This is a genomic window from Phenylobacterium montanum (assembly GCF_018135625.1).
GTDB classification, from domain to species: Bacteria; Pseudomonadota; Alphaproteobacteria; order Caulobacterales; family Caulobacteraceae; genus Poindextera; species Poindextera montana.
In genome coordinates, this window is record NZ_CP073078.1 from 1,072,814 (window position 1) to 1,129,212 (window position 56,399).

Sequence of the window (56,399 nt, forward strand, 5' to 3'; positions counted from 1 at the left end):
TTCGAGATCCTCGATCTCGTCGAAGGCGGCGTCCCGGCCTATCTCGAGCACGCCGCCAAGGCCGGCCAGACCATCGGCTACGACCCCCGCCTACACAGCCCCGACGCCCTCGACCGCCTGCGCGCCGCCGCCGCCAAGGCCGGCGCGACCCTGAAGGCCGTCGAAGCCAACCCCCTCGACCAGGCCTGGGGGGCCGAGCGGCCGGCGCAGCCCAAGGCCAAGGTGGTGCCCCAGCCCTTGGAATTCTCGGGCGAAAGCTCCGAGAGCAAGCGCCAGCGGATCGGCGCGGCCCTGACCGAGGCCGGCGCAGACGCCGCGGTCCTGACCGCCCCCGCCTCGATCGCCTGGCTGTTCAATGTCCGCGGCGGCGACGTGATCCGCAGCCCCCTGCCCCTGGCCCAGGCGATCCTGAACGCAGACGGCACGGCCCGTCTGTTCCTCGATCCCGACAAGGTCTCGGAAAACCTCCTGGCCTGGCTCGGCAACGGCGTCCGCCTGGAATCGCCCGAGGCCCTGGCCGGCGCCCTGGCTGAACTGAAAGACCGCCAGGTGCTGATCGACCCGGCCCAATCCTCCGCCTGGTACTTCTCGGCCCTGGAAGACGCGGGCGCAAAAGTGGTCCGCGCCGCGGACCCCTGCGCCCTGCCGCGCGCTTGCAAGAACGCGGTCGAGATCGAGGGAACGCGCCAGGCCCACATCCGCGACGGCGCCGCCCTGACCCGCTTCCTGCACTGGGCCGCGACCGAGGCCCAGGCCAGCCTGCCCGACGAAGTCACGGTGGTCGAAACCCTGGAAGGCTTCCGCGAGGCGACCGGCGCGCTGAAGGACCTGTCCTTCGACACCATCGCCGGAGCCGCCTCCAACGGCGCGATCGTCCACTACCGCCCGACCGAGCGGCTGAACAAGCGCACCGAGGCCGGCTCGCTGCTCCTGGTGGATTCCGGCGCGCAGTACATGGATGGCACCACCGACGTCACCCGCACTGTCGCGATCGGCGAGCCGACCGCGGAGATGCGCCAGCGCTTCACCTTGGTGCTCAAGGGCCACCTGGCCCTGGCCCGCGTGCGCTTTCCGGCCGGCACCACCGGCTCGGCCCTGGACATCCTGGCCCGCGCCGCCCTCTGGCAGGCGGGCCTCGACTACGACCACGGCACCGGCCACGGTGTCGGTAGCTATCTCGGCGTCCACGAGGGCCCGCAGCGCATCGCCAAGGCGCCCAACAGCGTGGCCCTGAAGCCCGGCATGATCCTCTCCAACGAGCCCGGGTACTACAAGGCCGGCGAATACGGCATCCGCATCGAGAACCTGCAGGTGGTCACCGAGGCCGAGCCGATTCCGGGCGGCGAACGGCCCATGCACGGTTTCGAGACCCTGACCCTGGCTCCCATCGATCGCCGCCTGGTCGACAAGAGCCTGATGACCGCCGAGGAGATCGCCCAGCTCGACGCCTATCACGCCAAGGTGCTGGACACGATCGGTCCCAAGCTCGACGGCGAGGCTCGCGCCTGGCTGGCCGAGGCCTGCGCGCCGATCTAGGCCTCGGCCCACATCCGCAGCAGGTTGTGATAGGTTCCGGTCAGGCGGATCGCGGTCTCGTCGCCGTCGCCCAGGCGCGCCCGGGCGTCCATCACCGCCTGGTCCAACTCCCATAGAAGATCGCGCTGCTCGCCAGAGCGGACCATGGACTGCACCCAGAAGAACGAGGCCCAGCGCGCCCCGCGGGTCACCGGCGTCACCTGGTGCACCGTGGTCGCGGGATAGAGCACCATGTCGCCGGCGGCGAGCTTGAACGCCTCGGCCCCGATCGGCCCGCTGATCACCAGTTCGCCGCCGTCGTATTCGTCGGGCTCGCTCAGGAACAGGGTGCAGGACAGGTCGGTCCGATAACGCCGCCCGCCCTCGCCATAGCGGATGGTGTTGTCCACATGGTCGCCAAAGCCCATGCCCGCCTCATAGCGGTTGAACAGCGGCGGATAGACCCGCGCCGGCAGGGCGGCCGAGATGAAGGCGGGATTGCGCCCCAGCCGGTCCAGGATCAGCTCGCCCAGCGCCTTGGCCTCGGGCGCATCCTGCGGCAGCTGCAGGTTCTGCTTGGCCTCGGCCGACTGCGCGCCGGCGGTCACCTTGCCGTCGATGAAGCTTGCGGCCTCCAGCCGGTCACGGCAGGCGGCGACATCGGCGGCTGACAGCACTTCGGGAACGATCAGGATCATGCGGCCTCCTTCAAGCGCGCCAGCGCCTCGGTCATGGCCCCGCGGCTGATCGCGGGCGCGCCGGCCAGGGCGGCAGCGAACAGGGCGTCCGCCTCCTCCAGCCGTCCCTCGGCCCGCAGCACGCTGGCGTAGTTGAACTGGCCGCGGAAATAGCCGCCCTCGGCCGAGCGCCGGTACCAGTCACGCGCAGCGGCAGGGTCCTTTGGCGCGCCCCAGCCCTGCTCCAGGCAACGCCCCACCAGGTTCATCGCCCGGGGATGACCCTGCTCGGCCGCGCGGCGATACCAAGTCAGCGCCGCCTTGGGATCTCGCGGCACGCCCAGCCCGTCCAGCAGCAGGTGGCCCAGATTGTACTGCGCCCAGGCCGAGCCGGCCTCGGCCGCCAGCCTGTACCACTCCGCCGCGATCGCCGGATCGGCCGGCGCGCCCCAGCCGTTCTCGCGGCAGCGGCCGACCATGTTGCGGGCCTCGGCCTGAATCTCGCCCTCGCCGCCCTCGGCCGCCAGCTCGAACCAGGCCAAGGCCTGGGCCGGATCGCGCGTCACGCCCTGCCCCTCCAGCAGCATCCGCCCATAGCGCAGCTGGGCCTCGGCCAGGCCCCATTCGGCGGCGGCCCGCACCCAAGGCGCCGAGCGCTCGGGCGTATCGCCCAGCACCGCGGCCAGCCGCTCGGGGCTCATGGCCACCAGGGCCCCGACCATGACCTCCACCAGGTCCGACGCGCCTGACCCGGCCATCAGTATTTCAAGGTAGCGGTCACGAGCACGGTGCGACCGGCGCCCGGAACGACGTGGTTCTCGATCGCCGAGGAAAAGTAGTCGTTGGTGTAGTAGAACTTGTCGGTCAGGTTGTAGCCGTTCAGCTGCAGCCCTACATGCTCGGTCACCTGCCAGCTGACCATGCCGTCCAGGGTGACATAGCCCGGGATATAGGCGAGCCCGCCGGCGTCGGCCGCCCGCTGGCCCATATAGTTGACCCCGGCCCCGACCTCGATCTCGTTCGGGAATTCGTAGGTGGTCCAGAGATTGGCCTGGTTGCGGGCGGTGTTGGGCAGCCTGTGGCCGACCGGGCTGGGCGTGCCTGCGGTCGCCGCCGCCGTCGAACTCACCGTCACTGCATCCAGATAGGTATAGCCGGCCAGGATCTCCCAGTGCTTGGTCAGATAGCCGGAGGCCCCCAGCTCGATCCCCCGCGCCCTCAGGTCGCCGGACAGCGAGATCGCCCGGCTCACCGGATCGGTCACCCGGGCGTTGGTCATCTCGGTGTCGAACGCCGCCGCCGTCAGCGACAGCCGCTCATGCAGCACCTGGGCCTTGGCCCCGACCTCGTAGGTGCGGTCCTTCTCCGGCGCCAGCTGGGCGGTGGTGGTCGAGAGCGACAGGTTCTCGGCCGAGGGGTCATAGGACGTGCCATAGGAGAAATAGAGGCTGGCCCAGTTCGCCGGCTTGTAGACGATCGAGGCCCGCGGCGTGGCGATCTCGTCGGTGCGCTCGGCCCCGCTGAGCGCCCGGGCGTGGAAGCGGTCGAAGCGCACAGCCCCGGTCAGCGTGAAGCGTCCGACGTCGATGGTGTCGCCAACCAGGGCGCTCGCCGTCTGGGTGTCGACATTGCTGCGGCTGGAAATTGTGGTCTGGGTCCCGGGGAAGGCTTCGTTCGGATTGGGATCCAGGAGCGAAGTCGGGGCGATGGCCGACATCTGGTTGGCGAAGCGAACCTGGTGCGAACTTTCCTGGTCCAGCTCAAGCCCCAGGATCAGGCTGTGGCTGAGAGGGCCGGTCACCGTCTTGTAGGTGAGCTGGGTGTTGCTCATCGCCGTCCGCACCACGCCCTGGGAGCTGGGCCGGTCGCGGCAGACCAGGATCTGCGACAGCGGGGTTCCAGCTGGCTGCAGCGCCGAGCCGGTGCAGGTCGGCGAGCCGGACGCCGTGAACACCACGCCATAGTGCGGCTCGGTGATGCGCGAGACGAAGCCGTAGTTGGCGTAGCGCACCATCTCGCTGACAGACAGGGCGTCGCTGAAATCGTGGGTCAGCTTGGCGGTCAGGATGTCGACATCGGCCTTGGTGCGGTCGTCGGCCGGCAGGCCGAAATCGGCGTTGTGCGGCACCGGCGCCGGCGCGTCGCCCACATAGGGCACGCCCGCGTCAGGAATGTTGTTCTCCTCCTGGTGCAGATAGCTGACTACCAGGCTGGTCGGCCCATGCAGGCCGATCGCCGCTGTGGGCGCCACACCCCAGCGCCGGTTCAGCACGCGGTCGCGACCCGCCACCGCCGAACGCTGGCCCATGGCGTTCAGCCGCACCGCCGCGTCGTCGCCGATCCCATAGTCGGCGTCCACCGTCCCGCGCGCCTCGCTATTCGTGCCGCCGGTCAGGGTCGCGCCCAGGCTCTCGCCGAGATGAGGGATCTTGGTGACCTGGTTGATCACACCGCCGGTCGAGCCGCGCCCGAACAACGTCGAGGCTGGCCCCTTGTAGATTTCCAGCGCCTCGAGGTCGAAGCTGTCGCGGGTGTAGTAGCCGGTGTCCCTGAGGCCATCGAGGAAGAAGTCGTCATTGGCCGGAAAGCCGCGCAGGTTCACCGTATCCCCGTGCGCCCCGCCCTCACCGGCGTTCAGGGTCACGCCCGGCACGTTCTTCAGCGCTTCCTGCAGATTGGCCACGCCCTGCTCGTGCAGCACCGCCTGGGGCAGCACGTTGATGGTCTGGGCGGTGTTCTGGATCTTCTGCGACAGGGCCGTCAGGGTCGGCTTGCGCGCCGTCACCACCACCGACTGGGCCGGGGCGTCGGCCATGTCCTTGGCCGCATCCGCCAAGGCCGGCGCTGCGCTCAGGGCCGAGACCAGGCACACGCCCGTATGCCCTACCCCGCCGCGTACGCGGTTGCGGAGGCGGGTGCGGGGCGACGGGGCGGCTTGGGCGGGCATGACGTAACCTTGAAATCTGCAAATGCGAACCGTTCGCAGATAGGGTCGTAGCAATCCCGACGAGGCGGTCAAGCTAAAATGCGAACGCTTCGCATTTTCACCGCCGCGTTATGGGTTCCTTACGTCTCTGCGAGACGCCCCCTTTCCCCTGTCGCGGCGACGAGCGGATTGATCTGGAGCAAGGGTATGGGCGGACGGAGCTCTGGGGCCTATCTGTGAAGCCCTGACGATCCGCGCGGCGAGACGGGCATGAGCTACGAGATCAAAGCCTACGAGCCCGAGATGGAGGCTCAGGTCGTGGCGCTTTCCCTGGAGGCCTGGGCGCCGGTGTTCGAAAAGCTCGAACCGGCCGTGCCCGGCTATGTCTATCACGCCTTCTATCCCGACGGCTGGCGCGACCGCCAAACGGCCGATGTGCTTCAGGTTCTCAGGACCGAGGGCGAGCACGTCCTGGTCGCTGTCGACGCGGGCGCGGTCATCGGCTGGGTCGGCCTGCGCCTGCACCCCAAGGATAGGATGGGCGAGATCTACATCCTCGCCGTCGATCCGGCGCATCAGCGGCGCGGGGTGGCGGGCGTCCTGATGGATCGCGCCATGGCCGAGATGCGGCGGGCGGGCCTTGAGATGGTCATGGTCGAGACCGGCGACGACCCGGGCCACGCTCCCTCACGGGCCACCTACGAAAGCGCCGGCTTCGAGCGCTGGCCGGTGGCGCGCTATTTCCGCAGGCTTCCTTGAGCCGAGCCGCGCCTTTCACCGGGAAACGCGAGCCACGACGCATCGCGATAGCTGGCCGCCACCAACCAGGCGCCGGCCGTCAGCGCCCAGGAGATGACAGCCTCGCTCCATTGCGAAGCGTCTGCCGACCCGGCCGCCACCGCGGGGCCCCAGACCAAGAGCGTGAACAGGCCGATCTGCACCGCCGCGAGCGTGGCCGCCAGGCGAGCGCAGACGCCCGCAACCACCGCCACCCCGCCAGCGATATAGGTCCAGCCGGTGAAACGCACCCATGCCGCATGGGCTGGGAGCCAAGCGGGCACGAGCGATGCGGTCTCCTTGACATAGGCCAAGTGGGCCGCCCCGAAGGCGATCAGGGCGAGGCCATAGACGGTCCGGGCGATCAAGAGACCCCTCTCGCCCACCGCGAAGCCGAACCGTCGCTGGTGCCAGCCGGTGGCCAACACCGCGTACAGCGTCCAGGTCCCCGCGACGAGCACCGCGGTCTCGCCCCATCCCTCCCAGGAAACCGCGGCTGTCGGCGCCAGCCAGATCACCCGTCCCCGAAACGCGAGCATCCAGAGCAGAAGCCAGACCAGCAGTACGCGCGCGGCCAAGGCGGCCGTGCGCCGCCAGAACAGCCCGGCGCCGGTCGCCGCCGCAACCAGGGCGCAGACGAGGGCCAAGACTTCACGCGCAGGAAAGCCCTCTGGAACCGGTTGGCAGATCGGTGCGAAATCGCGCTGGACGAGGCCCAGTATCCCGATCCCGACCAGCGTCGCCGCAAAGGTCAAGCGCGCCGGGGTCCTCACACGCCTGACCTTATTTGCCCGGCGCAGGCGAAAGCCGCCGCGCCTTGACCACGGCTGCGTCCAGCGCCTGCAGGAACTTCGAGCGGTCGGCAGCCTCGAACGGCCGCGGCCCGCCGGTCACCTCCCCCATGGAGCGCAGATGCTCGCCGATCGCGCGCGACGCCAGGGCCCCGCCGATATTGTCGGCCGTAAAGGGCCGCCCCGCCGGATGCAACGCCAGGGCGCCCGCGCTCAGGGCGCGCTGGGCCAGCGGAATGTCAGCGGTGATGACAATGTCGCCCCGCCCAGCCCGTTCTGCGATCCAGTCGTCTGCGGCGTCCGGCCCCTCCTCCACCACCATCAGCGTGATCCGCGGGCCGGGCGGCGTGCGGATCCAGCGATTGCACACCACGAACACGGCCAGCCCATAGCGATCCGCCACGCGATAGGCTTCGTCCTTCACCGGGCAGGCGTCGGCGTCGATATAGAGAACGGTCATTGCGCCAGATTACACGATCGCGGCGCTTGATTGGCCATCGCCTGCGATCTCTCTGCCGTCCGCGCGACGCCTGCTGGTTCAAGCTCTCAATGCAGATCCATGTTCGGGAACCAGGTCAGGCCGGTATTGTCGCCGATAACCTTGGCGTCATAGGGCGCGTTCAGCCCCTGGCGTGTCCAGTAAAGGCCGAATCCGGGCGAGTTCAGGTTGCCATACTGGTTCAGGATCGTTCCCGCGTGATTGACCAGTATGACCCGATGGTTGTTCTGATCGCTGATCAGGGTGTTCCCATTGCGCAGCCGCACCGCCCGCGTCGGATTGGGGTTGGCGTTGCTGCCGGGCTGGGTGTTGGTGACATAGGACCAGACGATCTGGTCGTGCGCGTTCACCTCGACGATCCGGTTGTTGTTCGCATCCGTGATCAGGGTGTCGCCGTCAGGCAGGCGGCTGGCGAAAGCTACGCCATTCAGCGTGCCGCCTGCAGTAAAGGTCCGGACAATGACGTGGGCGCGGTTGACCTCGATGGCGCGGTTGTTGGACTCATCCGCGATCAGCAAATCGCCGTTTGCCAACTCTTCGATCGAGTTGGGATTGTTCAGATGGTTGGGACCATTGCCCGCCTCGCCCGTATGACCGTACTGCCAGATCACGTGGTGGGCCAGGTTGACCTCGATCACCCGCTGGTTGCCCTGGTCGGCGATCAGCACGGTCCGCTGGGCGGTCCAGGTCGCCTGCACCGGCGTATTGAGCTGGTTCCATCCTGCGCCGGTCACGCCGAAGGTCCCGTACTGCCAGACGATACGACCGGCGTGGTCGACGAAAAACACCCGGTTGTCGGCGCAGCCCGACGGGCACCCCGGCTCGGTCCCCGGAGGTGCGCCGGTGCCGGAAATCAAGGTGAAATCGCCGACCCGCAGCGCATCGTTCACGCCGATCGCCGAATTGGCGGAAAGGTCGTTCGGCCCCACGCCCCAGTGCCAGACGATCGCGCCGCGGGCGGCGTCGACTTCGATCACCCGGTTGTTGAACTGGTCCGAAATCAAAATATCGCCCGGCTTGTCGAAGGCCGGCGCCAGCGCCGGCAGCACCGGCGCCGCTGCGGCGGCGAGCCCCGCGCAGCTGGCGAACAGGACACCAAGAGACAGGATCGATCTACGCATGTCAGGCCCCTTTTGCGATTGCGAGCGCGCGAGGCGCCCGCCTCCGGAGCCGGGCGCCCGGTAGCCTGTGGATGCTGGCCAATGCAGGAAAGGTTCAACCGCGGCGGAGCGTCTCTAAGCCGCCGAAGTGGCCAGCGCCCGATACTTGAAGTCTCGTAGGCGCACCTCGCCGCCGCCCGCCGCATAGATGCCGACCGTCAGGCTCAAGAAGCCGCCGAAGGTGTTGTGGTTGAAGCCCGAAACCTCGCTTCGGATATCGTGTCGCGTCCAGGTTTTCCCTTCATCTCTCGAATAGCGCCAGGTGACGATGTTGGCGTCGTTGGTCACCTTCAGCCTCAGGGTCGTGGCCCCCAGCGGCATCCGCATCCAAGGCTGCTCCTCGGCGCTGAGAAAGGTCTTCAGCCCCGCCTGACCGAAGCCCAGGCCCAGAAAGGCCTTGTGGTTGTAGAAAAGCAGAAGACCGCCCTCGGCCTCGCCGATCAGGTCGATCGAGATCTCGGCGTCATAGGCTCGGTCGCCGACGATGCAGGTCAGGGGCGAAGAGTCCGCCGGAGATGTCCCCCGTCCCTTGAGCCTGAGCCCGCCGGGCTCATAGACCGCGCGGGTCCGCTCGTCCGCCCCCGGCTGGTGAAAGCTCCACTGGAGGCCGAAGCGGTCGGCCGAAAAATCGTCCGACAACGGATGACCAGAGGGGCCCGCTCGCCCGCCCCGCGGCTTGGCGATCGGCGCGGACAGATCACCACCCTTGGCCCGGAACCAGCCGTCGTCGGTCCATTCGATCGGCTCCAGCAGGGTTTGCCGACCCAGGGTGCGAAAGCCGTTCTCATAGCCGTGATAGACCATCCACCAGTCTCCGGCCGGCCCCTCGACCAGGGTGGCGTGGCCCCGCGACCACCAGGGCTCGGAGACGCTCCGTGTACGAACCACCGGATTGTATGGGCAGTATTCCCAGGGGCCGTGCACCGAGCGCGAGCGTGCGGCGATCACCATGTGCCCGGTGGGCGGCCCGGCCGTGCCGCCGACGGCATTGATCAGATAGAACCACTCGCCCCGGCGCATCAGCTTGGGCCCCTCGGGCGCAAAGTCCTCGACGATCCAGTCGTCCGGATAGCGCCAAGCCTGGTAGGCCGGCTCCAGCGCTCCGTCGGCGGCGAGGCCGTCGTCGGTCAGCCGCACCCGGCGCACGCCGTTGACGAACAGGTAGCGCTTGCCATCCTCGCCGACGATGTGGCCCGGATCGATGCAGCCGGTGATCTTCAGGTCGATGGGATCGCTCCAGGGCCCGCGAATGTCGTCGGCCCAGATGACGTAGAGCGCGAACCCGCGCCCCTCCACATCGGCCGGGATGTAGATGAAGTAGCGCCCCTTGTGCTTGACCAGATCGACCGCAAACACGTTCCCCAGCGGCTTCGTCAGGGCCGGCCCGACAGGCGTCCAGTTGACCAGGTCGCCAGAGCGCCAGATCACCAGGCCCGGCGACGAGTCGAACGAGGTGAAGGTCATGTAGTAGTCGGCGCCGTCCTTCAGGATGGTCGGGTCTGGGTGATCGCCGGCGACGATAGGGTTCAGATAGGTCCCATCGCCCAGGTCCGCGATCCGCTGCCCCTCAGGCCCCATGCCCCAACGCGGAGTCGGCGCTGTAGTAGCGCAGGCTGGCGCGGCGACAGCCCCGCCCGCCACCGCCGACCCCGCCGCCCCGGCGAGCGCGGCCTTGAAGAGAATGCGGCGGTCGAGGGTCATGCAGGCGCTCCCTTGGCGTTATGGTAGCGCTATCATTTACAGATTGGGGCGAAGTTACAAGTCCGGACGTCCTGCTTCGCGCTCGAGCGGCGGCCGGTTTTCCGACGCCCCTGGCGGATGAACCGCAGATGAACGTGCGGGTCCGCCCAGTTTCAGGTTTGCAATGCGATGGTCTGCGCCTGCGACGGCCGAAACGCCGCCGCTTCCGTTTGACGAGGCGAGGAGTATTGCGATGCCCTTCCAGATTTCCAACCTGGCCAAGGCCGGCCTCGCCGCCGCGGCCCTGCTGGTCGCCGCGACGAGCGCCCCGAACACGGCTTCGGCGCAGTCCTGGGGCTACGGCGACCGGATGGTCACCCGTTGCGATTCCGATGGCGACCGCTGTGCGACCTTGCGCTGCGACCATGATGGCGACGATTGCGCCCGGATCCGCGATTGGCGACCCGCCTGGTCCGGCGGTTGGCGACGCGAAGGCTTTGGTTATGGCGATGGGAATGGCTACGGCTACGGTCGCACCGAGACCCGCTGCGACGACGACGGCGATCGCTGCGCCCACTTCCGCTGCGATGATGATGGCGATCGCTGCGTGCGGGTAAGCCACTGGTGGCGCAACGACTAACGGGCTCGAGAGTTCTGGTTGGCGATGCCCCGGCAGGGCCAAGCCTGTTTGACGCAATTTTCAAAGGAGCAGACTGATGCGGCGCATCACGAGCGCGGCCATCGCCGCCATCCTCGGAACGACCGCCCTGGCGGCCATCCCGCCCGCGCCGGCCTCGGCTGGCGTCTATGTGGGCGTCAGCGTGAATTTCGCGCCGCCCCCCCTGCCGGTCTACGACCAGCCGCCGATCCCCGGACCCGGCTACATCTGGACCCCGGGCTATTGGGCCTGGGGCGACGATGACTATTACTGGGTGCCCGGGACATGGGTGCTGGCGCCGGAGCCCGGCCTTCTGTGGACCCCGGCCTGGTGGGGCTGGGACGACGGCGTCTACCTGTTCCACGCCGGCTATTGGGGTCCGACCGTCGGCTTCTACGGCGGCATCAACTACGGCTTCGGCTATACCGGCTTCGGCTATGGCGGCGGTTATTGGGACCACGATCGGTTCTTCTACAACCGCACGGTCAACAACATCACCAATGTCAACATCACCAACGTCTACAACAAGACAGTGATCAACAACACCAACGTCACCCGCGTCAGCTACAATGGCGGGACCGGCGGCGTGAACGCGCGGCCGACAGCAACCGAGCTCGCCGCCGCCCGCAGTTGGCGCGTCCCGCCGACCGGCGTTCAGGTTCAGCACCAACAGGAGGCGGCGCGGTTGCCGATCATGCGCGCCGCGGCCAATCGGGGCGCACCGCCTGTAGCGGCCACCGCCCGGCCGGCGGTGTTCAACGCCCCGGGCCAGGTGACCGCGGCCCGCGGCTCGCCCTTCGCCCACGCCTCCGCCGGAGCGCCGGCGCCAGGCTATGGCGCGCGGGCCAACGGCGGCAATTCAGATAGCCGCTACGGCTCCTCCTATAGGGGCCAGCCGGCGCCGCAGGCGCCCAACGCGTACGCCAAGTCAGCGCCCTCGGCCTACGAACAGGCGCGGACTCCGTCCTACCAGGCGTCCTCGCCCTACCGGCAAGCGCCGGCCTACCGCCAGGCCCAGCCGAACTATGGCTATGGCTACAGCGAAAACGGCGCCCGCTCCGCCCCGCAGCGTCAGTCGGACTACCGTCAGCCTGAATATCGCCAGCCCAGCCCGCCGCCCCGCGCCGCCGAGGCCTATGGCTGGAACGGCGGGCGCGGCTCTGCCTACGCCGCGCCAGCCTATCGCCCGCCGGCCCAGGCCTATGCTCAACGGCCGCCGCAGGCGGAAAGCTATCGCGCTCCGGCCTACGCCCAACGGCCTGCGGCCGAGAGCTACCGTCAGCCCGCCTATGCCGCGCCGCGCGGCGAGGCCCCTCGAAGCGAGCCGCGACCCCAGGGCCGCGAGGACCAGCGCAAGCCCCCGCAGCGCTGAGCCTCGCATCCAGCCCGCGGCGCCTGAAGTTTCGATGGTCCGCGCCCGAGCCTGACCGGCATGTCTCGGATCCAATCGCCGACCGAAAGGGGCTTCGCCGGCTAGAGATCTTCACCCGATCAGGGCCAGCCACTCGTCCTCGGTCAGCACCTGGATGCCGAGTTCGGCCGCGGTCTTCAGCTTCGAGCCCGCCCCCGGCCCGGCCACCACCAGGTCGGTCTTCTTCGAGACCGAGGACGCAACCTTGGCCCCCAGGGCCTCAGCCTGGGCCTTGGCCTCGTCGCGGGTCAGCTTCTCCAGGGCGCCGGTGAACACCACCGTCTTGCCGGCCACCGCCGTGTCGGTCTTGGGCTTTTCCGCGTCCAGCACCTGAAGCTGGGCCACCAGGTTCTGCACGATGCGGCGATTGTGGTCCTCGGCGAAATAGGCCGCCGCCGCCTCGATCACCGCGCCGCCGACCTGATCCAGGGCGTCCAGCTCGGCGATCGCCTCGGGATCGCGATCGGCGACCTTGTCCATGGCGGCCAGGAAGGCGTCGACGGTTAGATAGCCGCGGCTGAGCACGACGGCGGTGGTCTCGCCGATGTGGCGGATGCCCAGGCCATAGATGAACCGGTCCAGCCCGATCCGCCGCCGCGCCTCGATGGCGGCGAACAGGTTCTTCACACTGGTCTCGCCGAAACCCTCCCGGTCCTTCAGCTTCTTCAGCGAGGCGGCGTCACGCGCCTCCAGGGTGAAGATATCGGCCGGCTCCCTGATCAGGCCTTCGTCGAAAAACGCCTGCAGCTGCTTGTCGCCCAGGCCCTCGATGTCGAAGGCGCGGCGGGAGACGAAGTGCTTCAGGTGCTCGACCCGCTGGAACGGACAGGCGAACTCGCCGGTGCAGCGACGCACCACCGTCTCGGCCCCGCCGCTGGTGGTCTCGCGCGCCAGCGGGGTGTGCAGCGGGCACGGGCAATGGGTCGGGAATTCGTAGGGGACGGCGCCCTCGGGACGCTCATCGAGCACCACGCTGACGATCTGCGGGATTACATCGCCGGCGCGCTGCACGATCACCGTGTCGCCGACGTGCAGGTCCTTGCGCGCGATCTCGTCCGCGTTGTGCAGGGTGGCGTTCTCCACCACCACCCCGCCCACGGTCACCGGCTGCAGGCGCGCCACCGGCGTCACCGCGCCGGTGCGGCCGACCTGGATGTCGATGGCCTCGAGGATGGTGCGCGCCTGCTGGGCGGGGAACTTGCGGGCGATCGCCCAGCGCGGGCTGCGCGAAACGAAGCCCAGCCGGCTCTGCCAGTCCAGTCGGTCGACCTTGTAGACCACCCCGTCGATATCGAAGTCCAGCTTGGGCCGCTCGACCTCCATCGCCGCATAGGCGGCCAGCAGGCCCTCGGCGTTCTCCACCCGCCGCGCCTGTGGCGTCACATGGAAACCCCATGACCTCAAAGCCTCCAGCGCGCCCCATTGGGTGTCGCTGAACGGCGCGCTGATCAGCCCCCAGGCATAGGCGAAGAAGCGCAGGGGCCGCTGGGCGGTGATATTGGCGTCGATCTGGCGCAGCGAACCAGCGGCGGCGTTTCTCGGGTTGGCGTAGGTCTTGGTTCCCGCCGCCTCCGCCGCGGCGTTCAGCGCGGCGAACTCGGCATGGCCCAGATAGACCTCGCCGCGAACCTCGATCACCTCGGGCCAGCCCTTGCCGGCCAGGCGCTGCGGGATCTCGCGGATAGTGCGCAGGTTCTCGGTCACGTCCTCGCCCACGCGTCCGTCACCGCGGGTCCCGCCGCGCACCAGCACCCCGTTCTCATAGCGCAGGGAGGCCGACAGCCCGTCGATCTTGGGCTCGGCGGTATAGAACACCGGCTCTTCGCCCAGGCGCAGGAAACGGCGCACCCGCGCGTCGAACTCGATCGCCTCGTCGTTGGAGAAGGCGTTGTCCAGCGACAACATGGGCACGCCATGCTCGACGGGGGAGAACTTCTCCGCCCGCGCCGCGCCCACCCGCAGAGAGGGGGAATTGTCGCGCACCAGATGCGGAAACCGCCCCTCGATGTCGGCGTTGCGCCGCTTCATCGCGTCGTAGTCCGCATCCGAGATGGCGGGCGCGTCCTCCTGGAAATAGCGGAGGTCGTGACCGGCCAGCTCGTCGGCCAGGCGGGCGAGCTCGTCGGCCGCCTCGGCCTCGTCCAGGGCCTCGACCTGCTTCAAATCAGGCATGCATCAAGGCTCTCGCGGCGGCCCGGGCGGCCTCGGTGATCTCGGCGCCCGACAACATGCGGGCGATTTCTTCCTCGCGGGCGGCGGGCGACAGGGTCTCGACCGCCGTGCGCAGCCTGTCCCCCTCCCCAGCCTTGGCCACCCGCCAATGGGCGTCGGCGCGGGCGGCCACCTGAGGCGAATGGGTCACCACCAGCACCTGGGCGTCCCCCGCCAGCCGCTTGAGCCTCAGGCCCACCGCATCGGCCACGGCCCCGCCGACCCCCTGGTCGACCTCGTCGAAGATCATCAGGGGCTGGACCTGGTCCTCGCGCCCGGCCAGGGCCGCCTTCAGCGCCAGGGCGAAACGGGCCAGCTCGCCGCCCGAGGCGATGGCGCCCAGGCCGCCGAACGGCGAGCCGGGATTGGTCGAGACCTCGAACTCCACCCGATCAGCCCCGGCCGGCCCGGCGCGGTCTTCACCCAGGGGCTCCACGGCCACGCGGAAACGCGCCTTGTCAAGTTTCAGGGGCGCCAGTTCCCCCATCACCGCCGCCGCCAGCCGCTCGCCGGCGGCCTTGCGCGCTGTGCTCAGGGCCTCGGCCGCAGCCAGATAAGCCTTGCGCGCGGCCGCCGCCTCGGTTTCCGCGGCTTTCAGGGCGTCGTGCGAGTGCTCGCTGGCGCGCAGGGCCTCGGCGAAGCGCGCCCGCTCGTCCGGCAGGGCCTCGACGGCCACGTTCAGCTTGCGGGCCATGGCGCGCAGGGCGAACAGCCGCTCCTCGGCCTTTTCCAGCTGGTCGGGCTCGAAGTCGAAGGCGTCGGCGGCGGCGTCGATCGCGGCCAGGGCCTCGTCGGCCTCGATCAGGGTGCGATCCAGCGCGGCGGCGGCCTCGGTGATGCGCTTGACCGCCTCGTTCTCGGCGCTGGCGCCCGACTGTGCGGTGCGCTCGCGCGCCCGCTCCAGCGCTCGGCAGGCCTGGGCCAGGCGCGAGGACAGGTTGTCACCCAGGGCCTCGCGCGCGGCGGCGATATCGGCCAGCGCCTTCTCGGCGGCGCCCAGCAGCGCCCTCTGCCCGGCCAGCTCGGCCTCTTCCCCGGCCTTGGGATCCAGCCGGTCCAGCTCGCCAAGGCGCAGGGTCATCTCCTCGATGTCCGCCGCCGAACGCGCCGCAGCGTCACGCAGCGCCTCCAGCTGCTCCCGCGCCGCCCGCCAGCCGCTCCAGGCTCCGGCGCAAGCCACGGCCTCGCCCTTCAGCCCGCCGAAGGCGTCCAGCAGCGGCCGGTGGGTGCGCGCGTCCAACAGGCCCACCGTCTCGTGCTGGCCGTGCACTTCAAGCAGCATGGCGCCCAGGTCGCGCAGCACGCCCACGCTGGTCGCCTGGTCGTTGACGAAGGCCCGCGAGCGGCCGTCGGCGGACAGCTGGCGCCGCAGCACCAGGTCCTCGTCCGGCGCGCCACCCAAGCCCTTCTCTTCGAGATAAGCCCAGACAGGATGGTCGGCCGTGAGGGCGAAAATCGCCGTCGCCTGGGCCTGGGCCGCGCCGCGGCGCACCAGGCCCGCCTCGGCCCGCGCTCCGGTCGCGAGGCCGAGCGCATCCAGCATGATCGACTTGCCGGCCCCGGTCTCCCCGGTCAGGGCGGTCAGCCCCGGCCCGATCGACAGATCCAGGCTCTCGATCAGCACCACGTCACGAATGGCCAGCCCAATCAGCATGGGCGGAAGATCGCCGGGAATCTCGGCGGGCTCAACAGCTGGATTGCGTCGAGGCGCTTAAGCCTTCGGCTGCGCCGCCGGCTGGGCCGGGGCCGCAGGCGCCGTATCGTCCTTAGGCGGCGCCGGCGTCTGGTCCTTGTGGAAGGTCAGGACGTTCACCGCCTTGTGGAAGAAGCCGTGCGGCTTGGTGTTGGTCGGCTCGGGCGTGTCCGGATGCAGGCCCTTGCTCTGCATCAGCTTGTAGGCGTCGGCGTACCACTGGTCGCCCGGGAAGTTGTAGCCGAGCACCGCCGCATTGCGCTTGGCCTCGTCCACCGCGCCCAGGGTCAGGTAGGCCTCGACCAGGCGATAGAGCGCCTCGGGCGTATGGCTGGTGGTCTGGAAGTGGTCGACCACGTATTTGAAACGGCCGATCGACGACAGGGTGTCGCCCTGGCGCAGGTACCAGCGGCCGATCGCCATCTCCTTGCCGGCCAGTTGGTCGTTGATCATGTCGATCTTCAGCTTGGCGTCGAGGGCGTATTCGGTGTTGGGGAACCGCCGCTCGACCTCCTGCATGGCCACCAGGGCCTGCTGGGTCGAGGACTGGTCGCGGCCCACATCGACGATCTGCTCGAAATAGCACTCGGCTTTCAGGTAGTAGGCGTAGGCCGCCGTCGGATTGCCCGGATAGAGCTCGGCGAAGCGGTTCGAATCGGCCACCGCCTCGTCGTACTGGTTGGCCTCGTAGTGGGCGTAGGCCTGCATCAGGATCGCCCGCCGAGACCACTCCGAATAGGGGTGCTGGCGTTCGACTTCCTTGAAATAGACGATGCCCTCGCTCCACTGGTGCGAGTCCAGCTTGGCCGCGCCGGCGGCATAGAGCTGATCGACCGGCGCCTCCTGGTAGGCGGTGTTGTCGTCTTCTTTCTTCTTGCCGGCCTTGCGCAGCAGGGCGCAACCAGACATCGCCACCGAGGCGGCCACGATCGCGACGATGACCGCCGACCGGGAACGGAGTTCAGAGAGCACCAACGACCACCTCGAAACGGACGCGCCCCCCGCGCCCTCAGCATGACTGGTCCGTGGCTTCTACACTAGCTCGCCGGGGACGCAAACGGGATGGGATCAACAAGCCCTGGCCGCAAAGCCGCAGGTTGTAAGCCCCACCGACCGCCCCCATTCTGGCGAGACTCGAATCCCGCCGCAAAGGCCCCCGCATGTCCTCCTTCGTCGACGCCACGCGCCTCATCGGCGAATCGGGCCGTCTGACCGCGCAGCTGCAGCCCGACTGGGAGATCTGGGGCCCGAACGGCGGCTACCTGTCCGCCATCGCCTTGCGCGCCGCCGGAACCGTGGCGCCGGCGGGCCACCGGCCGGTGAGCTATGCCGGCCAATACCTCTCCTCACCGAAGACGGCCGAGATCGAAGTGGTCGTCGAACTGGTCAAGCCCGGCCGCACCGCCGCCTGTGTCAACGTCCGCCTGGTCCAGAACGGCCGCACGTCGCTTCAGGCCCAGGTATGGACCACCGGCAAGGATGCAGGGCCGGAGCACCTGGACCTGCCCCGCCCGACGGTCCCGCCGCCACACGCCCTGCCGCCGTTCGAGCACTACATGCCGCCGGACCACGTCCCGCACCCGTTCTGGAACCACATCCAGGGCCGGCCGGTGAAGTTCCTCAAGGAGGGCGAGGTCGACCCGCGCGGCGCCGTCAGCGAAAGCTGGTACCGGATCAACGACTTCGCCCCGACGGACGACGCCTTCCTCGATCACGCCCGCATGGTGCTCCTGATCGACACCCTGCCCTGGCCGACCTATCACCGCAGCCAGGTCCAGCGCCCCCTGCCCTTCATCGCCCCCAGCCTGGACCTGACCGTCTGGTTCCACGACCGTCCGGGCAAGGCCGACTGGCTGTTCGTCGACAGCTACGCCCCCGCCTCCAAGGCCGGCCTGATCCACGGCGGCGCCCGCATCTGGTCGGAAGACGGCCGCCTGCTCGCCAGCGGCGGCAGCCAGCTTTTGGTGGTGGAGGGGCGGTAGGCGCGCCCTACCCCGCCTGAGCAGCGAACTCGGCGATCAGCGCGCCATAGGCCTCCTGGGGCGGGAAGGTCGGATAGCTGTGCCGGGCCGGCGTCGAGGCCCACGGGAGCTTCTCGTCGGTATAGACCTCGATGAACGGCGCATCCCACACCCGCTCATCGAGCAAGGTCGAACGGACATTGACGAAGAAATCCATCCCGTCGGGCCGGGTGAACATCCAGCTCATGCAATAGCCGCAGAAATAGTGCCGCGCCGGCCCATGCAGCCCCCCGATCACCGGCTCGCCGCTGGTCACGCGAAACCCCTCGGTGGGGATCGCTGCGCTCAGCGAAAAGGCGCTGGCGGTCATCTGCTGGCAGCCCCTGCAATGGCAGGCCATGGTCAGGAGCGGCTTGGCCGAAACCTCGAACCTCACCTGCCCGCAACGGCACTGTCCGGTGATCGGCATCGCGTTCTCCTGTTCACGGCTCCAGCGGCGGGTTGGCGGGCCATCGGCCAAGCGGTCACAGATCTTTCCCGGGCCGCCTAGCGCAGGCTAGGATCGCAGGTGATATCGCCCAGGAGAAGCCCATGCTGACGGTTTGGGGCCGGCGCAATTCAAGCAATGTGCAGAAGGTGCTCTGGCTCGTGGGCGAGCTCGGCCTCGACTATCGTCATGAGCCCGCCGGAGGCCCGTTCGGCCGCTTGGACGAGCCGGCTTTCCGTCGCCTGAACCCGCACGGCCGCGTGCCGGTGATCGAGGACGACGATCTCGTAGTCTGGGAATCCCACGCCATACTGCGCTATCTGGCCGCCCGCTATGGCGACGGTCGCCTCTGGCCGGCCGCACCCCAGGCCCAGAGCCAGGTCGACAAGTGGATCGAATGGGCCCAGACCGCGCTCCTGCCCACCTTCGTCGGCGGCATATTCTGGGGCTATTACCGCACCCCCGAGGCCCAGCGTGACCACGCCGCCATCCGTAGCAGCCTCGCCGCTTGCGGGACCCTGATGGGACTATTGGATAGCGAATTGACCAGCCGCCCGTTCGTGGCCGGAGACATCTTCACCCTCGCCGATATCGCCGCCGGGTCGATGTTCTATCGCTACTATGGATTGGACATCGAGCGACCCGACCTGCCGAACGTGGCGGCCTGGTACGCCCGCCTACAGGACCGGCCCGCCTATCGCGAGCACGTCATGGTCCCCTTCGACGACCTGAAGGGGCGGCTTTCGTTCTGAACCGGCCTTGGCCGATCTAAGTCAAACCGCCTCCGCCAGCACCTCGGCATACCGCCGCTCGCGCCAGGCCTTCGGGCGGGCCAGGAGGGCGCGGACCAGGGCGTTGTTCATCTCGTGGCCGGACTTTTCGCCTTCGAAGCGGCCGATGATCGGGGCGCCGACCAGATAGAGGTCGCCCAGGGCGTCCAGGGCCTTGTGGCGCACGAACTCATCCGGGCGGCGCAGGCCCTCGGGGTTCAGCACGGTGTCGCCCTCGATCACCACCACATTGTCCATCGACCCGCCGCGCGCCAGGCCGGCGGCCTTCAGCGCCTCGACCTCGTGCACGAAGCCGAAGGTGCGCGCGTCGGCGATCTCGTCGCGGAAGGTGGTCTCGTCCATGACGAACTCGACCTGCTGGCGGCCGATGGCGCCGGTGTCGAAGTCGATGGCGAAGCTCATCTCGAAGCGGTCAGCGGGCATCAGCGCCGCCCGGCGGTCGCCGTCGACCACCTCGACCGTCTCCAGGATCTCGATATAGCGGCGCGGCGCCCCCTGCTGGCGCAGGCCCGCGCGATCCAGCATGTCCACGAACGGCTCGGCCGAACCGTCCATCACCGGCACTTCCGGGCCGTCCAACTCGATCACCGCATTGTCGACGCCCAGGGCCGCCAGGGCCGCCATCAGGTGCTCGACGGTGGAGACGCTGACGCCGGAGGCGTTGGCGACCACGGTGCCGAGCCGGGTCTGGCTGACGGCCTCGCCGCGGGCCGGGATACGGTTGTCGCGATCGGTCACGTCGCTGCGCACGAACACCAGGCCCGCGTTCACCGGCGCCGGCTTGACCGCCGCGCGCACATACTGGCCCGTATGCAGGCCAGGCCCCGCGAACACGGCCGCGGCGGCGAGGGTGTGCTGGAAGAACGCGGATGACGCCAAGGCCGAAACCCTCTTACTCGAGTCCGGCGCTCCAAACGCACCGCGACAGCTAAGCCCTAAGGCCGCTGCCGCGTCGCATCAACACAACTGATGTTTCGCTTTGTAACCAGCTAACTCGCTGATTCCAGCTGATTAATTGGCGAGTCGACGCAGGAACGACGGGATCTCCAGCTCGTCGCCATTGTCCAGATGCTCATCCTCCAGCGGCGGCTGAACCGGCTGCGCCTGGGCCTGGGTGCGAGCCTGCAGCACCGGGGACGGATCGTTGCGGTAATCCCTCAGCGGCGGCGGCGGTTCCGCCTGGCGACGGCCGCCGAACAGGCTGAGCCAGCCGCCCTTGCTGTGATGCCGCTCCTCGCCGCCGATCGGGCGGTCGGGGAACAGGGGGGCGTCCTCGACTTCGCGGGCCGCGGGACGTTCGGGCTCGCTCCGAGTCGCGGGACGTTCCGGCTCGGCCGGAGCGGCGGCCGCAGGGGCCTGGTCTTCGTAGAGATCGACCTGAGCGTAGCTTGGCGCTTGAATTTCCGGCTCCGGCGCGGCCTGCGCGACAGGGGCCGGCTGCACCGCCGGCGCGGCGTCGTAGGCGCCGCGGCGCGGATCGCCGTAGCTGGCCGGCTGCGGCGAGGGCGTCAGGGTGCGCGGCGCCGGCTGAGCGCTCTGCACATAGGTCTGCTGCCGCGCCGGGGCGGGCGCGGGCTCGCGGCTGTTCAGCGGCGCGGTGCTGACCGTGGTGCGGCCCTTGGGTTCGATGGCCGAGATCGATGAGCCGTCCATGCCAGTGGCGACCACCGACACGCGGATCTTGCCTTCCAGGGCCGGATCGAAGGCGGCGCCGAAGATGATGTTGGCTTCCGGATCCACCTGGTCCGAGATGGCGTTGGCCGCCTCGTCGACTTCCAGCAAGGTCATGTCCAGGCCGCCGGTCACGTTGACCAGCACCGCCTTGGCGCCCTTCAGCGAGACCTCGTCCAGCAGCGGATTGGCGATGGCGTTCTGGGCGGCCATCAGGGCGCGGTCCTCGCCGCCGGCCTCGCCGGTGCCCATCATCGCCTTGCCCATCTCGGTCATCACCGTACGCACGTCGGCGAAGTCGAGATTGATCAGGCCCGGCAGCACCATCAGGTCGGTGATCGAGCGCACGCCCGAATGCAGCACCTGGTCGGCCATGCCGAAGGCTTCGGCGAAGGTGGTGCGCTCGTTGGCGACGCGGAACAGATTCTGGTTCGGGATGACGATCAGGGTGTCGACATAGCGCTGCAGCTCGGCGATGCCCGCATCGGCCAGGCGCATCCGATGGCGGCCTTCGAAGGTGAAGGGCTTGGTCACCACGCCCACCGTCAGTATGCCACGCTCGCGGGCGCACTTGGCGATGATCGGCGCCGCCCCGGTGCCGGTGCCCCCGCCCATGCCGGCGGTGATGAACACCATGTGCGCGCCGTCGAGATGCTCGCCGATCTCCGAGCCGCTTTCCTCAGCGGCCGACATGCCGATCTCGGGATGGGCGCCGGCGCCGAGCCCTTGCGTCACCGTGACCCCGAGCTGAATGCGCCGCTCGGTCTTGGCGAACTGCAGCTGCTGGGCGTCGGTGTTGGCGACGACGAACTCGACCCCCTCGAGCCCGGCCTCGATCATGTTGTTGACCGCGTTGCCCCCGGCCCCGCCGACGCCGAAGACGACAATGCGCGGCTTCAATTCGGTTTGGCGCGGCGCCGAGAGATGAATGGCCATGGCTATCCCTGCTTCGTTCGTCAGCATGTCGGCTAGGAACCGGCGACCCGCCCGCCGGGACTTAACCAATCGTTACGTTGATCGAACGCCCAACGTTGTTAATCGAAGGTTAAAACCCATACCGTGAGTCGGGACCTCGTCGACCAGGCTGACCGAAAAAATCGTTGATTCGCTAGCGTTTTCCGCCCGCAGGTCACCTTGGCCCTGCGGCGAAATGCGCGAAAGAATCTGTTAGCGCATGGTTAAAATCGCTGGACGAAAGGCCAAGTCCCTGGGCGCTTTCGCCCCGGCTTCGAGTCGCGCCGCTGCGTACGCCATGGGGCCATGCACCGCCAAGGCCTGCAGGATTGCGGCGAATACAACGTCTGGCCGAATGAATACGGTATAGCGCTGCACGGATGCGCTATATGCCACATAGTTAAGCGGCCTTAAGCTCGATATTTATTGAATTTGCAATCGGACAGCCGTGTCCTGGGCAAGTTCATAGGGGTGGCGACCATGCGCAGGACGACCCGACTGATCTTGGCGCTGCTGGCGACCGGCCTGTTCATCGGCCAGTCCGATGCGGCCTTGGCCCAGGAGGGCGGCGGCGCCCGCCTGCCGCGCGAGGTGGTCGAGGCGGCCAGCGCCTATCAGATGTTCGTCGAGCGCGCCGCCGCCATCGAACCCCGCTTCGCCGACGGTGAGGCGATCCGCGCCGCCATGGTCACCTCCGAGACGTGGCAGCCGCAGCAGCTGGGCCAGGGCGCGACAGCTTACGCCGCCCTGATCGCCATGCAGGATCCATCCTTCGTCGCGGGTGTCCGCCGCGCCGGCGCCGATCCGGCCCAGGCCGAAACCCTCGTCCGCGCCCTGGAGGCCGATCCGCGCCAGGTGGCCGCCGTCGAGGGCGCCGACGCCGCCGCCTCGCGCATCAACGCCGCCCTGATCGCCCAGGCCGAGCGGCTGGCCGAGACCGGGCGCCGGGTCAAGCAGTCGGCCTACGACATCCAGCATCAAGCCTGGTCGCGGGCGACCGTTCCGGATGGAGCCGCGCGCCTGGCCCTTGCCAAGCAGCTCGCCGACCTGCCGGTCAAGCCCACCGCCGACGACGTCGCCCACCTGTTCCAGGTGGCGGCCGCGCCGCCCGCCTATGCCGGCGCCCCCGCCGGCGATCCGCCCGGCTACACCCCCGTCGTCCAGCGTGCCCTGACGCTCGCGGCCCTGGCCATCCTCGGCCGCGCCGACCACGCGGAGCTGGAGAACGCTGGCCTGCTGCGCGTTCGCGCCGGCCCGGCCGACTGCATGCTGATGGCCCGGCTCAACCTGCACCAGTGCCTGGCGGTGGCCGGCCCGCACTATGAAGACATCTTCTGCATGGGCGAGCACGCCCTGAAGGAGACTAGCCAGTGCCTGCGCGAAGGCGCCGGCGCGCCGGCCAGGATCGCCAGCACAGCGGCGCTGGCCGACCGCTCCCAGTCCTATGCCGTCCCTATCGCCTATGCTTCGCAGGCCGGCCACTGAACCTCAGATCGAGAGCCGAGAACGCGCTGCGCAATATGCTAGAAGAGATGGATACCCCAATACCGCTGAACCGGTTCAATCATCTATTTGTGTAGGCCGAACATTCGCAACAATCTTTGCCTGACACATATTAAAAACTATAATGATGAACGGTCCGGACAGTACAGCATTCGACCGATCGAATACTGCATAGCTTAGTCCGCTCGCAGGGAGCTGACACCCATGAAATCGGTAGTTCGCGTCACCTTCGCTTCGGTCCTGGCTCTGGCGATCGGCGGCGCGGGCCGCCTCGCCTGCGCCCAGTCAGAAGCAGCCCAGCCGCCCGAGCCGGCGCCCAGCCTGACCCAGGACGCGCCTGCGGCCTACCCGCAGAACCCAGCCCCGAATGCTGCTCCGGTCCCTGCGCCCGCGCCCCATGACGCGCCGCCGCCGGCGATACAGGCCGTCAACGCGCCCGGCCCCGAATACCTGGACGCCCAGGCGCGCCCGGCCCCCGCCCCGCACATGCCGCGCGAGGTGATCGAGGCCGCCAGCGCCTACGCCACCTTCGTCGCCCACGCCGCCGCCATAGACGACCACTTCGCCGACGGCGGGGCCGTCTCCGCGGCCATGGCCACCTCGGAAGCCTACCAGGCCGATCAGCTGGCCGAAGGCTCGGTGGCCTACGCCGCCCTGGTGGCCCTGCAGGACGCAGGTTTCGTCGAAGGGGTGCGCCGCGCGACCTCGACGCCCGAAGCCGCCGACGCCTTGGTGCGGACCCTCGAAGCTGACCCGGCCAAGGTCGCCAGCCTGCCCGGCGCCGACGGCGCGGCCCTGCGCGTCAACGCCGTCCTGGGCTGGCAGGCCGATCAGGTCGGGGAGAGCGGGAAGAAGCTGCGCCAAGCCTCCTACGATATGCAGCACGACGACTGGACCCGGCAGATGACCGCCGACGCCCCTGCGCGCCTGGCCCAGGCCAAAGCCCTGTCCAGCACGCCGGTCAGTCCCAGCGCCGACGATATCAGCCAACTGTTCAAGGTCGCCGCCGCCCTGCGCGACCAGACCGTCTCAGCCCCCGGGGGCGCCCCCGGCTACACGCCTGTAGTCCAGCGTGGCATGACCCTGGCGGTGCTGGCCCTGGTCGGCCGCGCCACCCGCGAGGAGCTGGAATCGACCGGTCTGACCAAGGTGCGCGACAGCGCCGGCTGCATGCAGGCGGCCAAGCTGAACCTCTATCAATGCCTGGCCGTCGCCGGTCCCCACTACGAGGACGTCTACTGCATCGCCGAGCACGCGCTGAAGGACACCGGCCGCTGCCTGCGCGACGGCGCCGGCGCGCCCCTGGCCCAGCCCGCCAGCATGGCCTCCACGCCCAACTCCGGCGTATCGGCAACTGACCCTGACACCTACGCCGTCCCTGTCGCCGTGGCGGCGACGGCGGGACGGCAGTAACGAGCCGCGATCAGGGCATCCCCTCGCCCGCACTCTCGACGCAGGTGGGCCGACCGTCCGAAATGGTCACCACCGCCGGCTTGACCTGGGGGAAGTAGAGGAAGTCCCCGCGCGCGGTCACCACCTCCAGCGTGGTCGGGTTGTTGAACTGGCAGACCGGGATCCGTCCCGGCCCGCGCCCGCCATGGTCGGCGATCTCGTTGCAGGCCACAGCGCCATAGCCGCGCCCGAACTGCACCCCGTCATAATGAGAAATGTGCGAGGCCATGGCGCCCAGCGCCAGATAGGCCTGGCGGGTCATCACCGGGCAGGCCGGCCCCGGCGGCGCCCAGGCCTGAGCCTCCGCGATCTGGGAATTGCGATGCCCGATCCAGAGGCCCGCCGCCGCCGCGACCGAAACCACGACGCAGAAACCTGTGCCGACCGCGGCATAGGGAAACTTGCGGCGACGGGACTTGGCGCGGGAAGGGCTGGTCATCGCGGGTCCTGGGGTCAAGGCCGGCGCCGGAACCGTTCCGGCGCGCGCCTGCCCGCGCACCCCTCGCCTCCCCGGCGCGCCGCGTCAATGCGAAGGGGGTTCTCAAAGCGCAATTCGTGCTAGACGCACGCGCCATGACGACGCCGCTCTCGCACATCCGCAACTTCTCCATCGTGGCCCATATCGACCACGGCAAGTCCACCCTGTCCGACCGCCTGATCCAGGAGACCGGCGGCCTGACCGCGCGCGAGATGAAGGAGCAGGTGCTCGACTCCATGGAGCTGGAGCGCGAGCGCGGCATCACCATCAAGGCCCAGACCGTGCGCCTGGAATACAAGGCCGACGACGGCGAGACCTATGTCCTGAACCTGATGGACACCCCCGGCCACGTCGACTTCGCCTATGAAGTCTCCCGCTCCCTGGCCGCCTGCGAGGGCTCGATCCTGGTGGTGGACGCCAGCCAGGGCGTCGAGGCCCAGACCCTGGCCAATGTCTACCAGGCCATCGACAACAACCACGAGATCGTCCCGGTCCTGAACAAGATCGACCTGCCCGCGGCCGAGCCCGACCGCGTGCGGGCCCAGATCGAGGACGTGATTGGCATCGACGCCTCCGACGCGGTGGAGTGCTCCGCCAAGTCGGGGATCGGCATCCACGAGGTGCTGGAAGCCGTCGTTCACCGCCTGCCCCCGCCTAAGGGCGACCCGGCCGCGCCGCTGAAGGCCCTCCTGGTCGATGCCTGGTACGACGCCTATCTGGGCGTGGTGGTGCTGGTGCGCGTGTTCGACGGCGTGCTCAAGGTCGGCCAGCAGGTGCGCATGATGCAGACCGGCGCCACCTACAAGGTCGACCGCATCGGCGTGTTCAAGCCCAAGGCGACCGACGTGGCCCAGCTCGGCCCTGGCGAGGTCGGCTTCATCACCGCTTCGATCAAGGAAGTGGCCGACGCCGCCGTCGGCGCCACCATCACCGATGAGCGCCGCCAGACGCCTGAGCCGCTCACGGGCTTCAAGGAAGTCCAGCCGGTCGTCTTCTGCGGCCTCTTCCCGGTCGACGCCGCCGATTTCGAGGACCTGCGCGCCGCGGTGGGCCGCCTGCGCCTGAACGACGCCTCCTTCACCTATGAGATGGAGACCAGCGCGGCGCTCGGCTTTGGCTTCCGCTGTGGCTTCCTCGGCCTGCTGCACCTGGAAATCATCCAGGAACGGCTGCAGCGCGAGTTCAATCTCGACCTGATCGCGACCGCTCCAAGCGTGGTCTACAAGATCACCCTGACCAATGGCGACACCATCGACCTGCACAACCCCGCCGATCTGCCGGATCCGGTGCGGATCGACTCGATCGCCGAGCCCTGGATCAAGGCCACCATCTTCACCCCCGACGAATATCTCGGCGCGGTGATCAAGCTGTGCCAGGACCGCCGCGGGAACCAGCGCGAACTCAGCTATGTCGGCAGCCGGGCGATGGTGGTCTACGACCTGCCGCTCAATGAAGTGGTGTTCGACTTCTACGACCGGCTGAAGTCGATCTCGAAGGGCTATGCCAGCTTTGACTACTCGATCGAGGAATACCGCACCGGCGACCTCGTAAAGATGTCGATCCTGGTCAACGCCGAGCCGGTGGACGCCCTCTCCATGCTGGTCCACCGCACCCGCGCCGAGGCCCGCGGCCGCGGCATGGTCGAGAAGATGAAGGACCTGATCCCGCCGCACATGTTCCAGATCCCGATCCAGGCGGCGCTGGGCGGCAAGATCATCGCCCGCGAAACCGTGCGCGCCCTCAGAAAGGATGTCACCGCCAAGTGCTACGGCGGCGACGCGACCCGCAAGCGCAAGCTGCTCGACAAGCAGAAAGAGGGCAAAAAGAAGATGCGCCAGTTCGGCAAGGTGGAGATTCCGCAGGAAGCCTTCATCGCGGCGCTGAAGATGGACGCCGACTAGGCTCGCCTTCTCGCGATCCCATTGAACCCAACAAGTTCCAATGCGTTCTGCTGGCGAGCCCTTCGCGAGCTGGCGGAGCGCTGTGACTTATTAGGGTTAAACAGGATCAATGCGGCACAGCCCATCAAACTCCACAGAGTTTTCACACCGTAACATTTGATAATCGTGCGCGCAAAAGCCTATATTGCTGCACTCGATTTCAATTTACGGAGCCAAACAGCGCTAATTCACGCGGTTAACGCGACGCGAATTCGGAGTGACCTGAAAGTCACCACTGAGAAACAACAATCACAGCTTAACCGTAATGTAGCTAAGAATGCGTATTAATACGGCCAGGTCCGTTTCATTTACTGCCAAGCTCCGATCTTGGAAAGATTATGTTAGGAAGCTCGGCGCAATCCTCGCCCCTGCCAGACCCGACTCTGGCCGGACCGAAGGAGCGGCTCGACATGCGCAGGATCCCCATGTCGCGGGACCATAGGGGCGCAGCGACGTTTGACCTGGACGCCCAGCGCCGCGCCCGTATCGCTGGCCTGGACGAGCCGGCCTCGTTCGCTCCCGCCTCGCGGCGAGCGAGCAGCCTGCCCAGTCATCTCGAAGGCTTCGAGACCTTCCGTCGGCGCGACCTAGCCGCCATGCAACTGATCGAAGCCGGCGAGGCGGCGATGCGGGCGGCCCGCGCGCCGGACGCCCCCGGCCTTTGGAGCGCCCGCGCCTTCACCATCGCCAGCCTCATCCAGGCCGCCCTGGAGGACGCCTTGCCCACGGCCCGTGCTCGCGGCGTGGCCTTGGTCCTGGACCCCGCTTCCCACGACGCGCCACAGGTCGTCGGCGAGCCACACCGCCTCGGGCAGGTGCTCGGCCGGCTTCTGCAGGTGGCGGCAGAGGCGCGAGGCGTCTCGACCATCCGCCTGCAGCAGCGGGTGCGCCGCATGGACAGCCGCCTGGTCGCCGACATCACCGTCACCCTCGAACGGGGCGGCGGCGGCGAACCGGTGGACACCGGCGCCACCGACGAGATCGAAATCGATTCCACCCTGAGCCTCGTCCTCGGGCCGGAGATTCTCGCCGCCGCCATCGGCCTCTCGACCTCCCGCCCGCCGGCCCGCCTTTCGGCGACCCTGCGCCTGCGGCTACCCCTGGCGCGGGTCGACTCGGCCTTCGCAAGAGGCCGCTCGCCAAAGGACTTCGACGAGAACGCCCTCAACGGCCTGCGCGTGCTGGTGGTCGAGGACATGGACCTGAACCGCGACCTGCTGCAGATGCTGCTTTCGCCCTACGGCTGCCAGCTGATCGAAGCGATCAACGGGCGCGAGGCGCTGCAGGCCCTGGATGCGGACGATTTCGACGTGATCCTGATGGACCTGCAGCTGCCGCAAATGGACGGCTTCGAGGCCATCCGCCGGATCCGCTCCCGGACCGACGCGCGCGCCGAGACGCCGATCCTGGCGGTGTCCGGTCGGGCCATGGCCGCCGACATCGCCATGTCGAAGGCGTCGGGCGCCGACGGCCACCTCTCCAAGCCCTACACCACCCAGGACCTGGTCACCGCCATCGTCCGTTGCCGCGCCGCACGCGGCCTCGGCTGATCCCATCCGCTAGGCGGTCGCCACGCTGCCCGACCCTTGATCGACCAGTTCGTCGAACAGGGTCCGATAGTGAATCATGGCCTGGCGCAGGTCCTCGGTGCCTATGCGGGATTCGCGCCGCCGTCTGACGATCTCATGGGCGGCGCGATAGTTCTGCACCACCACAGGATGGTCGACCGAAAGGTCGGCCGCCGCCTGTTCGAAATCGGTCATCGGATAGCCCTGGGCGGACATCACGTCCTCGACCAGTTGGTCGGCGTGCAACACAGCCTTGGCCGGATCGTCGACGAATTCCTCCTGCACGATCCGCCAGGAGCCGACATAGCGTTCGCGATCGAGGATCGACAGCGGACGGATCGAGAAAGCTTCCATCCGTTTCTCGCGGCCTGCCAGTTCCGCCTCGCCCTTGCGCCGGCCGCCGGCCTCGACCACAGCCCGGGAATACTCGGCTCCGTAACGCTCGCGCAGCTTCGCGCTGCGCCGCCGCTGAATAGTGAACGCCACAATGATCGCCAATACGGCGACCACTGCCAGAATCACCATGATTGTCGTCGTGTCCATTTTCGTCGCCTCGCGGAGTTTCTCTCCCAAAGCCGGCGAAACCTTCCACAGGGGTGACACCGGCCTTTTGACAACGACCGGTTCAGGCCGCCAGTTCCCCTATGACGACGGTAGGATCGCCCTCAGGTCCAACTCCCGCTCCATCAGGCCGGCGAAGCCGATAGTGGTCCGATCCTCCCAATAGCCGCCGATGATCTGCACGCCTAAGGGCAGGCCCTCGTGGGTGCGGGCGATCGGGGCGCAGGTCGCCGGAAGTCCAGGGAAGGTGGCGACGCCCGGCCAGGCCAGCTGGCTGAAATAGGGAACCTCTTCGCCGTCTATGGTCAGGGTTCGCTCGCCTTGCGGCCGATCCTCGTGCGGGAAGGCCGCCGTGCCGAACGGCGGCGCCAGCACCACATCGAAGTCTTCGAACAGCGCTTCCCACTGATTGCGGAAGTTCTCGCGCGCGTGCAGGCCGATAACCCATTCCTCGGCCGTCAGCGGCGGCGGCCCGCCCTCGCGCTTGGGGGCGCCCATGTTCATGATCACGCCCAGGAGGTTCATGTAGAAGCCGTGGGCGGCGGCGAGATTGGGCAGCTTGTCGCTCCGCCGCGAAACCTTGGCGCCCGCCGCTTCCAGCCGATCGGCCAGGCCGTGCAACGCCGACAGCACGTCCCGCCCGGTCCTGGCCAGAGGATGCCGATCCACCACCAGCACCCGATAGTCCGAGAGCCGCGCCGCGCGAGCCGGCGGAAGCTCGACCCGAAGCGCCTTGGCCTCTATGCCCGCCGGCCCCGCCAACACGTTCAAGGCCAGCTCGAGATCGGCGGCCGAACGCGCCATCGGCCCCACCACGCCGAACGGAACCTCGGCCCCGCCCACCATGCCCGGCGGGCTGTGGCCGGCGGTGGGGACCAGGCCCCAGCTCGGCTTGTGCCCGAACACGCCGCAGAAATGCGCCGGAACCCGGATCGACCCGCCGATGTCCGAACCGAACTCCAGGGGGACCATGCCCGCCGCCAAGGCCGCCGACGAGCCGCCGGACGAGCCGCCTGGGCTGCGCGCATGATCGTGCGGGTTGAGGGTTCGGCCATAGACCGGATTGTTGCTCTGCCAGTCGCCCAGGTGCGGGGGGACATTGGTCTTGCCGAGGATCACCGCCCCGGCCGCCTTCAGCCGCTCGACGCCCACGCTGTCGGCCTCGGCGACCCAGCCTTCCGAGGACTTCAAGCCCCAGGTGGTGGGCATGCCCACCGTGTGGTGCGCCTCCTTGACCGTCATCGGCAGGCCCAGCAGCGGCCGCCGCTCGCCGCGCGCCAAGGCCTCGTCGGCCGCCCTGGCCGCAGCCCGGGCGCCGGCGAAGTCCCGCGCGACCACCGCATTGATCGCGCCGTCCAGCGCCTCGATCCGGGCGATCGCGGCCTCGGCCAGATCCGCTGCGCTGACCTTGCCCACCGCCAGGGCCTCGACCAGTTCCGTGGCCGTGGCCGTTGGGTAGCTTTCCAGAACGGACAGGTCGGAAGCGGGCATGGACGGTCTCCTCGGTTCTTGTTGTGAACGCAACATGGGGGCCGCGCGCCTGGAGGGGAAGCCTCGCCTTGGCCGGATTGAACCTTGGCCCGGGCCTAGCTACACAGGGGCCCGATAGGGACCGGCCGGGCCGGCCCAAGACTGGAGAGCCTCATGCGCAAGTTTCTCGTTCTCGCCGCCGCCGGCGTCGCCCTGTTGGTTTCGGCCTGCAACACCATCGAAGGCGCCGGCAAGGACATCAGCGCCGCCGGCCATGCGGTGACCAACACCGCCAATGACGCCAAGCACTAAACTTGGCGTCCCAAGGCCGGGTCGCTCAGGCTCGGCCGCCCGTCTTCGCCATGGCCCGCGATCCGGCGCTCGAAGCCCGGGTCGTGTGCGCTGGTGATGGCGAAATCGTACCAGTGGTGCGAAGGCTTCAGGTCCCAGGCGTCGACAAGTTCGGCTCCAGGCGCCAAATGATGCCGTCGGGCCGGCGCGTGCAGATAGTCCCGCGGAGCGACCTCGAGCCGCGCTGGCCCCGTCCCTGAATTCTTCAGCGTGATCAGCAGCCGCCCGGTCGCGGGATCGAACCGGGCATGGGCCTCGCAGCCCTGCGCCGCTCGCCCTCGGAAGCCGCGCAGGAAGCCGTTTGGCCCGTGCAGGCTGAAATCATAGGCCTCGCCCTCGAACACCACCCGGTCATCGAGGCTTTTGCCCGCGCCCACCGTATAAAAGCGCGGCTCGCCCACCCCCGCCGGATAGAGGTTGAACGTCGCCCCTGCCTTGCCGGTGTTGGACAGGGTCAGGGCCAAGTCCTTCGCCCCGACTTGGGCCTTCACCTCGAAGGCGTAGGGCAAGGCCCGCGCCGGCCGCTGGCCCGGCTCCTGCCGCGGGATCGCCTGGGTCCCTTCTGCCGGCTTGGGCATTGGCAGCTTGCGCGCCTTGGCCGCCCGCGCCGGTTCGACCGAGGCGTCGGGCAGGCCGCCGGTCCAGGACGCGCCTGCTCCGGCAAAGTCGAACACGCTGGTCAGGTCGCCAGCCACGCTTCGCCGCCAGGGGCTGATGTGCGGCTCGCGCACTCCGAACCGCGCCTCCAGGAAGCGGATTACCGAGGTGTGGTCGAACAGCTCCGAATTGACGAATCCGCCCTTGGTCCATGGGGAGACCACCAGCATCGGCACCCGCGGCCCCAGCCCCATGGGCTCGCCGTGATAAAGTTCGCCGTCGCTTGACGCCGTACTCTTGCCCAGGGCGGTCCCGGCCGCCGGCAGAGGCGGCGGCACGTGGTCGAAGAAGCCGTCGTTCTCGTCATAGTTCAGGATGAACACCGTCTTCGACCACACCTCAGGATGAGCGGTCAGGGCCTCCAGCAGACGCGCGGTCAGGTGCTCGCCCTCCGCGGGGCTGGCGTCGGGGTGTTCGCACAGCCTGTAGGGCGCCACGATCCACGACACCTGCGGCAACGTTCCCGCCGCCACGTCGGCCGCGAACTGAGCCACCAGCGGCTCGCCGGAGGTCTGTTTGGCGTTCTCCGACGTCGACCCCGGCGCCCAGGCTCGTCCGCGGCGGTACAGCGGATGCTCCGGCTCCAGGCCGCGGAAGCTCTTGAAATAGGCCAGGCCATTGTCGCCGTAGTTGTCGTACTCCTGATAGAGCTTCCAGCTGACCCCCGCCCCCTGCAGCCGCTCCGCATAGGTCGGCCAGGAAAACCCGTCGAACTTCGGCGAATCGCGCGCCGGGTCGGCCGTCTCGTTCAGCTCCAGGGGCGTGTTGTCGACCACGGTGATGCTCTGATCGCCCAACGCCAACCCGCTGGTGCCGCTGAACAGGTAGAGCCGGTTCGGATTGGTCGGCCCGAACACCGAGCAGTGATAGGCGTCGCAGACCGTGAAGGCGTCCGCCAGGGCATAGTAGAACGGCAGGTCCGCGCGGGTGAAATAGCCCATGGTCAGCGGCCCCTTGGCCGTCACCCAGGCGTCGTGCCGCTTCCAGCGCGCGTGCGAGCCCTTCCAGCTGTGGTCCAGGCTGAACAGGCTCTGGGCCCGGGTGGCGTCGCTGTCCAGGCGGAAGGGCCCGACGCTCCCCTGCCCGCCCTTCTTCGGCTGCAGGAACACCGACTGGCCGCCCGGCAGGCCGATCGCCCGCGGGTCGCCGAACCCGCGCACCCCGCGCAGGGTCCCGAAATAGTGGTCGAAGCTGCGGTTCTCCTGCATCAGGATCACCACATGCTCAACATCGCGGATCGTGCCGCTGCCGCGGCTGGCCGGGGTCGCCAGGGCGCGCGCGATCGCCGGCGGCAAGGCGCCGGCGCCCAGGGCGGCGCCGGCCGCCAGCTTCAGAAAGTCTCGCCTGTCGCCCGCCCCCGCGGTCATTCTGATTCCTCGATGCCGGCCGGCGTAGTGCGCCTAAGCCCCCGCCCGCGATTCGCCCAAGCCAAGCTCACTACGCACGGCCCGCGTCAGCTTTGCGACAACCAGCGCATGGGCCTGACGCACATAGGCCTGTAGATCCTCCTCCGGCAAGCTGTCCGTCGAAAGCAGCTGCACCCACCTGGCCCGCGCCAGATAGGGCGCCGGCCGGGCGAAGCCCTCCTCGACCAGCAGCTCGAAGGCCATGTCCGACGCCTTGAAGGTGTAGGTCACCCCGCGACCGCCGCCGAAGCCGCCGGCCACGGCGAACATCTTGCCGCCCACCTTGTAGACGTGCTCGTCGCCCCACTGCACCGACAGCACCGCGCCCGGCAGGGTGAGGCAGAAGGCTTCGAAATCCTCGAACCTCACGCGGCCCCGCCGGCCGCGACGCCCAGGCCGATCGGGCAGCTCACGCCCGTGCCGCCCACCCCGCAATAGCCGTGCGGGTTCTTGGCCAGGTACTGCTGATGATAGTCCTCGGCGAAGTAGAAGGTCGGAGCCTGAACGATCTCGGTGGTGATGGCCCCATAGCCGCGCGCGCTCAGCGCCGCCTGATAGGCCGCGCGCGAGGCCTCCGCCGCCTTGGCCTGCGCCTCGCCATAGGCATAGATCGCCGAGCGGTACTGGGTGCCGATGTCGTTGCCCTGGCGCATGCCCTGGGTCGGATCGTGCCCTTCCCAGAACACCTTGAGCAGCGCCTCGTAGCTCACCACCTTGGGGTCGAACACGACCAGCACCACCTCGGCATGGCCAGTGCGGCCGGAGCAGACCTCCTCGTAAGTCGGATTGGGCGTCAGGCCGCCGGCATAACCCACCGCCGTGACCCACACCCCCGGCACGCTCCAGAACCGTCGCTCCTCGCCCCAGAAGCAGCCCATGCCGAACTGGGCCAGCTCGGTTCCCACGGGATAAGGCCCCTTCAGCGGCCGGCCGTTCACAAAATGATCCGCTGCCGTCGGAATCGGGTGCGGCCGCCCCGGCAGGGCGGTCTCGGCCGTCGGCAGTTCGAGCATCTTCAGGAAGGACATGGCGGACGGCTCCGATGGGGCGAACGGGCCCCAAACATAGTCCGCGCGCGGCCGAACGCCACGCCTTGCAACGCCCGAACAGAAAATGTTGTCCAACCCCGCCCGATCAGTATATTGCCCGCCTCCCGCGCCGGCCCTGACCAGCCGGCGGGCGAGGCCGGTCCGCCGGCTGGTCCTTGGGGTGAGGTGGCCGAGTGGTTGAAGGCGCACGCCTGGAACGCGTGTATAGGGGAAACTCTATCGAGGGTTCGAATCCCTCTCTCACCGCCACGGTCGTCACCCTCCCATGCCGATCGCAATGTCAGCTTTAGGGAAGCAGGCTCTGCCTTAGGGCGCCGACTCGGGACGACAGGAAAGACGGCGACCTGCTGTCGAGGCGAACGAGCGAGTTGCGCCTCCAGCGACCGTTAGAGTCAGCGCGCTTTTTCGCTGTTGAGCAGTGCTCCGTCGCCTGCGGTGCGAACGGCGACTCTCGGCTCCACAACCTCGGTCGTGGCTGCTTCGGCGCCTTCGCGGATATCCATGACATCACGCGGCACAAGCAGGACCACGGGAAGGCACAGCAGGGTCGCAATGACCGAAATCACGATCCCGAGTGTGAAGCCGGAGCCGGGAGCAAGGTCATAGAGCCGGGCGCCCAGCACATCGCTGAACCGATAGCCGAGCACGCCGGCGGCTGCGGCCAGCAGCATTAGTGTGCCCTGCAGTCCCCGCGGACACGAGCGGATCGCCAAATCGCAAATCGCGCACCAGCCGATGGCGGCGCAGGCCCCCATCGGGGCGGCGGCGGCCAGCAATACGTCGGGAGAATGGATGAAGGGCAGAATTGCAACGTTTGGCCCGCCGATCGCCAGCCCGGACCATAGCAACACGCGAAAGCTTACCCGGCTCAGCAGCCACCCATAGAGCAGGAACAGCGGCGTAAAGCCGACGAAATAGAGCGAGAAGAAGTCGCCATAGACGGAGGGTCGCGCATGCAACTCATTTGTTATGTGAAACTGGAGCGGCGTGACGAACCCCGGCGAGAAATTGAACAGGAAAGGCAACAAGATCGGCGCATAAATCGCCCGCGAGCGCAGCAGCCGACGCACATCCTCCCAGAGGCGCCCTGCCTTGGCGGCCGGTTGATCATAGGCGTGATCGAACACCGCCGCCGGCTTCCAGAGCGAGAAAAGCATCAGCGCCATAGAGGCCGCGCCGAGGATCAGGAAGGTGGCCGAAGGCGACATTCGTTCGGCCAACTCACCGCCGAGGAATGAGCCGCCCACGATCGGCACATAGGATATCGTCTGCCAGACCACGGCGAGGCGACCGGACATCCGGTTTTCCTGGCCGATGAGCGCCAGCAGCCCCTGGTGCGCCCCGCTCACGAACAGCATCAGGATGTTGGCGCACAGCATCCCGGCGACGAGGCTCGCGAAGCTTAGGCGCGCGGCCCCTTGGGCGATGTAGGTGGCCGCCGTCAGCGCCGCGAAGATCAGCATGTGGCCCCGGTCACGCCACCCCAGTGGGTTCCAGTGGTCGCGGGCGAGTCCGACCAGCATCGACGCCAGCAGCGGCAAGGTGACGATCAGACGAAACAGGGACACCTGCGTCGCGGAAGCATGCAGCCTGTCCTTCAGCATGAAGGTGACCGCGATGTCGGCGAGATTGCCGTGGGGCGAGATGAGGGAGACCAGCAGGGTTAAGGGCGCGAAATAGCTGAAAATGCGCCAGTTGCGGCCGCGCAGGCCGAGCGGCTCGTCGCCTAGCTTACTGGACTCAGTCAACGCTCCCCCTCCCCCCTTGGCCTCGTAATGTCGGCAATATGGAAACAAGCTCGACTTTGGCAGCCTCTCCGGGATCTCGCCTTTTGGCGAGCAGCGCCCCAAGGGGGCTGCCAGAACATCGTCCTGGCAGCCGAGTGGGCGCTCAGAGGGGCCAACCAATGAGCGGGGACCACATACCGTCGTCACCGTGACGTCAGTAGGGCTGGGTCAAAAATGTTCACAGCTTCTCGCTACATACTTGCGCTGAGCCACGAGGGGGCGCACCGGAGAGCCATAAAATGACGGCCGCCAGGCTACCAGGCGCTGGCGCCGGAAGCGGCCTTTCCCAAGGGCAGAGATGAGTCAAAAATCCCCAATCCCGATGTCCGCTTCAGAAGATCTGGCGCTGCAATAGGCGACCCGCTCGAATGTCGGCTTCTAGCGAGCCCTGTCTGCCTGAGCGGGCTGTGTCTCCCCAGGCGGGCCAATGGCGCACCTGTTGCCCCGCCCCATCAGGTCGTCCCTGAGACCTCTCGCGCCGTCGGCGCGAGCGCCCCACACAAGCGCCCAATGTGCGCCGCGCCGACCCCGCAGCATCCACCGATCAGCGTGGCGCCGACCTCCGTCCAGCGGCGAGCAAAGACGCTGTAAGCGTCGCCGGTCAGGTCAGTGCGAACCGCGTGCAGGGTCTCATTGGCCCCGCCCTCCTCCTGCGAGGCCTCAAAGGCGTTGGCGTAAACACCGATCTCAAGGTCCGCGCCCAGCTCTCTAAAGACCCGCGCGGCGGTCTCGACGGCAGCGGCCATGACCTCCGGTCGACTGCAATTGAACAGGAGGGCCTGCGCCCCGGAGCCGGCGACCCAGCTCGCCGCCTCCGCAACCGTCTCCCCTGAGCGCAGGCGCGGCGGCTGTGCGTGCTCGGCTGCGGCGCTGTCGTCCAGGGTGAACGAAATCCAGAGTGGCTTGCCCGTATGCGCCACGGACGCGCGCGCTGCTTCGGCTTCGGCGATCAGGCTGAGCGTCTCCGCGAGCCAGACATCGATGTGAGGCTCCAGATTGTCGACCAGCACTTTCAGGTATGCCGGCGCGCGGTTGGGATCGAAATTCTGTGGCTCGTAGGAGCCGAAGATCGGCGGTAAGGAGCCGGCGACTAAGGGACTGCGATCCGGCCGCGCAGCGTCGGCGGCCTCGCGGGCCAGGCGGCCCGCCAAGGCGATAAGCGCCGGCCCGTCCTGCCAGAAGCGCTCCTCTCCGATATGAAAGGGGACCAAGGCATAGCTATTGGTGGAAATCACCCGGGCCCCGGCGGCGATGAACTCGGCATGAACCTGGCGGACGATCTCGGGCGTCTCGATCAGCGCCAGGGCTGACCATTCCGGCTGGCGAAGCGGCGCCCCGAGGCGGGCGAGCTCGCGGCTCATGCCGCCGTCGAGGATGCGGATGGCGGTCATTCGGCGGCTCCCGGGAGATGAACGACAGTGAATATTGCCGGCCGACATGGATATCAACGCCGACCATCAATCACAGGCTCACTGGGCTCGCCATTGTGACGGCGCAGATCTGCGGCGCCAGGCCGGTCAAGCCGGAGCCTTCGGCGACTTGCGCGCCTGCTCGGCCCGCCAGCCCTGTTCCTGGGCCATGACCTCATCCGGCACCAGGCCTTCGAAGTCTTCCGGCTCGTGGAACGGGCGCAGTTCGACCTCGCCGTCTTCGAAGGGCGCTCGGCATGCCCAACTCAGCGCCTCGTCCATGTCCTTGCACTGGATCACCCAGTAGCCGGCGATCAGTTCCTTGGTCTCGGCGAAGGGGCCGTCCGTGAGGATAGCTTTCCCGCGGCCCTCGAAGCGGATGCGTTTGCCGGCGGAACTGGGCTTCAAGCCTGCGGCGTCCAGCATCACGCCCGCGGCGATCATCTCGTTGTTGAAGGCCGCCATGTCGGCGAACATTTTCTCTGCGTTTGGGGGGAACTCGCCGCGTTCCGACATCGGCGTCGCCTTCACGATCATCAGGTAGCGCATCTTGGATCTCCAGCTTGATTTCCACCGCAGGACGAACCAGAGCCTGACCCTCCGACACTTGCGACGGAGGATTTTTGCGGGCCGAGATCAATAAGCCCCCTTTGGCGTCGTCTCCGCTGCAGACGGTGAGTCCTCACCCTTTTGCTCATCGGCCGGCCGCCATGGAACGACAGCTATTGGCGAACCGCCTTGCTTGCTCCGTTCAGCTTGGTCGCCCCGATCTCTTGCGCCCTATCAAAAGGGCCGCTGACTCATCTCCTTCTCTGGCGGGAAGGTACTGGGAGGTCTAGGTTGCAACGCCTCAGCCGAGGGGGCCTCCCGGCCTATGGGCTGGCGTCCGACAGGGAGCGACCATGGTGAAAGTCATCTATCACATCGTGGAGCACGACGGCGGTTGGGCCTATCGGGTCGCTGGAGCCTATTCGGAGACCTTCCCGACCCATGACGCCGCCCGCGCCGCCGCCAAGCGCGCTGCAGGCGAACAGCGCATTTCCGGTGAAGAGGCGGCGATTTCCTACGAGGATGTCGCCGGCCGGTGGCATGAAGAACTGGTCCAGGGCTCCGATCGGCCGGACACCGACGTTAGGGATGGTTAGCCAAATTCAGGTAACCCTGGACAGGCGTCAGGTTCAGATGTCCCCGTGGCGGCAGCCGAGCGCCTCAGCATGACGGGACCGATCGATCCGGACCGGCGCCGCGATTGCCGCCATTGCCGGCCTTGCCGCCGGTATCGGCGAGGACCGCGCACCGAGTGGCGAGAATGCGCCACAAGCAGAACTTCAGTTGGCTCTGCAAACTCTCCGTTCAGACCGGCAATGCGCCGGCACTGCTAACGGCGGGTTTGCGGCGCTTAGGCGATCTCGTCGATCACCCCGATGATCTGGATGATCTGGCCCGAGCTCTGCTCAATCTCGCTCATGGCGGCGAGCGAACTAACGTCCCAAACGCTGGCCCGGCGGCGCAGCCAGCCCGCCTCGTCAGCGACCGCGGAAGCTCGAACTTTCGACGGTCCCGAGACGGATGTCAGACCCAGATGGCGCCGCCGCGACGAGCCTCAATGCTAATTTGGGCGGATGCGCAGGCGGTCGGCGCCTGAGCGCATCGTCGCTGATCGCACTGCGAATCTCGCCAGCAATAATTGCCAATGGGAATGTTGCCCGCATAAGGCTGCAAATCTGATACGGCTTGTGTCAGGAAAATCCGCGATATTGTCAGGGTATTGAGCGGACAATTGCCGCCTTCATTCTTACTTAAGACGGATACTTAACCGTTCCCCATCGAACCTGCTGAACGGATCATTCGATATCTCACTCTTGAACTATTCTGACCAGCGCCAACGAATCCATTGCAAAGACAGCATTCGCGATCTGGAGGAAACAAATGAAGAGAGCCGCGATCCACGGACTGACGGAAGGTCGCGCGCCCAGCAACGCTAGGGCGCGAATATTGCATCTCATGCAACACGAAGTATCCAGCCTCGTGGCGAGGGTGATCAAAGTTGGATTTCTCACCCAATCTGCGATTTGCGCGGTTGGCGGTAGCGCGGAGTACGGCAATGACCGAGGCCGTTCATGAATCCTGGCGCCAACAAATCGCCAGGCTCAATGGCCGCCTTGAAGGAGCAAACGATATCTTGCGCATCTGGACTGGCGCAATGGAAGGACTCCTGAAAGGCCCGTTCGAACACGCCGACGGCGAGCATAGCTGGAAAATGCTGACCGCTGCGCTTGCCTCGGCTGAAGACAGGACGATTTCTCTTTTGGATGAATTGTCAATCGAATTGGAGCTTCTGACCCGCCGCCACCGGACGGGCAATACTGAGAAGCCATAGTCTAAATCCGAAATCTTTTGACAAGTTTCCAGACATCGACGCCATGCCATTTCGTCTTGGTCAAGCGAGCCACGATCGCCGGCGCGGTATCGAAAAGCGCAAGATGCACCCACTTATCGCCATCGCAATATCTGTGAGGAAGCCATGAAGTTCTTCGACAACATGCGCGTTCTGGTCAAATCCTCCATCCCCTTGATGGTGATGGCGGTTCTCTTCGCCGCTGTGGTCGCGCTGGGAGGCGTCAGCCTGAATCAGACCGCACGCAGCTATGGCTATATGGTCGAAGGGAGTGATCCGGCGGCGGTCAATCTGCTGCGCTTCCGTCAATCACTGACCCAGCTGGGATACGACCTCTACAAATCTTTGACTTTGACCTGTCTTGGCGCCGATGCGCAGCCTTGCAGGGATCTCCAGCAAAACCTGAAAACCAATATCGATCTTGGACAGCAGTCGATCGCGCAGGCTGACCGCCTCGACCCGGCGCACGCAAGCGACCATCAGGCTATGATGGAGAAGTTCAAACTGATCGCAGACCGGGCAAAAGCCGCCATGGATCTGTCGCTGCAGGACAAGAACACCGACGCGGCCAAGGCGATGTCGGTCGCTGACCCCCAGATCCAGGCCCTCAATGCGGAAGTGAAGCGGTTTAACGAAACCCGCCTGGCCGAAAGCAAGGCCCAGTCCCAAGTCCTGGCGGCGAACGCCGCGCGCGCGACCTGGACCATGGTTTTGGTCGGCGCGGCCGTACTGCTCGGAGGCCTCGCCTTCGCCGCCTGGATCTCGGCGACCAAGATATCCGCCCCGCTCGTCAGCCTGGCTGATCGAATGAAGATCCTGGCCAGCGGCGATCTGGACGTGATCGTCGAGGGGCAAGGCCGGGGCGACGAAATCGGCCTGATGGCTACGGCCGTGCAGACATTCAAGGACAATGGCCTCAGAGCCCGGGCGCTGGAGGCGGAGGCGGAGCAGATGCGGCTGGACGCCGAGCGCCAGCGCCAACTGACCGAAGCAGAGCGCGGACGCATCCAGGCCGAGCAGGCCATGGTGGTGCAAACCCTTGCCGAAAACCTTGGCCGGCTGGCTGAAGGTGATCTCAACACGCACATCGACGCGGAGTTCCAGGGCGACTATCTGAAGATCAAGACGGACTTCAATTCGGCGGTGGACAGCCTGCGCGAAGCGATGAGCGCCATCGCGTCCGCCATCCGCGGCATTCGGGGCGGCTCGGACGAGATCGCCACGGCGTCTGACGACCTGTCCCGGCGGACCGAACAGCAGGCCGCCAGCCTTGAGGAAACGGCGGGCGCCCTCGACCAGATCACCGCCACGGTGAAGCGCAGCGCCGACGGCGCCAAGCAGGCGGCGAGCGAAGCCTCGAGCGCGAGGGAGGAAGCGGCGCGATCAGGGTCAGTCATGGCCGACGCCGTTTCCGCCATGGGCGAAATCTCGCAAGGATCAAACCAGATCACCCAGATCATCTCGGTGATCGACGAAATCGCGTTCCAGACCAATCTGCTCGCCCTGAACGCGGGGGTCGAAGCCGCGCGCGCCGGCGACGCCGGACGTGGCTTCGCCGTCGTGGCCCAGGAGGTCCGGGCGCTGGCGCAGCGGTCGGCCGAGGCGGCGATGGAGATCAAGACCCTGATCGCCAGGTCTTCGGCCCAGGTGGGCCGGGGTGTAAAGCTCGTGGGAGATACAGGCCAGGCGCTCGAATCGATCGTCGCAAAGGTGGCATCAATCGACCATCTGATCGCCGAGATCGCCCAGTCCTCGCAGGAACAAGCCGCGGGCCTCAACCAGGTCAACATAGCGGTCAACCAGATGGACCAGGTGACGCAGCAGAACGCAGCCATGGTCGAACAGTCGAGTGCGGCGACCGCAACGCTCAAGGCCGAGGCGGCCGAGCTCGATCGGCTCATCTCGCGGTTCGACGTCGGCGCCGCGGCCCGTGCCCCGGCGATGTCCGAAGGACGCCGCGGGGGCGCTGACAACGCTCGCGCCCGGCTGACTGCAGTCGGCGGGCGCGGCATAGCGGCCCGGCGCGGGTAGAGGCGCGCGCCACAAGCTGGAGAGCACTGTCCGATACCTCGGGATCGAAGTTGACGATGCCTCGGCGCTGTCCGAGCAATTTGAGATCTGACGGCCTCGCCAATCCGGCCGCTCCCCGGCGCGAACTCGAAGCCCGCCGCCATCCGCGCCCGGAACGGCTTGCCTGGCGGGCGCGCACCAGCTTGCAACACCCCGCCGCCGATTGCCCAGCTGCTGGTTGCGGCTAAGATTGTGCTCGCTTCCGGGGGAGGGCTCTGACGAAATGCTTCTCGCGGGCGGAGGATATGGCATCCCAGCCGAAAGGCCCCTTCCACAAACTCGCCTTTCGCAAAGCCCAAGTGGGCGTCGCCAGTTGTCATTCTGTCCGGCGGCTACTCGCAAGTCCGCACGAATCCGTCCGATCCCGGCAGCTCTGCACGACCAACGCTTCGACGCGATGGCGAGCAGGCGCACGCGAGCATCGAGTTCGCGCAGGAATGTCTCGGGTTCGGTGACGACCGCCTCGTGGTCGGCGTTCGGCAGGGCGATGAGGGCCTTTTGCGGCGCCGTCAGGCCCTAGACATAGCGCTCGGCCAGGGCGACCGGGGTGACGTTGTCGTCGGCGCCGTTGATCACGAACACCGGCTCTTTGAAGGTCTCGCCCAGCGCGCGGGCGTCATAGCGCGCTCCGTTGGGCTCGTCAGATAAGACCGCTTCGCAGCCGGGGAGCTCCGCGCTATGGCGATGACCGCTTGGGCAGCCTTTGGCGAGCCTCGTTTTAGCCGGACCTTGGCCGCGGCCCCGCATCTACAGCGGAGGGTTCAGCGCGCCTCCTCGATGAACACGAGCCTCGAGATCAGGAAGGGGCCGGCCAGGGACAAGCCCAGCGTTTCCAACTGAACATGGCTACCCCGGCGCCTTCGGCGGCCGCATCGCCTTGACCTCGTCCGGAGTGATCTTGTCGGTGTAGTGATTGCCGAAGTTGGAGCGGATATAGTTGACCACATTGGCGATTTGCTCGTCGCTCAGCTGGTCGCCGAAAGAGGGCATCGCCTTCTGCCCCACCGTGATCACCAGGGCCGGATATGCAGCGGCGCTTAAGCGCTCGTCGCCCGCCAGGGCGGGATAGGCCCCCGCGCCGACCGCGCCCTTCGCGTCCGGCATGTGGCATCCCTGGCAGATTCCCTTGAAGATGGCTTCGCCGGTCTGCTCCGAAAAATGGCCGCCGAAGAAATCCTGCGCCGCCGCGCCGCCGCCGGCTGCAAGTATCGCCAGCGCGACCAGGCCAACAGGCCGCCCATGCACGAATTTCATCGTTCGCTCCAAAATGTCCCACATGGCGGTTCAGCTCGCTTGCACGCGTTGATGCAAACGGCGGATAGCGTCCAGCGACGACAGCAGCGCCCCCTCCTGCCAGGCCGGAAGTCGCGATGCGTGCTCGCCCGCGAGCACGATTCGGCCGTCGATCGCGCAGAGGTTGTCGTAGTGTTGGTCCCGAAGCTCCTCGGTCCAATGACCCGCGCAGCCCAGGGTCCACGGCACCCGGTGCCAGGCGACCGCCGCACCGGTCTCGAACTCGGTCCTGTACTGCGGATGGATGTTGGCGCCGTATTCGAGCGCCTTGGAGATGCGCTCTTCAGGGGACATGGCGGCGAATTCGAAGGCGCTCGGACCGAAGGTGTAGGCGCCCAGCAGCACGCCCTTGCCGCTGCTGAAATAGTCCGTGCTTGGATAGCCGATCATGGCGTTCGGCTGATCGGTGAAGCTGATGCCGCCGTAGATGGCGTCGTCCTGCTCCCAGAAGCGACGCTTGAACTGCAGGCCGACCTTGACTGACGCATCGTAGTAGAGCGCGTCGATCGCGCTCTTCATCGGCGCGCCGACATTGATCGGGGTCTGGCCAAGGATTGTGGCGGGGATCGTGCAGACGCACCAGTCTGCCTTGGCTTGCTGCGGCGCGCCGCCCGCCTTGGCGTCCTGGAAGGTGGCGACGACACCGTGATCGTCCTGGTGGATGTCGATGACCTTGGCATTGTAGTGAATCAGGCCGTCGAGCTCCCGGCCAAAAGCCTTGCCGATCATGCCCATGCCGCCGACCGGCTGGAAGATCATCTGCTGGAACTCGTAGATCTGGCCGGCGCTGATGGCCCCCCACAGGCCGGACTTCAGCAGGTCGCTCATCGCCATGGGCTCCGAGGGCGTCGGCATCGAGGTCAGGCCGCCGCCGGGGTCGGAATCCCAGCCACGCCGCTCGCTGGCCAATACGCCTTTTTTGTATTCGTAGTTCTTGTCCAGCGCGCCCCATTCGCGCATCGCCTCGAGCAGGACCTCGCGATCCTCCCTGGTGACAGCCTGGTCGAGCTTGCCCTGTTGGGTGCTTTTGGCGAGCAGTTCGGCGACATGGCCGTCGAAGTCCGCCTGCACTTCCCGATAGCGCTTCGGCTTGCCGCCGAACGCCTTGGTCGAGTGGACATAGGCGGCGTAGTTGGTCTGTATGAACGGCTCCAGGGCGACGTTCAGCAGCTTGCAATAGTGCAGAACGGCGTAATGGTGATGAGGTAGGCGCCAGGGGCCAGGGTTGAAATAGAGCCCCTTGTCGAAGCGCACCTCCTGCTTGAAGCCACCAAGTTCGGTATAGGTGTCGCCGCCATAGAGCGACCAGTTCCGACCGCCGGGACGGTCGTTGTATTCCAGCACCTGGACTTTATAGCCGGCCTTGCGCAGCTCGTAGGCCGCGCACATGCCCGCAAGCCCGGCGCCGAGAATCAGAACCGAAGCGCCCTTGGAATCTTGGGAAAGTTCGATCGGACCGTTGAAGCCAGACTCGCCGGCATAGGCGAGCCGTGACATCGCCTCCAGCATCACGGCCCCACCCGCGACCGTGCCGATCATCGCGAACAGCGAGCGACGGCTCATCGGTGTCGAATTCTGGTCAGCCACTCGCCTCGCTCCATTCCACCCGCGGGTCACCCGCCACGCGAATCTGCTCACTATTTGCAGCTTCTCGGGAAAATGACAGCAAAGGACGCCAAAGCATTCAATCGGGAAGCATATGCCATAGCCCACCAGCCGCGGTGGCGATGAAGCGAGAAACCTCACCATCCAATGTCCGCACCTGGAAGCTGGCGCAGTGGCGGGCTTGCCCAGCCTATGGCTGCAAATGGCTTTGGGCCCTGGCCGAACAATTGGGCTTGAGTTGCAGACCGCCTTCTGCACGTCGGCCTTGGAAATAATGCTGGCCCTAGAAGCAGCCATTCCTGGCCAACGCCGTTGGATGAACGTGAAGTCCGCGCGTCCTCGTTCCCCGCGTCTCGCGCGTGGCCTTCTCCGCTCGTGAAAGCGCACAACCTGCGCCGAACCGAACGTCAGCGCCCGGCCTAGCCAGCGCAGACTGAGAGGGCCTCACGGCCTCGCCGTGGGGTCCTCTTTGCAGGAAAATCACCCTCTTTGAGATGGCGGTGACCTTTCCAAATGACAGCTTGCCGCCAAGCCTCTTTCCAAACCCCGAGCTCACTCGGAACGATGCGACTGGCGAGGCCGTTGCAGATTCAGCCGAGGGTTACATGTCAAATCGAGCCGAACCACAGACCATCGAAGACCGCGGCGCCGAACTGAACGCGGCGCTCAAGCGGTCACGCGCACGATCCGCTGAGATAGAAGCGGAAGAAGACCAGCTTGAATCTGGTCGGAAACAGCCCAAGCCAAACATCGATCACGCATCCGACGGCGGCGTCATCTGATCCGGCCGAGACATGGATGCGCGGACTACGCGCCAGGACGGACTGACGCGACAGTCATTTTGAAAGCTGCTGGATGCCCCCTGCAAGAAATCCCTGGTTCAAGGTCGGCCTCGACGCGTGGTCGCTTGGCGTCGAGGCCGCTTCGGTTATCGGCCTCCGCACGCTAGCGATCGCCAGCGGCGGCCCGGCCGCTGATGCTGAAGCGCGACGGATGATATCCGAGAAGGTCGATGCGGCTTTTGCGCTGCAAACCCTCGCTGTCACCGGCGGTCTTGGCTTGACGCCGCTCACCGCCACGTCCAGAGCGGTCACCCTCTACCGCCGCAAGGTGAAAGCCAATCGCCGTAGACTGAGCAGGCCGTGACCTTCGAGCTCCGGGCCTCGCCTGAGCGAGGGGACGCCGCCCGATCTGCGTCTTAGTTCGGGCGAGCGATTTCCTTGGAACATTGGGCGTTTGGAACGGGCCTCTCAGGAAAGCTGACGCGACATCAAAAGACCAAAGCTCCCTGAGCGTTGGGCGCACGGCGACCTGGCTTCTGGCGGTGGCGCAGCGGGCGACGGATGACCCCAGCGTTCTCCGCGATTGCGCGCTCAGGCGACGGCTTGATGGCGGAAGGCGTCATCGATGATCGCGTCAAAGGCCAGATGAGGCGCTACATCCGCCGCCGGCAACTGACCCGCGGCTAGAATAATTCCGACTTGGCGACGCGCCCGGCTAACCCGGCTTTTGACCGTTCCAATCGCGCACCCGAGGATGCTGGCGGCTTCATCGTACGGCATGCCGGCGGCGCCGACGAGGATCAACGCTTCCCGCTGCTCAGCGCTCAGCAGCATCATGGCCCGGCGTAGATCTGACAGCTCATGCGCAGCCGTCGGATCATCATTCGCCAGCAAGGTGCTTTCGGCGGTCTCTTGGTCGAGCGGTACTCGCCGCCACGAACGCCGCTTTTCGGAATAGAACTGATTGCGAAGGATCATGAAGGCCCATCCCTTCATGTTCGTTCCGAGCGTGAAGGTGGCGCGCGACCTCCACGCCTTCAGCATGGTGTCCTGAACGAGATCGTCCGCCTCCGCACGATCGCCCGCCATGGTGCGGCTGAAAGCTCGCAGAGACGGGATAAGCGCCAACAACTCTTCCTGGAATCGCTTGTCGGTATCGGCCATCTTCGCCTCCTGGCCCCCGACAGCCTCTGCACCAACGCCGCGGCCTCGACTTCGGTCCACGAAAGACCAGGATTGACGAGCTTATGTTGCTGTCGCGCGGCATGGTCCGTGCGCCTGGATGCGCTGCGCGGTGCCGGCATGGCTCGGGCGCGCGCTTGCGCCGGCGCGAGCGCGCCAGCGGGATCCGGGGCCCAAGGTCAGCCTATTGGCTTGAGGGCCGTGTTGGCCTGACCCAGGCGAGCGGCGAGATATCCGTGAAATGGCTCGATTTTTCGGCTCTCCCAGGAGCTTGCGGGCTGGGTCGACGTTTATGCTACAGATATGGAGGGCCTATGGCCGACCTTGCCAATGTCGGCGCACAGAGCCCGCCGGAAGATGTCAAACAACCCGAAAAGCCCAAGCTTCTGCAGGTGCTGGGCCCCGGACTGATCACCGGCGCCTCCGACGACGATCCCAGCGGGATCGCCACCTATTCCCAGGTCGGCGCCCAATTCGGCTACGACATGGGCTGGGTGATGCTGTTCAGCTGGCCGCTGATGTGCGCGATCCAGGAGATCAGCGCACGCATCGGCCGCGTGACCGGCAAGGGCATCGCCGGAAACCTCAAGGCCTACTATCCGCGCAGCCTGCTGTTTGGCCTGGTCAGCCTGCTTCTGATCGCCAACACCATCAATCTGGGCGCCGACCTCGGCGCCATGGGCGCATCGCTGAAGCTGGTGATCGGCGGCCCTCAACTGGTCTATGTCGCGCTGTTCGGCCTCGCTTCGATCCTCCTGGAAGTCTTCGTGCGCTATTCGCGCTACGTCTCGGTGCTCAAATGGCTGACCTTGGCTCTGTTCGCCTATGTCGGCGTCGCCTTTGTCGTGCATGTAGATTGGCTCACGTTCGGCCAGCGCCTTGTGGCGCCCAAGATCACGTGGACGTCCGACTATCTCACCTCTCTGGTCGCCATCCTCGGCACCACCATCAGCCCCTACCTGTTCTTCTGGCAGGCTGAAGAGGAGGTCGAAGAGGTCAAGGAGCGCGACGGGGCCAAACCCCTGGCGCGGGCGCCCAGCCAAGCCAAACCCGAGTTCGCGCGGATTCGTCTCGACACCTATCTGGGCATGGGCCTGTCGAACCTCGTGGCCCTCTTCATCATCGTCACCACCGCCGCGACCCTGCACGCCCATGGGGTCACCGATATCCAGACTTCCGCTCAGGCGGCGCAGGCGCTCAAGCCGATCGCCGGGCCTGCCACCTTCATCGTGTTTGCGTTGGGCATCGTCGGCACCGGCCTGCTCGCGGTGCCGGTGCTCGCCGGCTCAGCAGCCTACGCCACCGGCGAGGCCTTCGGCTGGCATGTCGGCCTTGCGCGCAAACTTGGCCGCGCGCCGTCCTTCTACGCCACGATCGCCATCGCAACCCTTGTGGGCGCCGGCCTTAACTTCACACCGATCGACCCGATCAAGGCGCTCTTCTGGAGTGCAGTGATCAATGGCGTGGTCGCTGTGCCCGTCATGGCGCTCATGATGCTGCTGGCCAGCAGGCCAAAGATCATGGGGCGCTTCGCCTTGAGCCCCGGCCTGAAGATTGTCGGCTGGGTGGCGACGGCGGTAATGGCCCTGGCGGCCGTGGCGATGATCGCCACGATCGGTCACTAGCCTCCAAAAGACGTTCAACCCCACCAACGAGCTCGCGAACTCTTCTGGGCCGATCCGCGCCGCGGCGACACGGACCTGACAGGATCCCGAGCCATGACCGCCGCGATCGCCGGCGACGCTCCGCCTGCGTTGTCGGCACGTTAGCCGCCGATCTGGTTCAGCGAGGCGCCGCTGACGCACGCTGATTCATCAGGCGCGCGTCAGCGGCCATATCCAGGCGATAACCAAAGGCCCCACGATCAGAACCATCAGCGAGAGCGGCAACCCCAGTCGGGCGTAATCGCCGAACCGGTAGCCGCCGGGCCCCATCACCAGCGTATTGCATTGATGACCGACGGGGGTGAGGAAATCGCAACCCGCTCCCGTCGCTACCGCCATCAGGAAACCATCCGGGCTGACGTGCAGGCGCGACGCCACAGCCACGGCGATCGGGCCAAGGATCAGTACGGTAGGGGCGTTGTGCAAAAAGGGCGACGCGGCCATGGCAAGAACCATCAGGGCGGCCAGGGTTGCGGCCGCAGGCCAGCCCTGCAGCAGCGGCGCCAGGGCGTGAGCGATCAGGTCTGCGCCGCCGCTGCTTCGCACCGCCTCGCTGAGCGGGGTCAAGGCGCCGATCAGCACCAGCACTGGCGCATCTAGCGACGCATAGGCCTCGCGCATGCTGATCGCGCCGCTCATCACCATGGCCAGCGCCGCGCCGAAGAAGGCCACCGCCACCGGGGTCAGTTGCAGCCCCGCGGCGAGCATGGCCGCAACCAGGATGATCAGCGCCGCCGGCCGCTTGGACGCCCCCTCGAGCCGCACCTCGCGCTCCACCAGAGGCAGCGCGCCCAGCGCCAACAGCGCGCTCGGGAGCGCCCTTTCCCCCGCCTGCAGCACCAGTACGTCGCCGGCGCGCAACCGCTCGCCGCCAAGCGAGCCGGCGATCTGCGCGCCGCTGCGGCTGATCCCCATCAGATTGACGCCCAATTGCTCCTGAAACCGCATTTGATCTGCGGTGCGGCCAACAAGCTGCGAGCCGACCTGGACGACGGCCTCGATCGAGCGGACCTCTTCCTTGGCTTGTTCTTTCGACGGCTTGTCTTCGGCGCTCACGTGCAGCAGCGGCGTTCGATTGAAGATCAAGCGCAACTGATCGTGTTCGCCCTGTAATAGCAGCGTGTCGCCGGGCAGGAGCTTTCGGCGCCGGGTAGGTGACGCAATACGCTCGCCGTTGCGCAGCAAAGCCAGGACCTTGATTCCATCGCTGGCCAGATCGAGGTCGCGCAAGCTGTTCAGTCCCTGGGGCAACTGCGCTGGCAATTTGGCCTCGGTGGCGTAGGGAGCCGCCAGGGCTTCATCCAGGCTCGCCTGGGGGCGTCGCCCCTGGGGCAGCAACCTCCAGCCGAAGCTGACGAACAGAAGGCCCAGCGCCGTCAGGATCAGGCCCACGGGCGCGAAGTCGAACATCCGGAACGGACGTCCCAAAGCCTCTTCGCGAACTTGGCTGACAATGATGTTGGTGGACGTGCCGACCAGCGTCGTAAGGCCCCCCAGCAACGAAAGGAACGACATCGGCATCAGCAGGGAAGACTGCGAGACGCCGGTGGTGCGCGCCAGGCGGATGGCCAGCGGCATCAGCACGGCCAGCGCGCCGACGTTTTTGGTCATCATGGAAAGGACCGCGGTCGCCGAAGCCAAGGCGGGAACCTGGGTTTGCGGGGACCGCAGTCGGGTGAGAGCGGGCCGTAGCAACTGTTCGACGACGCCTGAGCGGGTCACGGCGGCGCTGATCACCAGGGCGCTGGCGATGATTATCACTACGTCGCTGGTGAAGCCCTCGAACGCCCGCTGAGCAGGCACAAGCCCGCAAATCACGCCCACCAACAGCGTCGTCAAGGCGATCAGATCGTAGCGAAACCGCCCCCAGGCGAAACAGATCATGGCGCCGGCGAGCAAGGTGAAGGTCAGCGCCTGCGGCTGGGTCATGTGGTGCTTTCGACGGCGGTCATATCGAGTAATCGGCGGCCTGTGGCGCCGGTTCCCCGGACACCACGCCAAAAATCTCGCGGGGCCCGGACTGAAGGCCAGGCTGCATCCCAATCACGCCTGTCATCGCAACCTCGGTCGTAACCGAACGTTTCTCGATCGCAATCTTGTCGGGATCAGTCCGACGGTTCCGCCGTCATTTTGGGAGATCACGCATGCGGCGTCTTTTGACCGCAACTCTTGCAGGCCTTTTGTCGACGACTGCGCCTCTCGCCCTAGCGCCGTCGGCGGCCCAGGCCCAGATCTCGATCGGCATAAGCGTAAATTTCGCGCCGCCGCCGCTGCCGGTCTACGACCAGCCGCCGATCCCGGGACCGGACTACCTCTGGACCCCCGGCTACTGGGCCTGGGACGACGATTTCGGCGACTACTACTGGGTTCCTGGCGCCTGGGTGATGGCGCCGCAGCCGGGGCTCTTGTGGACGCCGGGTTATTGGGGCTGGGACGACGGTGTTTATCTGTTCCACCAGGGATATTGGGGGCCGCACGTCGGCTTCTATGGCGGCGTCGACTACGGCTTCGGCTATACAGGCGGAGACTACCAGGGCGGATACTGGCAGAGCGGGCATTTTTTCTACAACCGCTCGGTCAACAATATCACCAATGTCAATATCACCAACGTCTACAACAAGACGGTCGTGATCAACAACGCCCCCCGGGCGAGCTTCAACGGCCCTGGCGGGATTACCGCCCAGCCTACGGCACTGCAGGCGAGCGCCGCGCATGAGCGGCATGTCGCACTGACAGGAGCTCAGACCCAGCATATCAGGGCCGCCTCGGCCAACACCGCCTTGCGCGCCTCAAGCAACCATGGCGCCCCTCCGATCGCCGCAACGACCAAAGCGGGAGTGTTGAGCGGCGCCGGGGTGGTGGCCGCCGCGCACGCCGGCGGCGCCTACAATCCGCCGCCCGTGACCCAGCGCCAGTCAGGCAAGCCCGGCGCCATGCACCCGGTTGCGGCGGCGAAGGCGTCAGGCGCCCCCGCCCCGACGACGCCCCAGCGGCCCGGAACGTCGGCGGCGCCGGCTGCTCGCCCCGAAGGCGCTACGGAGGCCGCTGGTCATCGCCCCCCGATCAATCTGGAAACCAGTCGGCCTTCCGCCGCGCCGTCGCCGGGTGATCGGCGCGAAACGCCGCCAGCGCCAACACCTGCAGCTCGTCGACAACAGCCGATGCCGTCGGCGCCCCTGCGCGAGCGTCCGATGGAGGCCGCGCCTGCTGAACGACAAGAGGGCCAGCCGCCGCGCAGGTTGGCGCCTCAGCCCCCCGAAGAGACCCGCACCGAGCGACCGGCGACGGCAGAACGACCCGCCCCGACAGACCGTCCGGAAGTCGCGCCTCGACCCATGCCGAATGCGGGAGCCGAGGCGGCTCGTCCGCAAGGGCCGCCCCGGACTTCAGCGCCGCCGCCGTCCGCGATGCGCACCGCTCCGCCGCCAGCCGCTCGGGCTCCGGTCAGGCCTCCTCCCGCGCCCAAGCCCCCGCCAAAGCCGGAAAAGGAAAAAGAAGACCACCCGCAGGGCTAGAGCGAATTGCGCAATTCGGGAATCGCGCACCTCGCTCCAATTATCTGATATCGCATAGCTTTTGTGGAAAGACGGCGTCCACTTTTCCGCGCGATGCTCTAGCTTTCGCTAAGACGCCAATCTCGAAAGTCGCTCGCAAATCCAATTGCGGCGCCCCTTCTGGGGTCCCGAGAAATGGTCGAGCGTCGCCGCACTCAATGAAGCGTCCGCGGGGGACTGCGGTGAGCCAGGTGGCAAGAAGGCCGGCGACCGACCTGCTTTACAGGCGCGAGTCACGGCGAAGCTAATCAGAAGGCTCGAACTTCACTCCCGAAAAGCGAACTCTGCTTTTGGGTTTGCAGATTGTGCGGCGACGCCACCGCTCTATGGAGAATAGACGCCGGGGAGGATCTGGTCGAAGTGACGCCGCAGTTCGCCGTAGCACTCGCAAGCATGATCCGAGAGCCGCTGGCGGCTGCGAACAATCACTTTTCCCCGCTGGCGGTGGATCGCCCCAAGCCGCTCGAGCTGTCCCAGGACCTTGGTGACGTAGGTTCGCCTGACACCCAACATCTGGGCTGCTGATTCCTGGGTTAGTTTCATCTCCGGGACGCCCACACGGTCGTTCAAAGCCAGCAGCCAACGCGCCAGGCGCGCATCAAGCTCGTGCGTGGTATTGCAGGCGACAGTCTGCATCACCTGCGCAAGAAGACAGTCCGCATAGCGTGAGAAATGATCGCGGCACGAAGATGATTCCTGCTTGACCTGTTCCAGCGTTTCGATCGGCAAGCGAACAGCTGGACCGGACGACTGGACGACCATACGCGCAAAAGCCGGCTTCGAACCGGCGCTAACAACCCCGCCGACGGCGCCTTCCCAGCCGATCATGGTCGCCTCGGCGCTGTCGCCTTCGCTGAGATCCACGACCATCGCCACAACCGCCGGCCGCTCTAGGAAGTAAATATGGTTCACGTCCTGGCCCGGCTCGAACAGAGCTGCTCCGGCACGCAGATCGACACGTTCGAAGCGGGGTTCGAGCAGCGCCAGGTCGTCTGGATCGAGCGTCTCGAGAAGCCGATTTCGGCATATCGTCGGTAATCGATTCACGCAGCTGTCCTCGGCTTGGCCATCCCGGAAAGATTTAGTCCTCCAGGACCCGGATCCGGGAAGGGCGATGGATCAGTTTCGCTTCGACCAACCTGGCCACGAGGCCCTCCCACAACGCTGTTGAATGCGTCGGCGAACCGGGCCGCTAGTGCTTCAGGTCATCTACAAGGCTTTCGGATAGGGTCCGATTGCTACTGCGCAGTTCTGAACCGGACCGGTCAATCTCACGCAGTGTACTGTTGATGGTGTCCGCCACGGCCCTAAGCGTGGACAAGCTCATGACCACCCTGAAGCTTTCGCCCGCTTCCAGGCGTCCGGTCCTGAATTCTCCCGTAGGCGCGTACAAGGCAGCCACCACGAAATCCTGAGACCGTGCGATCGTCAGCCCGGTGACAAAAACTGGATCCTTAGACATCTTTCTAACCCTTCACTTGCAATCACGAATGTCCGGTCGTGCCGCCGACTTGTAATAAGACGTTTGTGAAGGCGTGTAGCTCCGTGATCGGGGCGCCCTTTCGTCAGGAATTCGGAAGTGATCGGCGGCCGTTCTTGAACAGGCCGGCGCGGGAGGGGTTTGGCTGGTCAGCACCGGGCGATGCCCCTCAATGCGGCCGCAAGGTCTGGCGTTCGCTGTCTGTTTGATCGGCTGCCCCATTCCGGTTCCATCCGGGTGTGGTCGAGCGCTATCTGGACGGTGGTTTTGAACTCGCCGAAGACAAGGCGGCCGCTACAGCGGCTGACGATTCCGGCCTCGCCCCTGAGGAGCAGGCAGTGCTCAATCTCCTGCGCAAACGCCTGGAACGGAGGCCGCGGAGTGACACGCCGCTCAACAGTTAGGGCGAAGGTTTCGTCGCCTGATCAGGAAAGCAGCCGGCCCCTCTCGGCGGTCATGCGGATCGCAAGCCCCTCGGCGCGCCATTCGTGCACGACTTCGCCGCCCAGTTGACGGGTCGTCAGCGCCACCAGCTGGCTGCCGAAGCCGTCCTCGCCTTTGGCCTTACTGAGCCGCGGCCCGCCCAATTCCCGCCAATCGATGCAGACCTGGTCATCGCCTTCCGCGCACTCGATGACTACCCGTCCCTCCGGCGTCGACAAGGCGCCATATTTGGCCGCATTGGTCGTGAACTCGTGCAGCAGAAGAGCGAAACTGGTCGTGGCTGTGCGGTTAAGGGCCAGATCGGGGCCCTTGATTTCAAACCGGACCGGCGGCCCATCCGACGGCTCGTAGGGCGCGGTGATCGCCCGGATGACCTCGTGCAGAGAGGCGGTCGCCTGGGCCGGACCTTCCTCTTGATCAACCCCGGACAGGATCAGTCCGTGCGCCCTGGCCAGCGCCGCCAGGCGCATGCGAACGGCGGAATTGAGTTCCTGCACCGACTTGGCGGAGTGGGCGCTCAGCGCCACCACCCCGCCGGCGAGCGCAAACAGGTTCTTGATCCGGTGGCTCATCTCGCGGACGAGCAAGTTCTGCTGAGCCTCGGCGCGACGCCGCTCGGTGATGTCACGGGCGATCTTCGAAGCCCCGATGATGCGGCCGCTTGGGGTTTTCACCGGCGAGATCGTCAACGAAATCTCGACAAGGCTGCCATCCTTGCGGCGACGGATGGTCTCGAAGTGCTGAACCCGCTGCCCGTTTCGGATCCGCTCCAGGATCAGCGGCTCTTCGTCCAGCCGATCTTCGGGGATCAAGAGGGTGATGGGCCGGCCGACGGCTTCTTCCGGACTGTAACCGAAGAGGCGCGTGGCTCCGGCGTTCCAGGAGGTGATGATCCCGTTGAGATCCTTGGTCAGGATCGCATCGTCCGACGACTCGACGATTGAAGCCAGATGCAAGGCCGCATCTTCCGCCCGCTTGCGCTCGGTGATGTCGATCTGCAGCGTCACGGCCCCGATGAAGGCGCCCTGGGCGTCGAACAGCGGCGTCGGATAGGCCAGGACCGGCGCCAGCGCGCCGTTCGGCTTCTCAGTCACGATCTCGACGCCGAGCAGGGGGCGCTGCTCACGGACTACCCGCGCGAGCGGGCTGTCATCGAGCGCCATCGGCTCGCCATCCGGATAGTGGAGCCGGTAGGCCCCCGTCCAGCGGGTCTCGCCGATGATGGGGCGGCGCCCCCAGAGCGCCGCAGCGATCTCGTTGTAGTACGTTATCACCCCGTCCGCGTCGGTCGCGTAGACCGCGGCCTGCAGATTGTCGAGCACAAGCCGGCAAAGGTCTGGCGAGGAATCCTGTCGGGGCGGCATTTCCACGGGTGGTGGGTTCGGGGGCATTTCCTGCGGGGCCGAAGCCGGTGGCGCTTCGGCTGGTGGCGATGGCGCCGGCGGGTCGGGTTCCGGAGGGATATCTGAGCCTGCAATAGCTGCTCTAGCGCCGGGTGGGCGCGCCACGCCATCCCGCCCGGGATCGAACGACGAAAGGCTTCTTCGGCTCACCGGCTTTGCTTTCGTTAGCATACAGTTCTCATTGACCCACAATTTAGCCCCTCCTTCCAATCAACAAGAGGATGCGCAGAAATATTAGCTGCCTTCGGTCAACTACTCGACACGGAGCTATCGCCGTAAGCTTTGCAATGGCCAGCCAAGCCTTAGCGTAGGAACGTGAATTTGACCGTCACGTTTCTGACAGACGTCTCAAAATGTGGAGAAGAGCAGATGGCCGAACGACTTAAAGGTAAGCTCGTCGCCGTCCTGGCGACGGATGGGTTCGAACAGGCTGAACTCGAACAACCGATAGATGCGCTGAGAAAGGCCGGCGCCGAGGTCGAGGTCGTCGCACCGAGGGCGGGAGAGATCCAGGGGTGGCGACACCATGAGAAGGCTGGAACCACGCCGGTCGGCCGCGCTCTGGCTTCCGCAGCGCCCGAAGCCTACGACGCCCTGGTGCTGCCAGGCGGCGTCATGAACCCCGACGCCTTGCGCCTCGAACCCAAGGCCATCGCCTTCGTCGAGGGGTTCGTCAGGGCCGGCAAGCCGATCGCCGCCATCTGTCACGGCCCATGGACCCTGATCAACGCTGGAGGTGTCGAGGGCAAGACCATGACCTCCTGGCCCTCGCTCGAGGCCGACCTTCGCAATGCGGGCGCCCGCTGGGTCGATCAGGAGGTGGCGGAGGACGGCGTGCTGGTGACCTCGCGAAAGCCCGATGATCTGGACGCCTTCTGCGCCCGGATGGTCGAAGTCTTTTCGCGTGACCGCCCCGCCGCCTGAAGGGCCGCCACACCCATGCCGGCGTCAAAACTGACCGCCTATCGCCGAAAGCGGAACTTCGCGCTGACGGACGAGCCGAGCGGGGAGGCGCACCCCACATCGCTCGG

49 protein-coding genes and 1 tRNA gene (2 of these 50 running past the window's edge) are annotated in these 56,399 nt (G+C 66.9%); 21 read left to right on the forward strand and 29 right to left on the reverse strand.

The window, feature by feature from the left end; all coding sequences use genetic code 11:
* Positions 1-1,536: the 3' portion of an aminopeptidase P family protein gene (locus tag KCG34_RS04900; RefSeq protein ID WP_211939274.1), read on the forward strand. The gene continues 279 nt to the left of window position 1, outside the view; only the last 1,536 of its 1,815 coding nucleotides appear in the window; its start codon lies beyond the left edge, outside the window; its stop codon occupies positions 1,534-1,536.
* Here the strand turns inward: KCG34_RS04900 and KCG34_RS04905 are convergent.
* The 3 genes from KCG34_RS04905 to KCG34_RS04915 are packed head-to-tail and all read right to left on the reverse strand — an operon-like array spanning position 1,533 to position 5,139.
* Positions 1,533-2,213 carry a Fe2+-dependent dioxygenase gene (locus tag KCG34_RS04905; RefSeq protein WP_211939275.1) on the reverse strand — a complete coding sequence of 227 codons (681 nt, stop codon included), beginning with the start codon at positions 2,211-2,213 and terminating at the stop codon, positions 1,533-1,535. The two genes, KCG34_RS04900 and KCG34_RS04905, sit on opposite strands and share 4 nt — an antisense overlap.
* Positions 2,210-2,950, reverse strand: coding sequence for a tetratricopeptide repeat protein (locus KCG34_RS04910; RefSeq protein ID WP_211939276.1), 741 nt, complete (start codon positions 2,948-2,950; stop codon positions 2,210-2,212). The genes KCG34_RS04905 and KCG34_RS04910 overlap by 4 nt, the downstream gene beginning before the upstream one ends.
* The gene (locus tag KCG34_RS04915) at positions 2,950-5,139 is read right to left on the reverse strand and encodes a TonB-dependent receptor (protein WP_211939277.1); all 2,190 of its coding nucleotides are present in this window, start codon (positions 5,137-5,139) and stop codon (positions 2,950-2,952) included. The genes KCG34_RS04910 and KCG34_RS04915 overlap by 1 nt, the downstream gene beginning before the upstream one ends.
* Before the next feature lie 249 nt (positions 5,140-5,388).
* Here KCG34_RS04915 and KCG34_RS04920 point away from each other — a divergent pair, with 249 nt between their 5' ends.
* Complete coding sequence (locus KCG34_RS04920; RefSeq protein ID WP_211939278.1) at positions 5,389-5,877, forward strand: GNAT family N-acetyltransferase; 489 nt, start codon at positions 5,389-5,391, stop codon at positions 5,875-5,877.
* Here the strand turns inward: KCG34_RS04920 and KCG34_RS04925 are convergent.
* The 4 genes from KCG34_RS04925 to KCG34_RS04940 form a co-directional block, all read right to left on the reverse strand.
* Positions 5,856-6,650, reverse strand: a complete 795-nt coding sequence (locus KCG34_RS04925) for a hypothetical protein (protein WP_211939279.1) — start codon at positions 6,648-6,650, stop codon at positions 5,856-5,858. The genes KCG34_RS04920 and KCG34_RS04925 overlap by 22 nt on opposite strands.
* 28 nt (positions 6,651-6,678) lie before the next feature.
* Complete coding sequence (locus KCG34_RS04930) at positions 6,679-7,146, reverse strand: YaiI/YqxD family protein (RefSeq protein ID WP_211939280.1); 468 nt, start codon at positions 7,144-7,146, stop codon at positions 6,679-6,681.
* An 86-nt stretch (positions 7,147-7,232) separates the two neighbouring features.
* Entirely contained in the window at positions 7,233-8,306 is a 1,074-nt protein-coding gene (locus KCG34_RS04935; protein WP_211939281.1) for an NHL repeat-containing protein, read from the reverse strand.
* A 114-nt stretch (positions 8,307-8,420) separates the two neighbouring features.
* On the reverse strand, positions 8,421-10,046 hold the full coding sequence (locus tag KCG34_RS04940) for a family 43 glycosylhydrolase (RefSeq protein ID WP_211939282.1): 1,626 nt from the start codon (positions 10,044-10,046) through the stop codon (positions 8,421-8,423).
* 232 nt (positions 10,047-10,278) lie between these two features.
* On the opposite strand from KCG34_RS04940, the gene KCG34_RS04945 reads away from it, so the two are divergent.
* Together KCG34_RS04945 and KCG34_RS04950 are read left to right on the forward strand one after the other, a co-directional pair.
* Entirely contained in the window at positions 10,279-10,665 is a 387-nt protein-coding gene (locus KCG34_RS04945) for a hypothetical protein (protein ID WP_211939283.1), read from the forward strand.
* Positions 10,666-10,741: 76 nt separating this feature from the next.
* Positions 10,742-12,055, forward strand: coding sequence for a YXWGXW repeat-containing protein (locus KCG34_RS04950; RefSeq protein ID WP_211939284.1), 1,314 nt, complete (start codon positions 10,742-10,744; stop codon positions 12,053-12,055).
* Between the two features lie 111 nt (positions 12,056-12,166).
* Here KCG34_RS04950 and ligA read toward each other — a convergent pair whose 3' ends face one another.
* The 3 genes from ligA to KCG34_RS04965 are packed head-to-tail and all read right to left on the reverse strand — an operon-like array spanning position 12,167 to position 16,970.
* The gene (gene ligA, locus KCG34_RS04955; RefSeq protein WP_376788233.1) at positions 12,167-14,257 is read right to left on the reverse strand and encodes an NAD-dependent DNA ligase LigA; all 2,091 of its coding nucleotides are present in this window, start codon (positions 14,255-14,257) and stop codon (positions 12,167-12,169) included.
* Between the two features lies 1 nt (position 14,258).
* A complete protein-coding gene (recN, locus tag KCG34_RS04960; RefSeq protein ID WP_211939286.1) occupies positions 14,259-15,959 on the reverse strand; it encodes a DNA repair protein RecN in 1,701 nt (566 codons plus the stop codon).
* Positions 15,960-16,016: 57 nt separating this feature from the next.
* On the reverse strand, positions 16,017-16,970 hold the full coding sequence (locus KCG34_RS04965; RefSeq protein WP_211939287.1) for an outer membrane protein assembly factor BamD: 954 nt from the start codon (positions 16,968-16,970) through the stop codon (positions 16,017-16,019).
* A 188-nt stretch (positions 16,971-17,158) separates the two neighbouring features.
* On the opposite strand from KCG34_RS04965, the gene KCG34_RS04970 reads away from it, so the two are divergent.
* Positions 17,159-17,980 carry an acyl-CoA thioesterase gene (locus tag KCG34_RS04970; protein WP_211939288.1) on the forward strand — a complete coding sequence of 274 codons (822 nt, stop codon included), beginning with the start codon at positions 17,159-17,161 and terminating at the stop codon, positions 17,978-17,980.
* A 7-nt stretch (positions 17,981-17,987) separates the two neighbouring features.
* On the opposite strand, the gene KCG34_RS04975 is transcribed toward KCG34_RS04970, so the two are convergent.
* Positions 17,988-18,428, reverse strand: a complete 441-nt coding sequence (locus KCG34_RS04975) for a GFA family protein (RefSeq protein ID WP_249138224.1) — start codon at positions 18,426-18,428, stop codon at positions 17,988-17,990.
* A 122-nt stretch (positions 18,429-18,550) separates the two neighbouring features.
* On the opposite strand from KCG34_RS04975, the gene KCG34_RS04980 reads away from it, so the two are divergent.
* Positions 18,551-19,198 carry a glutathione S-transferase family protein gene (locus KCG34_RS04980; protein WP_211939289.1) on the forward strand — a complete coding sequence of 216 codons (648 nt, stop codon included), beginning with the start codon at positions 18,551-18,553 and terminating at the stop codon, positions 19,196-19,198.
* A gap of 21 nt (positions 19,199-19,219) precedes the next feature.
* On the opposite strand, the gene lpxC is transcribed toward KCG34_RS04980, so the two are convergent.
* Both lpxC and ftsZ read right to left on the reverse strand, forming a co-directional pair.
* Positions 19,220-20,116, reverse strand: coding sequence for a UDP-3-O-acyl-N-acetylglucosamine deacetylase (gene lpxC / locus KCG34_RS04985; protein ID WP_211939290.1), 897 nt, complete (start codon positions 20,114-20,116; stop codon positions 19,220-19,222).
* A 132-nt stretch (positions 20,117-20,248) separates the two neighbouring features.
* On the reverse strand, positions 20,249-21,844 hold the full coding sequence (gene ftsZ, locus KCG34_RS04990; protein WP_211939291.1) for a cell division protein FtsZ: 1,596 nt from the start codon (positions 21,842-21,844) through the stop codon (positions 20,249-20,251).
* Between the two features lie 498 nt (positions 21,845-22,342).
* Between ftsZ and KCG34_RS04995 the strand changes: the two genes are divergently transcribed.
* Complete coding sequence (locus KCG34_RS04995; RefSeq protein ID WP_211939292.1) at positions 22,343-23,347, forward strand: hypothetical protein; 1,005 nt, start codon at positions 22,343-22,345, stop codon at positions 23,345-23,347.
* A gap of 222 nt (positions 23,348-23,569) precedes the next feature.
* On the forward strand, positions 23,570-24,778 hold the full coding sequence (locus KCG34_RS05000; protein ID WP_211939293.1) for a hypothetical protein: 1,209 nt from the start codon (positions 23,570-23,572) through the stop codon (positions 24,776-24,778).
* Positions 24,779-24,788: 10 nt separating this feature from the next.
* On the opposite strand, the gene KCG34_RS05005 is transcribed toward KCG34_RS05000, so the two are convergent.
* Complete coding sequence (locus KCG34_RS05005) at positions 24,789-25,256, reverse strand: hypothetical protein (protein ID WP_211939294.1); 468 nt, start codon at positions 25,254-25,256, stop codon at positions 24,789-24,791.
* Between the two features lie 134 nt (positions 25,257-25,390).
* Between KCG34_RS05005 and lepA the strand changes: the two genes are divergently transcribed.
* Positions 25,391-27,196, forward strand: coding sequence for a translation elongation factor 4 (gene lepA, locus KCG34_RS05010; RefSeq protein ID WP_211939295.1), 1,806 nt, complete (start codon positions 25,391-25,393; stop codon positions 27,194-27,196).
* Between the two features lie 449 nt (positions 27,197-27,645).
* Complete coding sequence (locus KCG34_RS05015; protein ID WP_211939296.1) at positions 27,646-28,785, forward strand: response regulator; 1,140 nt, start codon at positions 27,646-27,648, stop codon at positions 28,783-28,785.
* A gap of 9 nt (positions 28,786-28,794) precedes the next feature.
* Here KCG34_RS05015 and KCG34_RS05020 read toward each other — a convergent pair whose 3' ends face one another.
* Positions 28,795-29,346, reverse strand: a complete 552-nt coding sequence (locus KCG34_RS05020) for a hypothetical protein (protein ID WP_211939297.1) — start codon at positions 29,344-29,346, stop codon at positions 28,795-28,797.
* Positions 29,347-29,445: 99 nt separating this feature from the next.
* Positions 29,446-30,855, reverse strand: coding sequence for an amidase family protein (locus tag KCG34_RS05025; protein WP_211939298.1), 1,410 nt, complete (start codon positions 30,853-30,855; stop codon positions 29,446-29,448).
* A gap of 153 nt (positions 30,856-31,008) precedes the next feature.
* Between KCG34_RS05025 and KCG34_RS05030 the strand changes: the two genes are divergently transcribed.
* The gene (locus KCG34_RS05030) at positions 31,009-31,146 is read left to right on the forward strand and encodes an entericidin A/B family lipoprotein (protein WP_211939299.1); all 138 of its coding nucleotides are present in this window, start codon (positions 31,009-31,011) and stop codon (positions 31,144-31,146) included.
* On the opposite strand, the gene KCG34_RS05035 is transcribed toward KCG34_RS05030, so the two are convergent.
* From KCG34_RS05035 to msrA, 3 genes are read right to left on the reverse strand one after another with little or no spacing between them, the layout of a single operon-like run.
* Entirely contained in the window at positions 31,143-33,209 is a 2,067-nt protein-coding gene (locus tag KCG34_RS05035) for a phosphocholine-specific phospholipase C (protein ID WP_211939300.1), read from the reverse strand. The genes KCG34_RS05030 and KCG34_RS05035 overlap by 4 nt on opposite strands.
* A gap of 33 nt (positions 33,210-33,242) precedes the next feature.
* On the reverse strand, positions 33,243-33,617 hold the full coding sequence (locus KCG34_RS05040; protein WP_211939301.1) for an MmcQ/YjbR family DNA-binding protein: 375 nt from the start codon (positions 33,615-33,617) through the stop codon (positions 33,243-33,245).
* Positions 33,614-34,276: a peptide-methionine (S)-S-oxide reductase MsrA gene (gene msrA / locus KCG34_RS05045; RefSeq protein ID WP_211939302.1), complete on the reverse strand. Its 663-nt coding sequence runs from the start codon at positions 34,274-34,276 to the stop codon at positions 33,614-33,616. The genes KCG34_RS05040 and msrA overlap by 4 nt, the downstream gene beginning before the upstream one ends.
* A gap of 180 nt (positions 34,277-34,456) precedes the next feature.
* On the opposite strand from msrA, the gene KCG34_RS05050 reads away from it, so the two are divergent.
* Positions 34,457-34,546 (forward strand) — tRNA-Ser (locus KCG34_RS05050).
* Between the two features lie 143 nt (positions 34,547-34,689).
* On the opposite strand, the gene KCG34_RS05055 is transcribed toward KCG34_RS05050, so the two are convergent.
* From KCG34_RS05055 to KCG34_RS05065, 3 genes are all read right to left on the reverse strand, one after another.
* Positions 34,690-36,045 (reverse strand): MFS transporter, encoded by a 1,356-nt coding sequence (locus tag KCG34_RS05055; protein ID WP_211939303.1) that lies wholly within the window; start codon positions 36,043-36,045, stop codon positions 34,690-34,692.
* A gap of 491 nt (positions 36,046-36,536) precedes the next feature.
* On the reverse strand, positions 36,537-37,475 hold the full coding sequence (locus tag KCG34_RS05060; protein WP_211939304.1) for a homocysteine S-methyltransferase family protein: 939 nt from the start codon (positions 37,473-37,475) through the stop codon (positions 36,537-36,539).
* Positions 37,476-37,601: 126 nt separating this feature from the next.
* On the reverse strand, positions 37,602-38,042 hold the full coding sequence (locus KCG34_RS05065) for a YciI family protein (protein WP_211939305.1): 441 nt from the start codon (positions 38,040-38,042) through the stop codon (positions 37,602-37,604).
* Positions 38,043-38,395: 353 nt separating this feature from the next.
* Between KCG34_RS05065 and KCG34_RS05070 the strand changes: the two genes are divergently transcribed.
* The 3 genes from KCG34_RS05070 to KCG34_RS05080 all read left to right on the forward strand — a co-directional run bounded on the left by KCG34_RS05070 (position 38,396) and on the right by KCG34_RS05080 (position 41,922).
* On the forward strand, positions 38,396-38,638 hold the full coding sequence (locus KCG34_RS05070; RefSeq protein WP_211939306.1) for a DUF2188 domain-containing protein: 243 nt from the start codon (positions 38,396-38,398) through the stop codon (positions 38,636-38,638).
* Between the two features lie 959 nt (positions 38,639-39,597).
* Positions 39,598-39,873: a hypothetical protein gene (locus KCG34_RS05075; protein WP_211939307.1), complete on the forward strand. Its 276-nt coding sequence runs from the start codon at positions 39,598-39,600 to the stop codon at positions 39,871-39,873.
* Between the two features lie 144 nt (positions 39,874-40,017).
* The gene (locus KCG34_RS05080; protein WP_249138225.1) at positions 40,018-41,922 is read left to right on the forward strand and encodes a methyl-accepting chemotaxis protein; all 1,905 of its coding nucleotides are present in this window, start codon (positions 40,018-40,020) and stop codon (positions 41,920-41,922) included.
* Positions 41,923-42,477: 555 nt separating this feature from the next.
* Here the strand turns inward: KCG34_RS05080 and KCG34_RS05085 are convergent.
* The 3 genes from KCG34_RS05085 to KCG34_RS05095 form a co-directional block, all read right to left on the reverse strand.
* Positions 42,478-42,708 carry a hypothetical protein gene (locus KCG34_RS05085; RefSeq protein ID WP_211939308.1) on the reverse strand — a complete coding sequence of 77 codons (231 nt, stop codon included), beginning with the start codon at positions 42,706-42,708 and terminating at the stop codon, positions 42,478-42,480.
* Between the two features lie 99 nt (positions 42,709-42,807).
* Positions 42,808-43,215 (reverse strand): c-type cytochrome, encoded by a 408-nt coding sequence (locus tag KCG34_RS05090; RefSeq protein ID WP_211939309.1) that lies wholly within the window; start codon positions 43,213-43,215, stop codon positions 42,808-42,810.
* Between the two features lie 30 nt (positions 43,216-43,245).
* Complete coding sequence (locus KCG34_RS05095; protein WP_249138226.1) at positions 43,246-45,003, reverse strand: flavin monoamine oxidase family protein; 1,758 nt, start codon at positions 45,001-45,003, stop codon at positions 43,246-43,248.
* 350 nt (positions 45,004-45,353) lie between these two features.
* Here KCG34_RS05095 and KCG34_RS05100 point away from each other — a divergent pair, with 350 nt between their 5' ends.
* Both KCG34_RS05100 and KCG34_RS05105 read left to right on the forward strand, forming a co-directional pair.
* Positions 45,354-45,641 (forward strand): hypothetical protein, encoded by a 288-nt coding sequence (locus KCG34_RS05100; protein WP_211939310.1) that lies wholly within the window; start codon positions 45,354-45,356, stop codon positions 45,639-45,641.
* Between the two features lie 73 nt (positions 45,642-45,714).
* Positions 45,715-46,005, forward strand: a complete 291-nt coding sequence (locus KCG34_RS05105) for a hypothetical protein (RefSeq protein WP_211939311.1) — start codon at positions 45,715-45,717, stop codon at positions 46,003-46,005.
* A gap of 227 nt (positions 46,006-46,232) precedes the next feature.
* Here KCG34_RS05105 and KCG34_RS05110 read toward each other — a convergent pair whose 3' ends face one another.
* On the reverse strand, positions 46,233-46,805 hold the full coding sequence (locus tag KCG34_RS05110; RefSeq protein WP_211939312.1) for a sigma-70 family RNA polymerase sigma factor: 573 nt from the start codon (positions 46,803-46,805) through the stop codon (positions 46,233-46,235).
* A gap of 332 nt (positions 46,806-47,137) precedes the next feature.
* Between KCG34_RS05110 and KCG34_RS05115 the strand changes: the two genes are divergently transcribed.
* Positions 47,138-48,448, forward strand: a complete 1,311-nt coding sequence (locus KCG34_RS05115) for an NRAMP family divalent metal transporter (protein ID WP_211939313.1) — start codon at positions 47,138-47,140, stop codon at positions 48,446-48,448.
* A gap of 189 nt (positions 48,449-48,637) precedes the next feature.
* Here KCG34_RS05115 and KCG34_RS05120 read toward each other — a convergent pair whose 3' ends face one another.
* Entirely contained in the window at positions 48,638-50,416 is a 1,779-nt protein-coding gene (locus tag KCG34_RS05120; RefSeq protein ID WP_211939314.1) for an SLC13 family permease, read from the reverse strand.
* 215 nt (positions 50,417-50,631) lie between these two features.
* Here KCG34_RS05120 and KCG34_RS05125 point away from each other — a divergent pair, with 215 nt between their 5' ends.
* Positions 50,632-52,002: a YXWGXW repeat-containing protein gene (locus tag KCG34_RS05125; protein WP_211939315.1), complete on the forward strand. Its 1,371-nt coding sequence runs from the start codon at positions 50,632-50,634 to the stop codon at positions 52,000-52,002.
* A 363-nt stretch (positions 52,003-52,365) separates the two neighbouring features.
* On the opposite strand, the gene KCG34_RS05130 is transcribed toward KCG34_RS05125, so the two are convergent.
* The gene (locus KCG34_RS05130; protein ID WP_211939316.1) at positions 52,366-53,088 is read right to left on the reverse strand and encodes a Crp/Fnr family transcriptional regulator; all 723 of its coding nucleotides are present in this window, start codon (positions 53,086-53,088) and stop codon (positions 52,366-52,368) included.
* 858 nt (positions 53,089-53,946) lie between these two features.
* A complete protein-coding gene (locus tag KCG34_RS05135) occupies positions 53,947-55,287 on the reverse strand; it encodes a PAS domain-containing HWE histidine kinase family protein (RefSeq protein WP_211939317.1) in 1,341 nt (446 codons plus the stop codon).
* A gap of 450 nt (positions 55,288-55,737) precedes the next feature.
* Between KCG34_RS05135 and KCG34_RS05140 the strand changes: the two genes are divergently transcribed.
* Together KCG34_RS05140 and ligD are read left to right on the forward strand one after the other, a co-directional pair.
* On the forward strand, positions 55,738-56,292 hold the full coding sequence (locus tag KCG34_RS05140) for a type 1 glutamine amidotransferase domain-containing protein (protein WP_211939318.1): 555 nt from the start codon (positions 55,738-55,740) through the stop codon (positions 56,290-56,292).
* A 15-nt stretch (positions 56,293-56,307) separates the two neighbouring features.
* Positions 56,308-56,399: the 5' end (the start) of a DNA ligase D gene (gene ligD, locus KCG34_RS05145; protein WP_211939319.1), read on the forward strand. Its footprint extends 2,518 nt past the window's final position; 92 of the gene's 2,610 nt are visible here — the first part of the coding sequence; the start codon lies at positions 56,308-56,310; its stop codon lies beyond the right edge, outside the window.

What these genes read in the sequence shown, in the direction of transcription:
- KCG34_RS04905 (WP_211939275.1), bottom strand. Translation starts at nt 2,213, where the DNA reads ATGATCCTGATCGTTCCCGAAGTGCTGTCAGCCGCCGATGTCGCCGCC.
- KCG34_RS04910 (WP_211939276.1), bottom strand. Translation starts at nt 2,950, where the DNA reads ATGGCCGGGTCAGGCGCGTCGGACCTGGTGGAGGTCATGGTCGGGGCC.
- KCG34_RS04915 (WP_211939277.1), bottom strand. Translation starts at nt 5,139, where the DNA reads ATGCCCGCCCAAGCCGCCCCGTCGCCCCGCACCCGCCTCCGCAACCGC.
- KCG34_RS04920 (WP_211939278.1), top strand. Translation starts at nt 5,389, where the DNA reads ATGAGCTACGAGATCAAAGCCTACGAGCCCGAGATGGAGGCTCAGGTC.
- KCG34_RS04930 (WP_211939280.1), bottom strand. Translation starts at nt 7,146, where the DNA reads ATGACCGTTCTCTATATCGACGCCGACGCCTGCCCGGTGAAGGACGAA.
- KCG34_RS04935 (WP_211939281.1), bottom strand. Translation starts at nt 8,306, where the DNA reads ATGCGTAGATCGATCCTGTCTCTTGGTGTCCTGTTCGCCAGCTGCGCG.
- KCG34_RS04940 (WP_211939282.1), bottom strand. Translation starts at nt 10,046, where the DNA reads ATGACCCTCGACCGCCGCATTCTCTTCAAGGCCGCGCTCGCCGGGGCG.
- KCG34_RS04945 (WP_211939283.1), top strand. Translation starts at nt 10,279, where the DNA reads ATGCCCTTCCAGATTTCCAACCTGGCCAAGGCCGGCCTCGCCGCCGCG.
- KCG34_RS04950 (WP_211939284.1), top strand. Translation starts at nt 10,742, where the DNA reads ATGCGGCGCATCACGAGCGCGGCCATCGCCGCCATCCTCGGAACGACC.
- recN (WP_211939286.1), bottom strand. Translation starts at nt 15,959, where the DNA reads ATGCTGATTGGGCTGGCCATTCGTGACGTGGTGCTGATCGAGAGCCTG.
- KCG34_RS04970 (WP_211939288.1), top strand. Translation starts at nt 17,159, where the DNA reads ATGTCCTCCTTCGTCGACGCCACGCGCCTCATCGGCGAATCGGGCCGT.
- KCG34_RS04975 (WP_249138224.1), bottom strand. Translation starts at nt 18,428, where the DNA reads ATGCCGATCACCGGACAGTGCCGTTGCGGGCAGGTGAGGTTCGAGGTT.
- KCG34_RS04980 (WP_211939289.1), top strand. Translation starts at nt 18,551, where the DNA reads ATGCTGACGGTTTGGGGCCGGCGCAATTCAAGCAATGTGCAGAAGGTG.
- ftsZ (WP_211939291.1), bottom strand. Translation starts at nt 21,844, where the DNA reads ATGGCCATTCATCTCTCGGCGCCGCGCCAAACCGAATTGAAGCCGCGC.
- KCG34_RS04995 (WP_211939292.1), top strand. Translation starts at nt 22,343, where the DNA reads ATGCGCAGGACGACCCGACTGATCTTGGCGCTGCTGGCGACCGGCCTG.
- KCG34_RS05000 (WP_211939293.1), top strand. Translation starts at nt 23,570, where the DNA reads ATGAAATCGGTAGTTCGCGTCACCTTCGCTTCGGTCCTGGCTCTGGCG.
- KCG34_RS05005 (WP_211939294.1), bottom strand. Translation starts at nt 25,256, where the DNA reads ATGACCAGCCCTTCCCGCGCCAAGTCCCGTCGCCGCAAGTTTCCCTAT.
- lepA (WP_211939295.1), top strand. Translation starts at nt 25,391, where the DNA reads ATGACGACGCCGCTCTCGCACATCCGCAACTTCTCCATCGTGGCCCAT.
- KCG34_RS05015 (WP_211939296.1), top strand. Translation starts at nt 27,646, where the DNA reads ATGCGCAGGATCCCCATGTCGCGGGACCATAGGGGCGCAGCGACGTTT.
- KCG34_RS05020 (WP_211939297.1), bottom strand. Translation starts at nt 29,346, where the DNA reads ATGGACACGACGACAATCATGGTGATTCTGGCAGTGGTCGCCGTATTG.
- KCG34_RS05025 (WP_211939298.1), bottom strand. Translation starts at nt 30,855, where the DNA reads ATGCCCGCTTCCGACCTGTCCGTTCTGGAAAGCTACCCAACGGCCACG.
- KCG34_RS05030 (WP_211939299.1), top strand. Translation starts at nt 31,009, where the DNA reads ATGCGCAAGTTTCTCGTTCTCGCCGCCGCCGGCGTCGCCCTGTTGGTT.
- KCG34_RS05035 (WP_211939300.1), bottom strand. Translation starts at nt 33,209, where the DNA reads ATGACCGCGGGGGCGGGCGACAGGCGAGACTTTCTGAAGCTGGCGGCC.
- msrA (WP_211939302.1), bottom strand. Translation starts at nt 34,276, where the DNA reads ATGTCCTTCCTGAAGATGCTCGAACTGCCGACGGCCGAGACCGCCCTG.
- KCG34_RS05060 (WP_211939304.1), bottom strand. Translation starts at nt 37,475, where the DNA reads ATGACCGCCATCCGCATCCTCGACGGCGGCATGAGCCGCGAGCTCGCC.
- KCG34_RS05065 (WP_211939305.1), bottom strand. Translation starts at nt 38,042, where the DNA reads ATGCGCTACCTGATGATCGTGAAGGCGACGCCGATGTCGGAACGCGGC.
- KCG34_RS05070 (WP_211939306.1), top strand. Translation starts at nt 38,396, where the DNA reads ATGGTGAAAGTCATCTATCACATCGTGGAGCACGACGGCGGTTGGGCC.
- KCG34_RS05075 (WP_211939307.1), top strand. Translation starts at nt 39,598, where the DNA reads ATGACCGAGGCCGTTCATGAATCCTGGCGCCAACAAATCGCCAGGCTC.
- KCG34_RS05080 (WP_249138225.1), top strand. Translation starts at nt 40,018, where the DNA reads ATGAAGTTCTTCGACAACATGCGCGTTCTGGTCAAATCCTCCATCCCC.
- KCG34_RS05085 (WP_211939308.1), bottom strand. Translation starts at nt 42,708, where the DNA reads ATGCGGGGCCGCGGCCAAGGTCCGGCTAAAACGAGGCTCGCCAAAGGC.
- KCG34_RS05090 (WP_211939309.1), bottom strand. Translation starts at nt 43,215, where the DNA reads ATGAAATTCGTGCATGGGCGGCCTGTTGGCCTGGTCGCGCTGGCGATA.
- KCG34_RS05095 (WP_249138226.1), bottom strand. Translation starts at nt 45,003, where the DNA reads ATGGTGAGGTTTCTCGCTTCATCGCCACCGCGGCTGGTGGGCTATGGC.
- KCG34_RS05100 (WP_211939310.1), top strand. Translation starts at nt 45,354, where the DNA reads ATGGCGGTGACCTTTCCAAATGACAGCTTGCCGCCAAGCCTCTTTCCA.
- KCG34_RS05105 (WP_211939311.1), top strand. Translation starts at nt 45,715, where the DNA reads ATGCCCCCTGCAAGAAATCCCTGGTTCAAGGTCGGCCTCGACGCGTGG.
- KCG34_RS05110 (WP_211939312.1), bottom strand. Translation starts at nt 46,805, where the DNA reads ATGGCCGATACCGACAAGCGATTCCAGGAAGAGTTGTTGGCGCTTATC.
- KCG34_RS05115 (WP_211939313.1), top strand. Translation starts at nt 47,138, where the DNA reads ATGGCCGACCTTGCCAATGTCGGCGCACAGAGCCCGCCGGAAGATGTC.
- KCG34_RS05120 (WP_211939314.1), bottom strand. Translation starts at nt 50,416, where the DNA reads ATGACCCAGCCGCAGGCGCTGACCTTCACCTTGCTCGCCGGCGCCATG.
- KCG34_RS05125 (WP_211939315.1), top strand. Translation starts at nt 50,632, where the DNA reads ATGCGGCGTCTTTTGACCGCAACTCTTGCAGGCCTTTTGTCGACGACT.
- KCG34_RS05140 (WP_211939318.1), top strand. Translation starts at nt 55,738, where the DNA reads ATGGCCGAACGACTTAAAGGTAAGCTCGTCGCCGTCCTGGCGACGGAT.